This is a genomic window from Hydrogenophaga sp. YM1 (genome assembly GCF_016903055.1).
GTDB classification, from domain to species: domain Bacteria; phylum Pseudomonadota; class Gammaproteobacteria; order Burkholderiales; family Burkholderiaceae_C; genus Hydrogenophaga; species Hydrogenophaga borbori.
The window spans coordinates 3957739-4015089 of the sequence record NZ_CP070223.1; the positions used below are offsets into that span (position 1 = coordinate 3957739).

The 57351-nt window shown below is 72.6% G+C and carries 45 protein-coding genes (2 of these 45 cut by a window edge); 21 read left to right on the top strand and 24 right to left on the bottom strand.

Annotated elements, in window-relative coordinates; genetic code table 11:
- The 4 genes in view from JNX00_RS18655 to JNX00_RS18670 are tightly spaced (at most 25 nt apart) and all read left to right on the top strand, a layout consistent with a single transcriptional unit that may run on beyond the window.
- Positions 1 to 1342, top strand: the 3' portion of a protein-coding gene (locus JNX00_RS18655) for an FAD-dependent oxidoreductase (RefSeq protein WP_204743185.1). Its footprint begins 377 nt before the window's first position; the window shows 1342 of its 1719 coding nt (coding positions 378–1719); the start codon falls outside the window, past its left edge; it ends in the stop codon at positions 1340 to 1342.
- Between the two features lie 25 nt (positions 1343 to 1367).
- Positions 1368 to 1688 carry an NIPSNAP family protein gene (locus JNX00_RS18660; protein WP_204743187.1) on the top strand — a complete coding sequence of 107 codons (321 nt, stop codon included), beginning with the start codon at positions 1368 to 1370 and terminating at the stop codon, positions 1686 to 1688.
- 12 nt (positions 1689 to 1700) lie between these two features.
- Entirely contained in the window at positions 1701 to 2540 is an 840-nt protein-coding gene (locus JNX00_RS18665) for a hypothetical protein (protein ID WP_204743189.1), read from the top strand.
- A gap of 5 nt (positions 2541 to 2545) precedes the next feature.
- The gene (locus JNX00_RS18670; RefSeq protein WP_204743191.1) at positions 2546 to 3388 is read left to right on the top strand and encodes a fumarylacetoacetate hydrolase family protein; all 843 of its coding nucleotides are present in this window, start codon (positions 2546 to 2548) and stop codon (positions 3386 to 3388) included.
- Positions 3389 to 3425: 37 nt separating this feature from the next.
- Here the strand turns inward: JNX00_RS18670 and JNX00_RS18675 are convergent, their stop codons facing one another.
- Both JNX00_RS18675 and JNX00_RS18680 read right to left on the bottom strand, forming a co-directional pair.
- A complete protein-coding gene (locus JNX00_RS18675) occupies positions 3426 to 4106 on the bottom strand; it encodes a helix-turn-helix transcriptional regulator (RefSeq protein WP_204743193.1) in 681 nt (226 codons plus the stop codon).
- Entirely contained in the window at positions 4103 to 5038 is a 936-nt protein-coding gene (locus tag JNX00_RS18680; protein WP_204743195.1) for a hypothetical protein, read from the bottom strand. Before JNX00_RS18680 ends, JNX00_RS18675 begins: the two co-directional genes overlap by 4 nt.
- Positions 5039 to 5191: 153 nt before the next feature.
- Between JNX00_RS18680 and JNX00_RS18685 the strand changes: the two genes are divergently transcribed.
- From JNX00_RS18685 to JNX00_RS22525, 3 genes are all read left to right on the top strand, one after another.
- A complete protein-coding gene (locus JNX00_RS18685; protein WP_204743197.1) occupies positions 5192 to 6475 on the top strand; it encodes a HAMP domain-containing sensor histidine kinase in 1284 nt (427 codons plus the stop codon).
- Between the two features lie 103 nt (positions 6476 to 6578).
- Positions 6579 to 7841 (top strand): HAMP domain-containing sensor histidine kinase, encoded by a 1263-nt coding sequence (locus tag JNX00_RS18690; RefSeq protein WP_204743199.1) that lies wholly within the window; start codon positions 6579 to 6581, stop codon positions 7839 to 7841.
- 179 nt (positions 7842 to 8020) lie between these two features.
- Entirely contained in the window at positions 8021 to 9811 is a 1791-nt protein-coding gene (locus JNX00_RS22525; protein ID WP_275564514.1) for a methyl-accepting chemotaxis protein, read from the top strand.
- A 72-nt stretch (positions 9812 to 9883) separates the two neighbouring features.
- Here JNX00_RS22525 and JNX00_RS18700 read toward each other — a convergent pair whose 3' ends face one another.
- The 6 genes from JNX00_RS18700 to JNX00_RS18725 all read right to left on the bottom strand — a co-directional run bounded on the left by JNX00_RS18700 (position 9884) and on the right by JNX00_RS18725 (position 16380).
- Positions 9884 to 10573, bottom strand: coding sequence for a cysteine hydrolase (locus JNX00_RS18700; protein ID WP_204743201.1), 690 nt, complete (start codon positions 10571 to 10573; stop codon positions 9884 to 9886).
- 16 nt (positions 10574 to 10589) lie between these two features.
- A complete protein-coding gene (locus JNX00_RS18705; protein ID WP_139147115.1) occupies positions 10590 to 11414 on the bottom strand; it encodes an ABC transporter permease in 825 nt (274 codons plus the stop codon).
- Between the two features lie 37 nt (positions 11415 to 11451).
- Positions 11452 to 12276 carry an ABC transporter ATP-binding protein gene (locus tag JNX00_RS18710; RefSeq protein WP_070400711.1) on the bottom strand — a complete coding sequence of 275 codons (825 nt, stop codon included), beginning with the start codon at positions 12274 to 12276 and terminating at the stop codon, positions 11452 to 11454.
- Complete coding sequence (locus JNX00_RS18715; RefSeq protein WP_070400712.1) at positions 12273 to 13313, bottom strand: ABC transporter substrate-binding protein; 1041 nt, start codon at positions 13311 to 13313, stop codon at positions 12273 to 12275. Before JNX00_RS18715 ends, JNX00_RS18710 begins: the two co-directional genes overlap by 4 nt.
- A 275-nt stretch (positions 13314 to 13588) precedes the next feature.
- On the bottom strand, positions 13589 to 15361 hold the full coding sequence (locus JNX00_RS18720) for a monovalent cation:proton antiporter-2 (CPA2) family protein (protein ID WP_070400713.1): 1773 nt from the start codon (positions 15359 to 15361) through the stop codon (positions 13589 to 13591).
- Positions 15362 to 15474: 113 nt separating this feature from the next.
- On the bottom strand, positions 15475 to 16380 hold the full coding sequence (locus JNX00_RS18725; RefSeq protein WP_204743203.1) for a LysR family transcriptional regulator: 906 nt from the start codon (positions 16378 to 16380) through the stop codon (positions 15475 to 15477).
- Positions 16381 to 16529: 149 nt separating this feature from the next.
- On the opposite strand from JNX00_RS18725, the gene JNX00_RS18730 reads away from it, so the two are divergent.
- Genes JNX00_RS18730 through JNX00_RS18745 form a run of 4 tightly spaced genes read left to right on the top strand, consistent with a single transcriptional unit; the run spans position 16530 to position 20284 of the window.
- Positions 16530 to 17507, top strand: a complete 978-nt coding sequence (locus JNX00_RS18730; protein WP_070400715.1) for a tripartite tricarboxylate transporter substrate binding protein — start codon at positions 16530 to 16532, stop codon at positions 17505 to 17507.
- Positions 17504 to 18424, top strand: a complete 921-nt coding sequence (locus JNX00_RS18735) for an NAD(P)-dependent oxidoreductase (protein ID WP_204743205.1) — start codon at positions 17504 to 17506, stop codon at positions 18422 to 18424. Before JNX00_RS18730 ends, JNX00_RS18735 begins: the two co-directional genes overlap by 4 nt.
- A complete protein-coding gene (locus tag JNX00_RS18740; protein ID WP_070400717.1) occupies positions 18421 to 19611 on the top strand; it encodes an alpha-hydroxy acid oxidase in 1191 nt (396 codons plus the stop codon). Before JNX00_RS18735 ends, JNX00_RS18740 begins: the two co-directional genes overlap by 4 nt.
- A 4-nt stretch (positions 19612 to 19615) precedes the next feature.
- Positions 19616 to 20284, top strand: coding sequence for an RraA family protein (locus JNX00_RS18745; RefSeq protein ID WP_204743207.1), 669 nt, complete (start codon positions 19616 to 19618; stop codon positions 20282 to 20284).
- 22 nt (positions 20285 to 20306) lie between these two features.
- Here JNX00_RS18745 and JNX00_RS22530 read toward each other — a convergent pair whose 3' ends face one another.
- The 12 genes from JNX00_RS22530 to JNX00_RS18805 all read right to left on the bottom strand — a co-directional run bounded on the left by JNX00_RS22530 (position 20307) and on the right by JNX00_RS18805 (position 44182).
- A complete protein-coding gene (locus tag JNX00_RS22530) occupies positions 20307 to 20807 on the bottom strand; it encodes an HAD domain-containing protein (protein WP_275564529.1) in 501 nt (166 codons plus the stop codon).
- Complete coding sequence (locus tag JNX00_RS18755; protein ID WP_204743209.1) at positions 20777 to 25015, bottom strand: OmpA family protein; 4239 nt, start codon at positions 25013 to 25015, stop codon at positions 20777 to 20779. The genes JNX00_RS22530 and JNX00_RS18755 overlap by 31 nt, the downstream gene beginning before the upstream one ends.
- Positions 25016 to 25068: 53 nt before the next feature.
- Complete coding sequence (locus JNX00_RS18760) at positions 25069 to 31857, bottom strand: SdrD B-like domain-containing protein (protein ID WP_204743212.1); 6789 nt, start codon at positions 31855 to 31857, stop codon at positions 25069 to 25071.
- Between the two features lie 295 nt (positions 31858 to 32152).
- Positions 32153 to 34480 (bottom strand): CHASE2 domain-containing protein, encoded by a 2328-nt coding sequence (locus JNX00_RS18765; protein ID WP_204743214.1) that lies wholly within the window; start codon positions 34478 to 34480, stop codon positions 32153 to 32155.
- 22 nt (positions 34481 to 34502) lie between these two features.
- Positions 34503 to 36179: a FecR domain-containing protein gene (locus tag JNX00_RS18770; protein WP_204743216.1), complete on the bottom strand. Its 1677-nt coding sequence runs from the start codon at positions 36177 to 36179 to the stop codon at positions 34503 to 34505.
- Entirely contained in the window at positions 36176 to 36898 is a 723-nt protein-coding gene (locus JNX00_RS18775; protein WP_204743218.1) for a response regulator transcription factor, read from the bottom strand. The genes JNX00_RS18770 and JNX00_RS18775 overlap by 4 nt, the downstream gene beginning before the upstream one ends.
- A 124-nt stretch (positions 36899 to 37022) precedes the next feature.
- Positions 37023 to 38168 carry a Gfo/Idh/MocA family oxidoreductase gene (locus tag JNX00_RS18780; protein WP_070400724.1) on the bottom strand — a complete coding sequence of 382 codons (1146 nt, stop codon included), beginning with the start codon at positions 38166 to 38168 and terminating at the stop codon, positions 37023 to 37025.
- On the bottom strand, positions 38165 to 39223 hold the full coding sequence (locus tag JNX00_RS18785; protein ID WP_070400725.1) for a sugar phosphate isomerase/epimerase family protein: 1059 nt from the start codon (positions 39221 to 39223) through the stop codon (positions 38165 to 38167). The genes JNX00_RS18780 and JNX00_RS18785 overlap by 4 nt, the downstream gene beginning before the upstream one ends.
- 124 nt (positions 39224 to 39347) lie before the next feature.
- Positions 39348 to 40310, bottom strand: a complete 963-nt coding sequence (locus JNX00_RS18790; RefSeq protein ID WP_070400726.1) for a substrate-binding domain-containing protein — start codon at positions 40308 to 40310, stop codon at positions 39348 to 39350.
- Between the two features lie 59 nt (positions 40311 to 40369).
- Positions 40370 to 41371 carry an ABC transporter permease gene (locus JNX00_RS18795; RefSeq protein WP_139147114.1) on the bottom strand — a complete coding sequence of 334 codons (1002 nt, stop codon included), beginning with the start codon at positions 41369 to 41371 and terminating at the stop codon, positions 40370 to 40372.
- Positions 41352 to 42845, bottom strand: a complete 1494-nt coding sequence (locus JNX00_RS18800; protein ID WP_204743220.1) for a sugar ABC transporter ATP-binding protein — start codon at positions 42843 to 42845, stop codon at positions 41352 to 41354. The genes JNX00_RS18795 and JNX00_RS18800 overlap by 20 nt, the downstream gene beginning before the upstream one ends.
- 140 nt (positions 42846 to 42985) lie before the next feature.
- Positions 42986 to 44182 (bottom strand): ROK family transcriptional regulator, encoded by a 1197-nt coding sequence (locus JNX00_RS18805; protein WP_204743222.1) that lies wholly within the window; start codon positions 44180 to 44182, stop codon positions 42986 to 42988.
- 106 nt (positions 44183 to 44288) lie between these two features.
- Here JNX00_RS18805 and JNX00_RS18810 point away from each other — a divergent pair, with 106 nt between their 5' ends.
- Positions 44289 to 44672: a hypothetical protein gene (locus JNX00_RS18810; RefSeq protein ID WP_204743224.1), complete on the top strand. Its 384-nt coding sequence runs from the start codon at positions 44289 to 44291 to the stop codon at positions 44670 to 44672.
- A gap of 35 nt (positions 44673 to 44707) precedes the next feature.
- On the opposite strand, the gene JNX00_RS18815 is transcribed toward JNX00_RS18810, so the two are convergent.
- The gene (locus tag JNX00_RS18815) at positions 44708 to 46111 is read right to left on the bottom strand and encodes a PLP-dependent aminotransferase family protein (RefSeq protein WP_204743226.1); all 1404 of its coding nucleotides are present in this window, start codon (positions 46109 to 46111) and stop codon (positions 44708 to 44710) included.
- 239 nt (positions 46112 to 46350) lie between these two features.
- Here JNX00_RS18815 and JNX00_RS18820 point away from each other — a divergent pair, with 239 nt between their 5' ends.
- Genes JNX00_RS18820 through JNX00_RS18830 form a run of 3 tightly spaced genes read left to right on the top strand, consistent with a single transcriptional unit; the run spans position 46351 to position 48424 of the window.
- Positions 46351 to 46968 (top strand): c-type cytochrome, encoded by a 618-nt coding sequence (locus tag JNX00_RS18820; protein WP_239478349.1) that lies wholly within the window; start codon positions 46351 to 46353, stop codon positions 46966 to 46968.
- On the top strand, positions 46965 to 48227 hold the full coding sequence (locus JNX00_RS18825; RefSeq protein WP_204743228.1) for a cytochrome c: 1263 nt from the start codon (positions 46965 to 46967) through the stop codon (positions 48225 to 48227). Before JNX00_RS18820 ends, JNX00_RS18825 begins: the two co-directional genes overlap by 4 nt.
- 14 nt (positions 48228 to 48241) lie before the next feature.
- On the top strand, positions 48242 to 48424 hold the full coding sequence (locus JNX00_RS18830; RefSeq protein ID WP_070400731.1) for a DUF2970 domain-containing protein: 183 nt from the start codon (positions 48242 to 48244) through the stop codon (positions 48422 to 48424).
- A 59-nt stretch (positions 48425 to 48483) separates the two neighbouring features.
- Here the strand turns inward: JNX00_RS18830 and JNX00_RS18835 are convergent, their stop codons facing one another.
- The 3 genes from JNX00_RS18835 to JNX00_RS18845 form a co-directional block, all read right to left on the bottom strand.
- A complete protein-coding gene (locus JNX00_RS18835) occupies positions 48484 to 49353 on the bottom strand; it encodes a hypothetical protein (protein WP_204743230.1) in 870 nt (289 codons plus the stop codon).
- 5 nt (positions 49354 to 49358) lie between these two features.
- Positions 49359 to 50357, bottom strand: a complete 999-nt coding sequence (locus tag JNX00_RS18840; RefSeq protein WP_070400732.1) for a hypothetical protein — start codon at positions 50355 to 50357, stop codon at positions 49359 to 49361.
- Positions 50358 to 50437: 80 nt separating this feature from the next.
- Complete coding sequence (locus tag JNX00_RS18845; protein ID WP_070400733.1) at positions 50438 to 50839, bottom strand: GreA/GreB family elongation factor; 402 nt, start codon at positions 50837 to 50839, stop codon at positions 50438 to 50440.
- 345 nt (positions 50840 to 51184) lie between these two features.
- Here JNX00_RS18845 and JNX00_RS18850 point away from each other — a divergent pair, with 345 nt between their 5' ends.
- The 6 genes from JNX00_RS18850 to JNX00_RS18875 form a co-directional block, all read left to right on the top strand.
- Positions 51185 to 52804, top strand: coding sequence for an MFS transporter (locus JNX00_RS18850; RefSeq protein ID WP_070400734.1), 1620 nt, complete (start codon positions 51185 to 51187; stop codon positions 52802 to 52804).
- A 189-nt stretch (positions 52805 to 52993) separates the two neighbouring features.
- Positions 52994 to 53710, top strand: coding sequence for a glutathione S-transferase N-terminal domain-containing protein (locus JNX00_RS18855; protein ID WP_204743232.1), 717 nt, complete (start codon positions 52994 to 52996; stop codon positions 53708 to 53710).
- Positions 53707 to 54555, top strand: coding sequence for an extradiol ring-cleavage dioxygenase (locus tag JNX00_RS18860; protein ID WP_070400736.1), 849 nt, complete (start codon positions 53707 to 53709; stop codon positions 54553 to 54555). Before JNX00_RS18855 ends, JNX00_RS18860 begins: the two co-directional genes overlap by 4 nt.
- Positions 54556 to 54609: 54 nt before the next feature.
- Entirely contained in the window at positions 54610 to 55626 is a 1017-nt protein-coding gene (locus tag JNX00_RS18865) for a TRAP transporter substrate-binding protein (protein WP_204743233.1), read from the top strand.
- Complete coding sequence (locus tag JNX00_RS18870) at positions 55626 to 56165, top strand: TRAP transporter small permease (RefSeq protein ID WP_204743234.1); 540 nt, start codon at positions 55626 to 55628, stop codon at positions 56163 to 56165. The genes JNX00_RS18865 and JNX00_RS18870 overlap by 1 nt, the downstream gene beginning before the upstream one ends.
- Positions 56162 to 57351, top strand: partial view of a TRAP transporter large permease gene (locus JNX00_RS18875; RefSeq protein ID WP_204743235.1) — the 5' portion only. It continues 103 nt past the right edge of the window; only the first 1190 of its 1293 coding nucleotides appear in the window; its start codon is at positions 56162 to 56164; its stop codon lies off the right edge, out of view. Before JNX00_RS18870 ends, JNX00_RS18875 begins: the two co-directional genes overlap by 4 nt.

Genomic DNA, 57351 nt, shown 5'->3' on the forward strand with positions numbered 1-57351 from the left:
TCGCCCCGGCGCCAGCCAGGGCGGCCGCTCCATCCTGGCGGCGCCCTACGACGCCCGCCGGCTCGGCCCGCGCATGAAACAGCTGCGCCCGCCGCTGAAGGAAATCACCTTCATGGGGATGATGTTCAACGCCAGCGAGGAGGTGCAGCACTTCTTCAAGGTGACGCGCTCGCTGCGCTCGGCCGCCTACGTGGCCCGACGCCTCGCCGCGCACGCGGTGGAGATGCTGCGCCACGGCCGCGCGACGCGCCTGACCAATGGCAACGCACTGGCCGCGCGCCTGGCCCAAAGCGCCTTCGGGCTGGGCGTGGAGTTGTGGCTCGACACACCCGTGGTGGAGCTGCTGCGCGAGGGCGACCGCGTCATTGGCGTGGTGGTGCAGCGCGGTGGCGAACGCTTGCGCGTCAACGCGCGGCGCGGCGTGGTGCTGGCCGCTGGCGGCTTCCCGCAGGACACCGAACGCCGACGCCAACTGTTCCCCCATGCCCCCACTGGCACCGAGCACCGCTCGCCCGCGCCCGCCGGCAACACCGGCGACGGCCTGCGGCTGGCGCGCGCCGTGGGCGCGGCTCTCGACACGCACCTGCCCAACGCCGCGGCCTGGATCCCCGTGTCCGCCGTGCCACGCGGCCAGGGGCCGGCGGGCGTGTTCCCGCACCTGATCGACCGCTACAAGCCCGGCATCATCGCCGTCACGCGGCGCGGCGAGCGCTTCGTGAACGAGGCCCACTCGTACCACGACGTGGGCATCGCCATGCAGCGCGCGGCCGCGCCGGGCGAGCCCGCGGAGGCCTTCCTGATCTGCGACCACCGCGCCCTGAGGCGCTACGGCATGGGCTTCGTCAAGCCCTTCCCGCTGCCGCTGCTGCCGCACTTGCGCTCGGGCTACCTGAAGCGCGGGCGCACGCTGGAGGCGCTGGCGCGGCAGGCGGGTATTTCGCCCGAGGGCCTGGTGGCCACCGTGGCCGAATTCAACCAGGGCGCCGTGCGCGGCGAAGATCCGCGCTTCGGTCGCGGTGGCAGCGCCTACAACCGCTACCTGGGTGACCGCGAGCACCAGCCCAACCCCTGCGTGGCCCCCATCGCCGACGCTCCGTTCTACGCGATCCACCTCACCATCGGCGACCTCGGCACCTTCAGCGGCATCCGCACCGATGGAGCGGCGCGGGCGCTGGACGAAGCCGGCCAGCCCATTCCCGGGCTGTACGCCGTCGGCAACGACAGCACCAGCATCATGGGCGGCAACTACCCGGGCGCCGGTATCACCCTGGGCCCCGCCCTCACCTTCGGCTTCATCGCGGGCGAACAGCTCGCCGCCCCTTCCCCACCCGCTTCCCAATGAGCTTCCCACGGAGACCTCCACCACCATGCTGATCGAAGAACGCTGCTACGTGCTGCACGCCGAGTACACGCCGGCCATGTACCTGGACCTCTACCGCCAGACCGGCGCGCTGGACCTGCAGATGAAGACCCTCGGCAACTTGCTGGGCTACTTCGTCACCGAGGTCGGCGAGCTCAACGCCTTGGTGCACCTGTGGGGCTATGACAGCTTCGAGGAGCGCGCGCGCCGCCGCGCCCTGCTCGCCGCCGAACCCGTGTGGCAGGACTACCTGGTGAAGATCCGGCCCATGCTCCAGTCCATGAACAACCGGCTGCTCACGCCCACCGGCTTCTCCCCCATCCGCTGAGGACACACGCCCATGGCACTGCACCTGCCCACCCTCCACGACAGCCCCGCCGGCCGCACGCTGGTGTTCGACTCGGCCACGCATGTCGAGGCCTACGTGGCCACCCACCCCTGCCAGGGCGACGTGATCGTCAACGCGTCCTATTCCGGCGTGCTGTGCGCGCGCATGGTCATGTCGGCACGTCCGCGCGCCGCGATCGGCCTGGACTGCGCCATCGGCAAGGACGGCGCCGGCATCGCCGGCCTCTGGTACTACGAGGCCCTGGGCGTGCCGGCCGCCGCCACCGACACCCTGACCGCCGAAATGGGCAACGGCGCGGATCTGTACGACAACGGCATCGTCAGCCGCGTGAACGACGCGGCCCAGCGCCTGGGCATCGCGCCCGGCATGCGCGTGCGCGACGTCGCCGAGGCCTTCAAGACCGGCGCGCTCAAGCCCGCGCGCTTCGACCCCGCGCGCCGCCTCGTGATCGAAACCAACCCGCAGGGCCGCAGCATCGTCTGCACCGATTCCATCGCCTTCGCCCTGCCCGAGGACCGCGAACGCAACGTGCTGTGCACCGCCGGCCACACCGGCCGCAGCGTGGTCGACTACTTTCGCCAGTTCCGCCCCTGGGCCTTCATCTGTTCCGACGGCGGCATCGGCAAGAACCAATCGGGCATCTCCGCCCTGCAGGACGTGGAGGCCGATGGCATCGCCGGCGCGTCCGTCGACGCGCTGACGGCGCGCATGGGCGACGGCCAGAGCACCTACTTCGACGGCGTGATCAGCGCCGCCAACCGCGTCGCCCAGGCCAAGGGCGTTCGGGTCGGCCAGACGGCGCGCGAAGCCGCGGCCCTGCTCTTGAACTGAGCGCCATGGCATTCGTCAACCTTCTCCACGAAGGCGCCGCGCGCGCCGCCGTTCCCGACGGCGACCACTACCGCCTGCTGCCCTCCACCGGCACGCTGCCGGACGAACTCGGCGAGCGCATCGCGCGCGGCGAGGATCTGCCGCAACTGGCCCAGGCGGCCACCGAGCGCGTACCCGCCGCGGCCGCGCGCTTCGCCCCGCTGCTGGCGCGGCCAGGCAAGGTCGTCTGCCTGGGCCTGAACTACTTCGACCACGCCAAGGAAGGCGGCCGCGAGAAACCCACCTACCCCTGGTTCTTCCTGCGCGCGGCCAGTTCGCTGCTGGGCCATGGCGAGCCGGCGCCGCTGCCGGCGGTCTCCACTCAGGTCGACTACGAGGCCGAGCTGGCGGTGGTCATCGGCCGGCGCGGCAAGGCCGTGCGGCGCGAGCAGGCGCTGGACTTGGTGCTGGGCTACGCCTGCTTCAACGACCTGTCGGTGCGCGACTACCAGAAGAAGACGCCGCAATGGACCATCGGCAAGAACTTCGATGCCAGCGGTGCCTTCGGGCCGGCCCTGGTGCTCGCCGAGGATCTGCCGCCCGGCGGGCGCGACCTGCGCATCCAGTGCCGCGTCAATGGCCAGGTGATGCAGGACGCGAACACCTCCAGCATGATCTTCGGCGTCGCCGAGACCATCGAGATTCTCAGCGAGTGCATGGTCCTGGAGCCCGGCGACGTGATCGTGATGGGCACGCCCGCGGGCGTGGGCTTCGCACGCCAGCCACCGGTGTGGCTGAAGGACGGCGACCGGGTCGAGGTCGACATCGAGCGCGTGGGCTGCCTCGCCAACACCGTGCGGCGCGCCTGAGGCGGCGCGCCAGCGCCGGGTTGCAGCCGCCCCGGCCTCAGAGCCCGCCCATCAGCTGCGCGCGGTACACGGCCTGCGCGCCGTTGGCCGCGCGCAGCTTGCGCTTGGCGTTCTCCACGTGCAGGCGGAAGGTGCGCTCGGTGCAACCGAAACGCTGCTGCGCTTCCGAACCTTTCAGGCCTTCGGCCACGGCGCGCAGCACCTCGCGCTCGCGCGGGGTGAGCGGGCAGACCGCCGCGCGCAGCGCCTCGCGCCAGGCGGGCCAGTCGCCCAGCACCTCCAGCGCGGCGGTGCCCAGCTGCTCCTCCCGCAGGTGCGCGCTGGTGGACAGCAGCCAGAACTCGCCGCAGGCCTCGCCCAGCAGCGGCAGGCGCACCAGCAGCAGCTGCTGGTAGCCCAGGCCGCCCAGGCGGCGCACCGCCTCCTCGCCCAGGGCCGCCACGGGCAGGCGCTCGACGGTGCCACCACGCGGCGGCACGGCGCGTGCCATCCATTCGGCATGGGCCTGCAGCGCGGCGCTGCTCAGGGCCTGCACCAGGCGCTCGCCAGCCACGCCGAAAGGGTCGGGCCGCACGAAGGCCAGGCCCGCGAAGCCGCGCCCGCGCAGACGCGCGGCCAAGGCCTGCATGCGCTCATCGAGCGCGTTGGGGGGCGACGCCGGCTCGGGCGGTTCGCCCAGGAGGGCGAGGCCGCTGGCGCGCGAGGGATCCTCGCTCACCCGCCGCGTTCCTCTGCCAGCGCGCGCCACGACACCGCGGCGGGCCAGTCGAACAGGAACTCGGCGGCCAGCACGCCATCGGCCTCACTCAGCACCTCGACGGGCGCGATGGCCGCCGCGATGCCCTCCAGCTGCGACACCAGCTCGAGGTTGGGCAGGGCCTGGCCCGCGCGCACGCGGTCCAGGCCGGGCGCGTCCCAGCCGAACTCGGCCAGCGAGTCGGCCAGCTCGCGCAGGCCGGCGGTGGTCTCGATCTGGATCCAGCTCAGGCGGCCGTCGGCGCGCAGGCCCAGCACCCCGAAGGGCTCGCCAAGCACCAGGTATTCGTCCACGCGGCCGCGCCCCAGGATCACCATCAGCGCGTTGGACACGTCGTCCGACTGCAGCGCCTGCAGCCGCTCGTGGCGCATCTGCATGGCCAGGTGGCGGCCGCGCTCCAGCGAGTTGTGCAGGAACTGCTCCTGCAGCGCGCGGCGCAGGTTGAAGCCCAGGTTGCGCGTCTGCTTGGGCAGGAAGGATTCGATGGCACCGCCATTGAAGGCCTTGACCGCGAGGTCGGCGTCGGCCGCGCCCGTGAGCAGGATGCGCCGCAGGCCGAAATGGCCGTGGCGCTCGCAGATGGAGATGCCATCCTCCGCGGGCATCACCTGGTCGGTGACCAGCACCGAGAAGATGCGGTGCCGCCCTTCCCAGGCGAAGTAGTCGAGCGCGGCGGCCAGCGGCGACTCCGCGCCCACCACGCGCGCCAGCATCTGCTGCTCGCGCCGCAGCAGCGCTTCCTGCTCGGCATAGGAGTGGTCGAGCTCGCCCGGGTGGTGCAGGAACTCGCAGCGCCGCACCGAGGCCACGGCGTCCGCCATGGCGTCGAGGAACGACGGGTCGTCGTCGATGAAGGAGATGCGCGAGGACGCTCTCATGCAGGGGAACAACATGCCTGGCTCGCTTCGGGGGGTGGACGGGACGCGGCGCACGCGCGCCCGGACCAGGGGAGCATATCGGCACTTCGTGGGAGAACTTGAGCCGGCCGGTTTGGCGCCTTTTTTCACGCCAGGCGCTGGAGGGCGCTCCCTAGAATCCGCCCCGTCGTGCACCACCACCACCTCATCCGGGCCATCGCCCTGCTTCGCCAGCCACTGGAGCCGCTGCAGCAGCTGTCGCGCGCGCGGCTGGTCACGCTGGGCCTGTTCCTGTCCATCGGGCACCTGGCCTTCCACTGGTTCTGGACGGTGCTCGTGCCGCAGCCCTACGAGAACCTGCTCCTGCGCGCGCTGGCCGCCGCCGGCGCGCTGCCGCTGCTGTGGTGGACGCCGTCGCGCGTGATGCGCCAGCGCGGCATCCGGCTCTACCTGCTGGCCTACATGACCTACACGGGCCCGTTCCTGTTCCAGTGGTTCTTCCTGATGAACCACGGCAACGCGGTGTGGATGACCAGCGCGGCGCTGATGTGCTTCCTGGCGTACCACATCCTCGACTGGCGCGTGGCCACGGCGGCGCTGGCGGCGGGCACCATCGCCGCGCGCGCGCTGGTGGCGCTGCTGGAGCCGCAGCTCGCCATGCCCTGGTGGCGCGTGACCGAGGGCAACCTCACCTTTGCCTTCGCCTGGCTGTCCGCCCTGGCGCTGGCGCTGTCCTCGGCCAGCCAGCGGCTGCAGCGGCTCAACGCCACGCTGCTGGCCATGGGCGTGATGGCGCACGAGCTGCGCACGCCACTGGCCAGCGCGGCCCTGGTCAACGAGAACCTGCGCGAGGCCGAGCCCGCCGAGGTGGAGCGCCTGACGCAACGCATGGACGGCCTGCTGCGCGCCATCCACCACCAGATCGATTCGCAGATCGTCAACGCGCAGCTGCTGGGCATCCAGCCTGGCCGCGAGACCCTGCGCGCCGGCCAGCTCGTGCGCGACGCCATCGAGTCCTACCCCTTCCTCAGCGAACGCGAGCGCCTGGCCGTCAGCGTGGACATGCGCGCCGATTTCCGCTTCCACGGCAGCGAGCGCCTGTTCATCCAGGTCATCCACAACATGCTCAAGAACTCCGTGTTCGCGCTGCGCCGCACCCAGGGGCGCTTCGAACGCGGCGACATCCAGATCGAGGTGTCGGCGGGCGGTGCGCTCGGCACCATCCGCGTGCGCGACAAGGGACCGGGCGTGCCCGGGCACCTGCGCCGCGCCATCTTCGAGCCCTTCTTCAGCACCCAGACCACGCACAGCAGCGGCCTGGGCCTGGCCTTCTGCCGCGAAACCGTGCAAGCCAACCGCGGCCAGCTGCGCTTCGAGCGCGTGGCCGCCGGCTCGTCCTTCGTGATCGAGCTGCCCCTGCTGCCCGGCGAGGCGGGCGAGACCCACCGCGCCAGGCGCTGGGCGCCCGGCTGAGGCGCGACCATCGGGTTTCCCCCACAGCGGGACGCCGGACTTCCCTCTGGTGGCGGCGCCGCTGGCGCGTAGCATGGGTGCATTCCCGTTCCCGCGGCCCGCCATGCCCCCGCTTCGCCCGATCCCGATGCCGCGCACGCCGTTGCAGGCCCTGTTCTCCCACCCGCTCGAGCCCGTGCTGCACCTGTCGCGCGCGCGGCTGGTCGCGCTGGGCCTGATCTACCTCATCGTGCACCTGTCGGCCTGGCTGGTGTACACCCAGGTCGCGCCGCAGCCCTACGACAGCCTGGCCCTGCGCCTGGCCGCGGCGCTCGGGGCCCTGCCGCTGTTCCTGTTCGACCCCGACGAGGTGGCGGAGTCGCCCGGCGCGCGCGCCTACGTGCTGCTCTACCTGGCCCTGGCCGGCCCCGTGCTGCAGGTCTGGCTCTACCTCATGAACGGCGGCACCGATCCGCGCGTGCTGGCCCTGTGCCTGGTCGCGCTGCTCATGTACGTGATCACCGACTGGCGCTACGCCACCGCCATGCTGGTGCTGGCCTTCGCGGGCGGGCTGCTGTTCGGCGCCGGCACCGACCGGCTGCCGGCCGCGCTGGCGCGCGAGCACGGCTTCATGGTGGGCCTGTCGTGGCTGTGCGGACTGCTGCTGGGCTTGTCTTCGGCGCAGCAGGACCGCCAGCGCCAGCAGGCCACCATGAACGCCCTGGGCGTGATGGCCCACGAACTGCGCACGCCGCTGGCCAGCATGGGCCTGCTGGTGGAAAGCCTGCGCGACAACGGGGAGTCGCCGCAAGCGCGCCGCTCGGGCCAGCGGCTGGAGGGGCTGATGCGCAACCTGCACCAGCAGATCGACACGCAGATCGTGAACGCGCAGCTGCTCGTCCTGCGCCGCGGCGACGAGCGCATCGCCGCGCGCGCGCTGATCGCCGACGCCATCGACAGCTTTCCCTTCCGCGCCGAGGCCGAGCGACGCGCGGTGGCGCTGGCGCCCGGCCCCGACTTCCACTTTCTCGGCACGCGGCGCCTGTTCACGCAGGTGGTGCACAACCTGCTGCGCAACGCGCTGGTCGCCCTGCGCCAGCACAAGGGCACGCCCGAGCCGGGTGACATCACGCTGGCCACCGACGTGCGCGGCGGCCAGGGCGTGATGGAGATCCGCGACCGGGGGCCCGGCATCCCACGCTCCCTGCAACGCAGCGTGTTCCGCCCCTTCGTGAGCACCGCCGACACGCACAGCAACGGCCTGGGCCTGGCCTTCTGTCAGAACACGGTGCGGGTGAACCGGGGCCGCCTCTCCCTGCGCTCCAGCGAGGCCGGTACCACTTTTGTGATCACCCTGCCCCTGGACGAGGGGCGGCGCGGCGGCTGAAGGCGCGCCGCCGGGCGGGCGCCCGCGCCCGCCCGCGAACTGGGCGGGTTTTGCCCGCCTTATCCAATCAAGTTTTCCCGGCAGGCGGCCGATAGTGGCGGCGAACGCCCGTGCCTTCCAAGCGGCCGCGGGCGACACCTGTTCACGCCCCCACCCGATCCCCCGCCCCGCGCCTCACCATGAATTTCCTTCGCAACATGTCCGTCGGCACCAAACTCTGGGCCGGCGTCGCCACCATCATCCTGGCCCTGCTGGCCACCGTCATCAGCGCGGGCCTGCGTTCGGCCCGCATGACCGAACAGTCCGAGCGCATCCTGACCGAGCTCTCCGACAAAACCGCCCTGGCCGTGGAATGGGCCGGCGTGACCGAGACCACCACCACCCGCGTGCAGGCCTCCACCCTGTCCAGCGACCCGGCCATCACCGCCCTGTACAAGGACCTGATCCCGGCCGGCTCGGCCCGCATCTCCGAGCTGCAGAAGGCGCTGGACGCCATGCCCAAGACCGAGGCAGAGGTCGCCGCGCTGGCCCGCATCGCCGAGCTGCGCACCGCCGTGCTGAGCTCGCTGGGCAAGGCCACCAAGCTCAAGGCCGCCGAGGACTACGCCGGCGCCGCGCACGAGATCACCACCAACTTCAATGGCGCCGTCACGCCTTACCTCAACGCGGTGCAGGACTTCGGTCGCATGCAGAACCGCATACTGCAGGAAGCGCAGGCCGCGCAGGCCAAGGAGCGCGTGACCAGTATCACCATCGCCGCCACGCAGGTCGGCCTGCTGATCCTGGGCATCGCCGTCGGCGCGTTCTTCCTCATCCGCAACATCCGCCAGCCGCTCAACGACACCATGGCCTTCGCCGAGCGCATGGCCGACGGCGACCTGACGGCCACGCTCAACAACGATCGCGGCGACGAGTTCGGCGCCATGACCCGTGCGCTGGGCACCATGCGCGACCGACTGGTCAGCGTGGTGGCCGACGTCAAGCGCGGCACCGAGAACATCACCGTGGCCGCGAAAGAGATTTCCACCGGCAACAACGACCTCTCCAGCCGCACCGAGCAGACCGCGAGCAACCTGCAGCAGACCGCCGCCTCGATGGAGCAGATGTCGGGCGCGATCAAGCAGTCGGCCGACTCGGCCCGCGTGGCCAACCAGCTCGCCGACGTGGCGGGCCAGAGCGCGCAAAAAGGCGGCGAGGTGGTGAACCAGGTCGTCTCGACCATGGAAGAGATCAACCAGGCCTCGCGCAAGATCAACGACATCATCGGCGTCATCGACGGCATCGCCTTCCAGACCAACATCCTGGCCCTCAACGCCGCCGTGGAAGCGGCGCGCGCGGGCGAACAGGGCCGCGGCTTCGCCGTGGTGGCCGGCGAGGTGCGCAACCTCGCGCAGCGCAGCGCGCAGGCCGCCAAGGAGATCAAGGGCCTGATCGGCGCCAGCGTGGACAAGGTCACCGTGGGCACGGAACTGGTGAGCCAGGCCGGCCAGACCATGAGCGAGATCGTGGAGAACGTGGTGCGCGTGCGCGACATCATCGGCGAGATCGCCAGCGCCTCGGGCGAGCAGGCCGATGGTGTCAACCAGATCAACGCCGCCGTCTCCAACCTCGATCAGATGACGCAGCAAAACGCCGCGCTGGTGGAAGAAAGCGCCGCCGCCGCATCGAGCATGAACGACCAGGCCGCGCGCCTGGCCGAGGTGGTGCGCATCTTCCGCCTGGATGGCACCGCCGCCTCGGGCAGCATCGCCGCGCGGCCGGCGGGCGAGCGGCACCAGCGCCGCGAGCCGCAGCTGGCGCCGGTCGCGGCGCCTCTGGCGAAGCCCGCGGCACCCGTGGCCAAGCCGCTGGCCACGGCCAAGCCCGTGGCGGTGGCGCCCAAGCCCGCCGCACCGGCCGCCGGCAAACCCCTGGCCGCTGCGGCCAAGGCCCCCGCCAGCGACGAGGTCGGCGAATGGGAGTCCTTCTGATCCGCGCCGCCCGCGACCGCCACCGCGGCCGCTGAAGCCCCAGGCCCGCCGAAGACCTCGGCGGGCTTTTTTTCAGGCGCCGACGGGCGCGGCCACCGGCACCAGCCGCTGCACCACCTCGTCGGTGCTGAGCACGTCGCCAAAGAACAGCATCCAGTTGTTCAGGCAGTGCTCGTGCTCGGCCGGCGTGACGGCCGAGAGCGCGTCGTCGACCATGATGGTGGCGTAGTCCATCATCATCGCGTCGCGCGCGGTCGATTCGCAGCAGACGTTGGTGACGGTGCCACCGATGAGCACGTGCGTGACGCCGCGCTCGCGCAGCACCTCGTCCAGGCGCGACGAGCCCGGCACCAGCGCGCTGTAGCAGCGCTTGACCACGCGCTCGTCCTGCGGGTGCGGCTGCAGGCCGGGCGCGATCTGGAAGCCCTCGTGCGCGCTCGCCAGCTCGCGCAGGCGCCGCGCGCTGCGCGCAGGCGTGAGCATGTGGGCGTGGTGGTGCGACCAGAAGTCATCGGCGCCGTCGGCGCTGGTCTGCACCCAGATGACATGCCCGCCCGCCTCGCGCAGCGCGTTCGCCAGCCGGTTCACCGCCGGGAAGGTGGCGCGTGCGGGCGCGCACTCGCCGAGATAGCCCGGCTGCGTGTAGTAGTTCTGCAGGTCGATGACGACGAAGGCCGTGCGTTCGGCCGCCAGCGTGTCATAGGGGTGCAGGCGGCCCTGGCGCGCCACCACGCGCTCGACGACCCATTCGGGAAACTGCATGCTCGCTCCTCTCGGTTCAGGCGTAGCGCTTGGCCATGGCGGCCTCGATCCGCGCGATCACCAGGTACATCAGGCCCGACAGCAGGCCCAGCACCACGATGGCGGTCATCACCACGTTGAGCTGGAAGACCTGGCTGCCGTTGACGATGAGGAAGCCCAGGCCGGCGCTGGCCGACTGGAACTCGCCCACGATGACGCCCACCAGCGCCAGGCCGATGTTCATCTTCAGCGCCGCCACGAGCGTGGGCACGCTGCCCGGCATGACCACCAGGCGCAACACCTGGGCGCGGCTGGCGCCCAGGGTTCGGGCCAGCTTGATCTTGTTCGGGTCGATGCTCTGGAAGCCGTCGTACACCACCATGATGGTGACGAACACGGCGATCGCCACGGCCATTCCGTACACCGAGTACTCGGACCCCAGCCAGATGTAGAAGATCGGCACGAAGGCGATCTTGGGCATGGCGTTGGCCACCACCAGGAAGGGGTCCAGCACCTTGTGCGCGAAGTCCGACCACCACAACCCGGCGGCCACGCCGATGCCGATGACCATGCTCAGCACGAAGCCGATGAGGGTGGCCTTGAAGGTGACCCAGGTGTGCATCAGCAGCTTGCCGTTGTGCAACAGATCGAGGAAGGTCGGCCACAAGGCGCTCGGGTAGCTGGTCAGCATGGGGTTGACCACATGCGTCTTGGCCAGCACCTCCCACAGCACCAGGAAGGCCACCAGCAGGGCCAGGCGGGTGAGCAGGATGCGCTGGCGGCGGCGGCGCTGGCGCGACTGCCATTCGCGGTACGCGGGGCTGGGTTCGCGCCCGGCCGGTGGCGGCGTGGGGGTGGCCATGGTGGCCAGGGTGGCGGAGGCGGTGGTGTTCATGGCGTCATCCTTCCACGTGGACGTCGAGCTCGTCCCACAGCAGCGCGAAATAGGTATTGAACTCGGGCAGGGACCGCACCACGAACGGGCTCGGGCGGCCCGCGCCGTGGCTGGGAAAGCGCATCAGGTGCTGCGACTTGATGCGCCCGGGGCGGCGCGAAAGCACCACCACGCGGTCGGTCATGGCGATCGCCTCGCCGATGTCGTGCGTGACCAGCACCACCGACTTGCCCTCGTCGCGCAGCACCTCCACCACCTCGTCGGCGATCGCCAGGCGGGTCTGCGAGTCCAGCGCAGAGAAGGGCTCGTCGAGCAGCACCACATCGGGGTCGGTCACCAGCGTGCGCGCCAAAGCCACGCGCTGGCGCATGCCACCCGAGAGCTGGCGCGGAAAGTGGTGCAGGAAGTCGCCCATGCCGCACTTGTGCAGCAGGTGCGCGGCCCGCTCGCGGGCCTCGCGCATCGGCCGGCCCTGGATCTGCGCGCCCAGGGTGGCGTTGTCCAGGATGCTGCGCCATTCGAACAGGTAGTCCTGCTGCAGCATGTAGCCCACGCGCGGCGACGGGCCCTTGACTCGCTCGCCGTGCACCCGCACCTCGCCCGACGAGGGTTCGAGGATGCCGGCCATCAGCGACAGCAGCGTGCTCTTGCCGCAACCCGACTGGCCGATCAGGCTCACGAACTCGCCCGGCGCCACCGACAGGCGGATGCGGTCGAGCGCCTGCGTCTCGCCGGCGTCGGTGAAGTAGCGCAGCGAGACGTCGTTGATCTCGATGCGCGGCTGCACCTGCTGCGCCACCGGCGCTTCGGCTTCGAGCACGGCGCTCATGGCGCGGCCTTCGCGGCGAAGTCGGTGACCACGACCTGCTCGTACTTCACGCGCTTGGCCTTGTCGAGCACGCCACTGGCGATCAGCATGTCCTGCAGGCTGTCGACGGCCTCGCGCTGCACCATCGGGTTGGTCTTCCACAGGCCGATGCCGCGGTAGCGTTCGATGGCGGCCACCAGATCGGCCTGGGCCATGGCGGGGAAGTACTCGGCGATCTGCTTGGCCAGATCGGCCGGGGGCGCGCTGGCCACGTGCTTCTGGGCCTTCACGATGGCGTTGGTCCAGGCCTGGGCCACGGCGGGGTTCTGCTTGAGGTAGACATCGGTGGCGGTGAACACGGTGTAGTCCACCGGGCCCACGACTCGGCCGACGGAGGCCACGACCACGCCCTTGCCGGTCTTCTCCAGCATGGTGGCTTCGGGCTCGAGGAAGATGCCGTAGTCGTTCTGGCCCGCCAGCCAGGCGCCGGTGCGCGCGGCCGGGCCGATGTTGTTCACCAGCTTGAGGTCCTTCTTGGGGTCGAGGCCGTTTTTGCGCATCGCCGTCTCCAGGAAGACGTCGGGGTTGGAGCCCGGGCGGAACGACATCACGGCCTTGCCCTTGAGCTGGTCCCAGGCGAACGCGCCCGCGGGCTTCTCGCGCGCCACCAGCAGGAAGCCGTCGGTGGCGGTCAGGCCGGAGAAGATCTTGGGCTTGACCGGCGATTCGCTGTTGGCCACGTAGACCGAGGCTTCGGGGCCGATCAGCACGATGTCGGCACTGCCCGACAGCAGGGCGGCCATGCCCTTGTCGGTGCCCTGCGAGGTTTTGATCGACACGTCGAGCCCGGCTTCGCGGAAGAAGCCCTGGCTCATCGCCACGTAGGCGGGGGCGTACAGGACCGAGCGCACCACCTCCTCATAGCGCACCTTCACCGGCGCGCTGGCGGACTGGGCGGCGGCCGGCGACACCAGGCCCAGGCCCAGGGCCAGCGTGGCCGTGGCATGGACCGCGCGCGACCAGAACGATGAGGGGGATGGACGGGGGATTCGGAACATGGCGAACTCCTGTGGCGCGTTGAGGGGCGGGCTTGTCGAAATACTGTATGCAATTCATGTGCCAGCCTTGGTGGGGCGGCGCGAACCGGCGTTGCAAACGCGGGGCCCCGACCGACGGCCTGTGGCCGGCATGCCGCGGGACCGAACACCGTGCCGCAATCTATGTTGGATACAGTATTCAATGAATAGGGGTTGTCCCCATTCCACGGTGGCGGTGGGCGCCGGCCGGCCCGGCGAGGACGCCCGCCTTCAGTGCACGGCCCCGGTCCTGGCGCTCAGCGCCCCGGGCGCCCGCGCAGATTGCCCAGAATCATCGGCCGCCCCGCCACCAGCCCGCCGCCGTCGAGCTCCATCTGGAAACGCTCGGCGTCGCGGCGGCGCATGTCCGCCACGATGGCGTCGACCGCCATCGGCTCCGTGCCCAGCGCGAGCAAGGCCTCGCGCCCCATGACCATGGCGGACTCGAAGGTCTCGCGCACCTGCACGTCCGCCCCCGCCTTCACCAGCTCAGCGGCGTGCCCGCGGTCGAAGGAGCGCGCGATGACCCGCGCCTGGGGGAAGGCGTGCTTGCACTGCTCCACCATCAGCGTGGCCGCGCTGGCCTCGTCCACGCACACCAGGATGACCTTGGCGTCTTGCGCGCCCGCCGCGTGCAGGATGTCCAGCCGCGTGCCGTCGCCGTAATAGACCTTGAAGCCGAAGTGCTCGGCCTCGCGCGCGAGCTGCGGGTCGGCGTCGATGATGGTGATCTCCGCGCCCAGCAGCAGCAGGTTCTGGCTCGCGATCTGGCCGACGCGGCCGAAGCCGATGATCAGCACCGCGCCGGCCTCGTGGTCGGGCACGGGCGCGCCCTCCGCGGATGGGCCGGTGCGTGGCGCCCAGCGCTGCAGCGCCAGCACCGCCAGCGGCGTGAGCGCCATGGACAGCACCACGATGGCCGTCATGTTGGCGTTCACCACCGGGTCGATCACGCGGCCCGCGAGCGCCGCCGCGAACAGAACGAAGGCGAACTCGCCGCCCTGCGCCATCAGAACCGCGCGGTCCAGCGCGTCGGCGTGCGGGCTGTGCGTGAGCCGCGCCACCACGTAGATGCACAGGGCCTTCACCGCCATCAGCGAAAGCACGCCCGCCAGGATGAGGACCCAGTGCCGCGCCACCGCCGACAGATCCAGCGACATGCCCACGCCCAGGAAGAACAGGCCCAGCAGCAGGCCACGGAAGGGCTCGATGTCGGCCTCCAGCTGGTGGCGGAAGGTGGACTCCGACAGCAGCACGCCCGCCAGGAAGGCCCCCATGGCCATGGACAGGCCGCCCAGCTGCATGAGCAGCGCCGCGCCCAGCACCACCAGCAGGGCCGCGGCTGTCATGACCTCGCGCGCGTGCGCGTTCGCGAGCACGCGGAACATGGGGTTGAGCAGCCACACGCCCACGGCCACCAGCAGCGCCACCGATCCGGCCGCGATCCCCACCGACAGCCAGCGCGAGGCCGCCGCCGCTGGGCCCGCCACCTCGGCCGCCGCATCGGGCGAGAGAAAGGCCACCACGGCCAGCAGCGGCACGATGAGCAGGTCCTCGAACAGCAAGATGGAGACGATGCGCTGCCCGCGCGGCGTGGCGATGTCGCCGCGCTCGCCCAGCAGCTGCATCACGATGGCCGTGGACGTGAGCACGAAGCCCATGGCGCTGATGAAGGACACCCGCCACGAAAAGCCGAAGGCCACGCCCACCAGGGTGAGCATGGCGCCGCAGACCAGCACCTGCAGGCTCCCCAGCCCGAAGATGGCGCGCCGCAGTGCCCACAGGTGCGAGGGCTGCATCTCCAGGCCGATGACGAAGAGGAACATCACCACGCCGAGCTCGGCGGTGTGGATGATGGTCTGGGGGTCGCTGAACCAGCCCAGGCCGAAGGGGCCGACGGCCAGGCCCGCCGCCAGGTAGCCCAACACCGAGCCCAGGCCGATGCGCTTGAACAGCGGCACCGCCACCACCGCCGCCCCCAGCAGCATGACGACCGGGACCAATTGGGTGGAGGCGGCATCAGCGGCCATGGCGGGCCTGCGGCGATCGTGGGCCGCGCGGCGATCCGGGCGGCGGGTTCATCTCGTGGCGGCGCATGGTCCCCTCCAGTGGTTGGCGCCAGGCGATTCTGGCACCGCCCCGTTCAGCCGCCCCACAAGGGGCCGGACTTGTCGAAGTCCACCGTCTCGCGCACCAGCTCGCGCAACCGCGTGAGCAGCGCGCGGTGGTCGTCGCGCCGGTGCTGGAAGGTGTACTGCAGCGCCGGCAGGGGCTGGGGGCCGCGCAGCTCGACCACGGCCCGGCGCGCGGCCATGCGGCGCAGCCAGCCGCGCGGGTACAGGCCGACGCCCACGCCCGAGGCGATCAGGCTGGCGATGGCCGCGAGGTTGTTGCACACCAGCCGGCGCGGCGCCTGCAATCCGTTGAGCGCCAGCCAGTGTTCCAGCATGCGCGTGGGACCGGCCGCGCCGGGCTGGGTGATGAGCGCGTGCCGCTCCAGCAGCGCGGCGTCCACCGCGCGGCGGCGCCCCACCAGCGCGGGTGAGGCGGCCCAGCAGAAGCGGACTTGGGCGATGGCTTCGCTGGCGATGGCGCCGCGCGTGGAGTGGCCGGCCACCACGGCGAAATCCAGTTCCCCGCTTTCGAGGCGCTGCTCCAGCGCCGAGCCCAGGTCCACGCAGGGTTCCAGGCGCAGTTCGGGGTACTTAGCGGCCGCGTGCGAGACCAGGTCGGGCAGCCAGGTGAGGGCCGCGAGCTCGCCCACGCCGAAGCGGCAGAGGCCGCGCACGCCACCGCCGGCCGCGAGCTGATCGCGCATGTCTTCCGACAGCGCCAGCATGCGCCGCGCCAGCGGCAGCAGCTGCTCGCCCGCCTCGGTGAGCGCGGCGCGGTGGCCACCACGGTTGAACAGCGTGGTGCGCAGCTGCGCCTCCAGTTCACCGATGCGCTTGGACAAGGTGGACTGCGAAATGTGCAGCCGCTGCGCGGCGACCAGGAAGCTCGCGGCGGTGGCGGCCCAGTAGAAGGCTTCGAGCTGCTTGAGCGTCATGGCCGGCGCCGCACAATCCTTTTTGTTGAAAAAAGGCGAACAAGAGCGATCGAAATATATCGCTTTTCATCCACAAGGCATCTTCCCAGAATGCGCCCCGGATCCACCCGAGCGGGTGGACCGGGCCCCACAACAGAAGGAGACAGCGCATGAGCATTCATTCCACCGGCCTGCGACGCCGCCACCTCGTGGGCGCCGCCGGCGCGGCGCTGGGCCTGTCGGCCCTGCCCCTGGCCGCGCGCGCCCAGGCCTGGCAGCCCACCCAGCCCATCACCATCCTGGTGGGCTTCGCGCCCGGCGGCTCGGCCGACCAGATCGCGCGCCAGCTCTCGTACGCGGCCAAGGACATCATTCCCGTCCCGGTGGTGGTGAACAACCGCGTGGGCGCGGCCGGCGCCATCGCCGCGCAGGCCACGGCCGACGCCAAGCCCGACGGCTACACCCTGTTCGTGGGCGGCGGCAGCGAGACCACCTCGGTCGGCCACTTCCGCCCGCTCAACTACGACTCGCGCCGCTCCTTCACGCCCATCATCAAGGTCTCGCGCGCGCCCAGCATCCTGGCGGTGCGCGCCGACTCGCCCTTCGCCGACATGAAGGCGCTCATCGCCGAAGCGAAAAAGGCGCCCGAGAAGGTGTCCTACGGCTCGACCGGCGAAGGCGGCATCTTCCACGCCACCGGCATCGTGTTCGAGAAGGCCGCCGGCCTGAAGCTGCTGCACGTGCCCTACCGCGGCGCGGCCGACTCCATGACCGCCCTGCTCGCGGGCCAGGTGGACAGTGCCTTTGGCGCCTACGAAGAAATGAAAGCCATGATCGACGCGGGCCGCGTGCGCCCGCTGGCGCTGTTCTCTCGCGCGCGCCTGCCGGCCCTGCCGGAGGTGCCCACCATGACGGAACTGGGCGTGCCCGTGGCCCTGGACAACATGAAGGGCCTGATGGCGCCCGCGAACCTGCCCGAGCCCATCCGGCGCTACCTGCACGACGCCTTCCACAAGGCCATGCAGGCGCCGGGCTGGAAGGACTACGTGGCCAAGTCGGGCCTGACCCAGGACTACGCCGACGGCGCGGCCTTCCAGGCCGAGGTCGTCGCGGCGGTGGACCTGATCGGCAAGGCCATCGGCAAATGAGCCGCGCGCCCGGTTCCTCCTTCGGCTTCATCGGCCTGGGCGCCATGGGCGCCGGCATGGCCGGCTGCCTGCTGCGCCGGGGCTACCCGCTCAAGGTCTTCGCGCGCGAGGCGCGCGCCGTGCAGGCCCTGGTGGACCAGGGCGCCACGGCCGGCACCGGCCCGGCCGACGTGGGCCGGGGCAGCGCCATCGTTTTCCTGAGCCTGCCCGACGACGCGGCGGTGCATGAGGTGCTGTTCGCCGACGGCGGCCTGGTGCACGGCCTGGCGGCGGGCAGCACCGTGGTGGACACCAGCACCATCGCGGCGGCGTCGGCGCGCGGGTTCGCGGCCGCGCTCGCGGCGCGCGGCATCGGCTTCCTGGACGCGCCCGTGAGCGGTGGCCAGCAGGGCGCGGCCGAGGGCGTGCTGAGCTGCATGGTCGGCGGCGAGACCGCCAGCGTGGACGCCTGCCGCGAGGCGCTGGGCGCCTTCTGCAAGAGCGTGCTGCACGTGGGCGGCGTGGGCGCGGGCCAGGTGGTGAAGGCCTGCAACCAGGTGGCCGTGGCCGGCGCGCTGCTGGGCGTGGCCGACGCCCTCGCGCTGGCCGAGGCCGAGGGCGTGGACCCGGCGCCGATGCGCGAGGCCCTGCTGGGCGGCGCCGCGCGCAGCTTCTCGCTGGAAAAACACGCCCCCCGCATCGCCGCCGGCCAGTTCACGCCGGGCTTTCGCGCGGCGCTGATGCGCAAGGACCTGCGCCTGGCGCTGCAGGGCGCGCAGGCCACGGGCACCGTGCTGCCCACCGCCGCGCTGGCCGAGCGGCTGCTCGACGAGCTGTGCGAGGGCGGCCGCGCCGACTGGGACTGGGCCGCGCTGGCGCTGCAGGTGCGGGCGCTCTCGGGCAAGGCCCTGCCCGAGCACCGCGAGCCCCGCGCATGAGCCGCAGCGCCGACGCGCCGGCCGCCCCCCGGTGGCTGCAGGGCCTGCTGTGCCTCGACGATTTCGAGGCAGAGGCGCGGCGCCACCTGCCCCGCCCGGTGTTCGGCTACGTGGCCGGCGCGGCGGAGACCAACCAGTCGTTGCGCGCCAACCGCGCGTCCTTCCAGGCCTGGGAGATGGTGCCGCGCGTGCTGGTGGACATCACGCCGCGCGACACCGGCGTCGAGCTGTTCGGCCAGCGCTACGGCGCGCCCTTCGGCGTGGCGCCCATGGGCCTGGCCGCGCTCTCGGCCTACCGCGGCGACCTGGTCATCGCCCGGGCCGCGCGGCGCGAGAACATTCCCTTCGTGCTCAGCGGCTCCTCGCTGATCCGCCTGGAAGAGGTGATCGCGGTGAACCCGGGGGCCTGGTTCCAGGCCTACCTGCCCGGCGACGACGCCGGCATCCTCGCGCTGCTGGAGCGCGTGAAGGCCGCCGGCTACCGCACGCTGGTGATCACCCTGGACACGCCGGCCGCGGCCAACCGCGAAAGCAACCTGCGCGCGGGCTTCACCATTCCGGTGCGGCCCGGCCCCGCGCTCGCCTGGCAGGGCCTCACGCACCCGCGCTGGCTGTTCGGCACCTTCCTGCGCACGCTGCTGCGCCACGGCATGCCGCATTTCGAGAACAGCTACGCCACGCGCGGCGCGCCCATCCTCTCGCCCCACGTGGAGCGCAACCTCTCCGATCGCGGCCACCTGAACTGGCGCCACCTGCAAATGATCCGCCGCGTCTGGGGCGGCGAGCTCGTGGTCAAGGGCGTGCTCGACGCGCGCGACGCGCGGCGCGCGGCCGACGAGGGCGTCGACGGCGTGATCGTGAGCAACCACGGCGGGCGCCAACTCGACGGCGCCGCCGCGCCGCTGGCGGTGCTGCCGCGCATCGTCGAGGCCTGCCCCGACATTCCGGTGATGCTCGACAGCGGCGTGCGCCGCGGCAGCGACGTGCTCAAGGCCCTGGCCCTGGGCGCGCGCTTCGTCTTCGTCGGCCGCCCCTTCGCCTTCGCCGCCGCCGTGGCCGGTGAGGCCGGCGCGCACCGCGCCATCGACCTGCTGCGCTCGGAGGTCTCGCGCAACATGGCCCTGATGGGCGTGCTGCGGCCCGAGGACCTGGACCCCAGCCACCTCATCCCCGCCCAACGGAACTGAAGCCATGCTTGGACTGCGCATCCTCCCCGTCCCCCGCCGCGTCGCGCCCGACCTCGTCGAGGCCTTCCGCGGCGTGCCCGTCGCCAACGTCAGCGACTGCATGACCCGCATGACCGCGGCCGGCGCGCGCCTGCGCCCGCTGAGCCGCGAGACGCGTCTGTCCGCGCCCGCCATCACCGTAAAGACGCGGCCCGGCGACAACCTCATGATCCACAAGGCGCTGGAGATCGCCCAGCCCGGCGACGTGATCGTGGTGGACGGCGGCGGCGACCTCAGCAACGCGCTGATCGGCGAGCTGATGACCACCTACGCGATCCGGCGCGGCCTGGCCGGTTTCGTCATCGACGGCGCGATCCGCGACCTCGACGTCATCGGCGCCGGCGCCCTGCCCGTGTTCGCGGCGGGCGTGACCCACCGCGGCCCCTACAAGGACGGCCCCGGCGAAATCAACGCGCCCATCGCCATCGACGGCATGGTGATCCACCCCGGCGACCTGATCATCGGCGACGCCGACGGCGTGCTCTGCGTGCCGCAGGACGAGGCCGCGGCCGTGCTCGACGCGGCGCGCAACAAGTCGCAGGCGGAACAGGTGACGCTGCGGCAGATCGCCGAGGGCCGGCTCGACACGGCCTGGATCGACCAGACCCTGGCGCGCATCGGCCTGCGGGCCTGAGCGACGCGCTCAGGCCTTCTGCTCAGGCCTCGCGCCGCAGCCGGTGGACCATCTCCACCAGCCGGTAGAGGTTGCCCACCCGCAGGCCCTGGCGGCCGTCCACCAGCACCAGCCGGTCGCGCGCCGCGAAGTGGTGGCGCTGGTTGTCGATGGCCAGCCAATGGCGCGCCGAGCGCCCGTTGGCGCGCAGCCAGTCGCGGCACTGGCGCTCGCGCTCGGGCATGGCCGCGCCGTGGCCCGGCGGCCGCACCCAGGGCTCGGTGCGACCCACCACCCGGGCCTGCAGCGCGGGCCAGGGCTGGAACAGGGCCTGGATCTCGGACAGCGGGTGGTAGGCCGCCCAGCCGCTGGACACCACGATCTCCACGCCCTCCAGGTCCTTGAGCGAGGCGGCCAGCATGCCGGCCTTGTCGAGCAGCCAGTCCCGCGGGGCCCCCACGGGATGCAGCACGCCATCGAAATCCAGGAAGACGGTGACCAGCGCAGGCGTGTTCAGAACTTCCCCAGCAGGTTGATGAACCAGCCCCGGCTGCGGTAGCGCATGTCGGTGAGGTCGTCCGAGAAGTCGGTGAAGTTGTAGCCCAGGCCGAGCTTCACGTTCTCGTTGATGTGGTAGTAGCCCGCCGTGAGCCAGCCGGTGCGGCGGTCGCCCAGTTCCTTGGCGCGCAGCGAACGCAGCTCCAGCAGCCAGTCCCAGCGGCGCACCACCTTCCAGTCCAGGCGCAGCACCGCCAGGTCGGCGCTGCTCTTGAACCAGGGCGCGCTGTTGTCGCGGCTGGCGCGCAGCTCGCCCTGGCGCCAGGCGTATTTGCCGCCGAGGGTCCAGCGCGGCGTGAGGTCGACGCTCAGGTCGGCGGCCCACACGTGGCTGCGCTGCTGGTAGTGATTGCCGGTGGTGAAGACCTGGGTGGACGAGACACCCGTCGCCGACACCTGGCCCGGCGAGGACAGGTCGTGCAGATAGGTGTACTTGAGCAGCAGGTTCACGCGGTCGTTGTTCACCGGGCGCAGCGCATAGCCCAGGCTGGCCTCGGTGTACTTCGCGGCGGCCAGCGCGCCCGCGCTGCTGTCGCTGTCGGCCCAGTTGAGCTTGCCGACCCAGCGCGCGTCCTCGCCGTCCTTCAGGCTGAAGGCGTTCTTGAGCAGCCAGCTGCGGCGCGACTCCACGCTGCCGCGGTCGGAGCGGTACTCGGCGCCGCCGCTGTAGCGCACGGTGTCGCTGCTGTAGCCGGCGTTGAAGGCGATGGCCTCGCGGCGCAGCTCGCCCAGGGTCTCGACACCCACGCGGCCGTTTTCCAGCGACACGCCCAGGGTCCAGCGGCTGTCGGGCGCGTATTGCACGCCATAGGCGTGTGTCAGGCCCGGCTGCGCGCCCACGCTGTGGCGGTGCTCGGTGAAGACGCTCAGGCCTTCGTTGATGCGCGACTTGGCGCCCGACACCAGCGTGCCGCCACGGCCCTGCGTGTTCTCGTCGGTGCGGCCGGTGTCCAGCACGTACGTCAGGTACAGGCTGGAGCGGTCGTCGTACTGGTAGTCGACGCCCAGCTGGCCGGCCGCGCCGCCGTCGCCACCCGAGAGCTCACCGTTGAGCGCGAGCTTGTCGTTGACGCGGTAGCGCGCGCCCACGCCCAGGCGGTCGTTGTCCAGGCGCGTGCCGCTGCGCGACAGCGTGCGCTGCGCGAAGCCATAGAGGGCCCAGCTGGCCAGGCTGTCGTAGTCCACCTGCACGCCCAGGTCGGTGCGCGCGCCTTCCACCGCCGCGCCCCAGGGCAGGCCGCCGTTGGTGACGACGCTGTCGCTGCGCTTGTCGTCGCGGCGCAGGCTCGCGCCCAGGCGCCAGTGCGGCGTGAGCTGGTGGCTCAGCTGCGCCTCGGCGCTGTCGCTGTCGAAGCCGTTGCGCTCGTCGCGGCGGTCGGCCTTCAGGCGCAGCTCGGTGCGCTCGCCCAGGGGCAGCGCGGCGTCCACGCCGACCTGCTTCGTCTCGTTGCTGACGAGCTGGCCCGGCGCGGAGAAGCCCGCGCCGCGCCGCTGCGCGTAGGCGGCGATGCGCCCGCCGTCCGCCAGGCCCAGGTCCTTCAGGTCGGCCTGGCCTTCGAGGCGCCAGGCGTTCGCGTCGGCCGTGGGGTCCACCGGTTCGCCGGCGAAGTGGTAGCCGCCGTCGAGCGAGCGCAGCTCGCCCGTGCCCGGCCCGTCGGAGCGCGCCACCTCGGCCTTCAGGTAGGTGTTCTCGCCGTGGCGCAGCAGCAGGTCCACGCCGGCCAGGGTCTGGTCGCCCCCGGTCTGTTCCTGCTTCGAGGCGGTCACGCCCAGGCGCAGCGCGTCGCTGGCCCACCAGGAGAGGCGGCCACCGGTGGCCAGGGTGTCGAGCGAGCCCAGCAGGGGCGCGTACTCGTAGTCCACCACCAGGTAGGTGGGCTGGCCGGTGAGGCCACCCGCGCGCACGATGGCGCCGTCGTCCGAGAAGCTGGGCAGCGGGCCGTTGAGCAGCACGCGGCCCTGCAGGTGATCGACCTCGTAGTCCGAGCCCGGCACCAGCAGGCGGCGCGCGCGCACCAGACCGGAGTCGCGGTCGCGGATCTCCACGAACACGCGTTCGGCGCCGCGCGTGATGTCCTGATGGCGCAGGTAGTACAGCGAGCCGCCGGTGCCGCGGAACTCCTCGCGCGCCGACAGGGTGCCCGGTTCGGCGGCGTAGGCGTCCACGCGCAGGCGCGCCTCGCCGTGCGCGGTGCTGTCCTCGCTCAGGTAGCGGCCGTGCAGGCCATACAGGCCGCGGCTGATCTGGGCCAGCGCGGTCTCGTCCAGGTTGAGCTTGTAGTTGCCCCACATGGCGTGCGAGCGGCCGTCGTCGATGCGCGCGTAGACCCGGCCCTGCGTGGGCGCGTCCTCCACGGTGGTGGAGTCGTCGCCGAAGGTGGCCCAGGAGTCCACCGGGTCGAGCCGGCGGAACAGGGTGCTCGGGTCCTTGCGGTCGAGGTTGCGAAACAGCTCGTTGAGTGGGCGCTCCTCGGTGTCCAGGCTGGCGGTGAAGGTCCAGCGCTCGTCGAGCTGGCGCTTGGTGTAGAAGGCCAGGCGGCCCTCGCTCCAGGAGCCGCCGTCCTGGCGGTTCGGGTCCATGGTCAGCAGCGCGGCCGGTCCGCTGACGCGCTGGCGGCCCAGGGTGAGGTCGGCCTGGCCGATGAAGAAGCCGTCCTGCTTGGGGAGCTCGACGTCGCGCCGGTAGACGCGCGCCGAACCGTCGGCCTCCAGCACGGCGATCTCGCCGGTCTGCACGCGGCGCGGCACCAGCTGCTGGAAAACGAAGCGGCCGTTCGGGTCCACCGGCACCGCGTAGCCCAGCGCGCGCACGCGCTGGTCGGCGCGGATGGCCTGGCCGCTGGCGGTGACGGTGCCGGCGCGGATGGGGATGTGGCTCACCGCGAGGCGGCTGTCGCCATAGCCGCGCAGCAGCTCGCGCTCGGGTTCGTGCGGCTGCGCCGCGTCGGGGCGGCGCATGGCCAGCGTGAGCGAGAAGTCCTCGGTCTCGTCGAAGCGGCCCTGCGCGTCGAACACGCGCAGGCGGTAGAAGACCTTGCCGTCGCGCGCCGCGCCCAGGCCGTCGAGCAGGCCCGCGGGCACGGTCCATTCGCCGCGCAGGTTCGCGTCAAGGGCAATGGCGGCCAGCGGCTGGCGCTGCCCGCCGGCGTTCAGGGTGAACAGGCGCAGCTCGGCCTTGTGCAGGAACAGCAGGTAGTTGCTGTGGCCCGCGAAGCGCACGGTGTCGCCGGGCGCCACGGTGGTGGGCCAGGCGGCGGCGTTCAGGCGGCGCGGCTGCGAGAGGCTGTCGACCTGCAGGCGCAGCTGGTGGCGCTCCAGCTGCACGTCGATGCAGCGCTGGCGGTCCGCGCTGGACGCGTCGGCGCCGATCAGGGGCGCGCCGTCCACCGTGAGGCGCAGCGGCGATTCGTCGCTCTCGTAGGGCGAGAGCATGTGGCACTCGCTCGGGTCGCTGCGGCGCACGGTGGTGTGGACCACGGTGGTGGGCGGCGCCTGGTCGGTCCACCAGGCGCGCACCTCCACGCGGCGGTTCGCGGCCCAGTGCGCGCGGTCCTCGCGCGGCGTGGCCAGGGGCTCGTCGGGCCCTTTGGACGCGTAGGCGAAGGCGCTCTCGGGCAGGCCCAGGCGCCCGGCCAGGTAGCGGCCCACCTGGCGCGCGCGCGCCAGGCCCAGGGCGTGGTTGTCGGCGAAGCGCGGCTGCAGGCGGCGGCTGATGGGCTGCGCGTCGGTGTGGCCCACGATCTGAAAGTGCAGCGCGGGGCGGCCCTTCACCTGGGCCACGATCTGGTCGAGGCGCTGGCGGTCGCTGTCCAGCAGCAGGTCCTCGCCCGAGTCGAAGCGCGCGGTGTGCGCCTCGTCGCGGGGCGCGGCGGCGCCGGGCACGGTTTCCTGGCGCTGTTCGGTGGTCTCGCGCAGCGCGCGCGGATCGCCCAGCACCACGCTGAGCCGGGGCAGCTCGCGTTCGGCGGCGGCGGGCGGGTGGTCGCGGCCATCGATCTCGACGGCGCGCGCGTCGCTGGCGCAGCGGTCATCGAAGCGGCCGCGGGCCTCGGTGCGGCAGTCGCCGCCGCTGTGGTGGCCGCTGGGGCGGGCGTCCTGCGCCGCGGCGGCGCCCATGCCCAGGCAGGCAGCGGCCACGGCGGCGGAGACGGCCGCGTGGCGGAAGCGTCGGTTCAGGCGGAGGCGGGCGTTCATGGTCGGCTCGGCAAAGGTCCGGGGGGCGTGCGTGGGGTGCATGCGGTCCTCCGTCAGGGGGCGACGGAGGGCGACACGTGCTCGACCTCGATGTCCAGGTTGAACAGGGGGCTCTGCTGCGCGGCCCCGTGGCGGCGCCAGCGCTCCAGCAGATCGGCCTTCACGGCGCGGGTGCGGGCCTCGGCCAGTTCGGGCGCTTCGCCCGGCGCGGCGCGGTAGGCCAGGCGCAACACCGAGGGGCGTTCGGCCAAGGCCGCGATGGCCTTCGGCAGCTCGGCCGCGAAGGCCGGCTGGAGCGCGGTGGCGCCGGGCTCGAAGGCTTCGGCGCGCAGCGCCAGTCGCACCACGCGGTGCACGGTGGTGCCGAAGTTGATCTTCACGAACTTGCCGCGCGTGGCGCGCTCGGCCGCCGGGTTCTCGGTGGTCACGCGGTAGCCCGAGGGCAGCGTGCGCTCGTCCAGCTTGAGCACGATGTTGCTGCCCGTGCCCTCCTTGGGCACCGCCGCGCAGGCGATGTGGTAGCGCCCCTGCGGATCGGTGGTGACCAGCAGGCCGTTGACCGTGGCCAGGCGCACGTTGGGCAGGCCGGGCTCGCCCTCGTCCTGGTAGCCGTTGGCGTTGCGGTCGTCGTAGACCTTGCCGATCACGTCGGTGCAGTCGAACAGCGCGTCGGGCACCACGCGCACCGAGGCGGTGGCGGTGTTGGACAGCGCGGCCTGCGTGGCCGACTGCTGGGCCAGCACCTGGTTCACGTAGACGCCCTCGCCCACCCCGGTGCCCACGCCGAGCACCATGGACACGCGCAGGGTTTCGCTCGGGGCGAAGGCGCGCGGCGGCAGCGTGAGTCGGCGGCCTTCGACCAGCGGCACCACGGGTTCGATGGCGCCGCCCGGCAGCCGCTGCACGGTGAGCGAACCGGCGACGAACTTGAAGCCCGGCGGCAGGGTGTCGACCAGGACCACGTCGGCCAGGGCGACCGCGCGGGTGTTGCGCGCGGTGATCACGTAGGGCACCAGCTCGCCCTTCTTCACGGTGAGCTTGGGCGTGGTCTTGCGCAGCTCGATGAGCGAGCCGCCCACCGGGTCCAGCGGCAGGTGGTTGTTGACCACGTTCTGCGCGCCGCCCCCGGGGAACAGCACGCTCAGGAAGTACGGCGAGGGCACGCCGGGCAGCGGCGCCGGCGTGGAGACCACGCAGGGGTCGCCCGGCACCGGGTCCACCACGCCGGCGGGCGCGGTACAGGTCTGCGCGTTCAGCGGCCCGGCCGAGGGCAGGTGCGTGGCCGAATGGATGTAGCCACCGGGCGGCGTGACGACCAGCGTGTACTCCCCCGCCGGCGCGCCGGGCATGAGGAAGAACTGGTAGAGGCCGTCGGCCGCCGTGGTCACGCTGCCGCTGCCGCCCAGCAGGTGCAGCGCGGGATCGAAGCCGGGCGGGCCACGGAACTCCACCACCGCGCCGGGCACGGGCTGCGAGGTCACGCTGTCGTAGACGATGCCGCTGGGGTCCAGGGGCAGGTCCTGGTTGACCACGGCCATGCCGGCGCCGATGGGCACCGGGATCATGGGCAGCGGGCGCATGCCCGGCGTGGTCGGTTGCGCGCCGCCGGCGGCGTTGAGCACCGGGTCGGTCGGCCAGGCGCCGCCGATCACCTGCCCCGAGGGCGTGCGGAAGCGCAGGTGGTAGTCACCCGGCACCAATTGCTCGAAGCGGTAGCTGCCGTCGGCCGCGGTGACGCGGCTGTCGAGCACGATCATGTCGGCCGGCGCGCAGCTGGCGCTGCCGTCGGCGCAGACCAGCAGCTCCACCGTCCAGCCGGCCTTCACGGGCTCGCCGGGCGCGCGTTGGCGGTCGTTGTCGCTGTCTTGCCAGACGGTGCCGCTCAGCGTGGAGGGCGCCAGCGCGCGCTCCCAGAAGTCGTAGCCCGTGCCCTGCGCGCCGGGCGTGGTCAGCGGCACCACCAGGGTGTTGGGGCCGGGCGCGCTGCCGCCCAGCGAGCCCACCGACTCGCCGCCCTGGGCGTAGCCCGGCGGCTGGGTCTGGGTGAGGGTGTAGCCCGCGCCGTTGGACAGCGGCAGGTCGTCGAAGCGGTAGCTGCCGTCGGCGCCGGTGGTCACGGTGCGCGTGACCGGGTGGCCGTCGGCGTCGGTGCCCGTGAGGGTGATGGTCACGCCCGCCAGCGGCAGGTCACCGGGCTCGCGCACGCCGTTGCCGGCCACGTCGTTGAACACGCTGCCGGCGATGGAGGCGGCGCGCTCGCCGAACAGGTAGCCATCGCCCGCGCCGCCCAGGTGCACGATGCCGGTGATGAGGTCGTTGCCGGCCTGGCCCATGGGCGCGCCGTTCACCTGGCCGGCCGTGTCGAGGCCGTCGCCGTAGGCGGCGGGCTGGGTCTCGGTGAGCGTGTAGCCGCTGGCGTCGGAGGGCAGCAGGCCGTCGAACTGGAAGCGGCCGGTGGCGTCGGTCACCGCCGTGCGGTTCACCGCCGCGCCGTTGGCCGCCGTGCCGCTGAGGGTGATGGTCACGCCCGCGATGCCGGGCTCGCCCGGGTCGCGCTGGCCGTCGTTGTCGCGGTCGATGTAGACGTGGCCGCCGAGCTGGCCGCCGAGTTCGCCGAAGTCGTAATCCGTGCCGGCCTCTTCCGAGCCGAGCGCGACGCCACCGAAGCGGTCGTTCACGCCACCGGGGTTGGCGCTGCCGCGCGGCGCGCCGCCCACGCTGCCCAGGTGCTCGGCGCCATCGGCCAGGTCCGCGGGTTGGGTCTCGTCGATCTGGTAGCTGCCGGGCAGCAGGTCGGTGACGGCGTAGCGGCCGTCGGCGTCGGTGGTCAGCGCGCGCGTGACGGCGTTGCCGTAGAAGTCGGTGCCGGTGATGGCCACCGCCACACCCGCGACGCCGCTTTCGCCCGGGTCGCGCTGGCCGTTGGCCAGGCCCTGGTCGAGGTAGACGCTGCCGGCCAGGCTGGCCGCGCGCAGCAGCGCGAACCAGTTGTTGGTGGACGCGGCGCCAGCGCCGTCGAGCACGATGGTCTGGATCAGCGGCGCGTCCGAGCCGTTGGGGCCCGCGGTGACGCCGGCGCCGCTGGTGGGCACCGTGCCCGGGCTGGAGCCCGCGCCGCTGACGCCGCCGGCCCGGGTGAGGCCTGGCAGCCAGCCGCCCGGGCGCGTGAGCGCGAGCGTGTAGGTGCCCGGTGGCACGTCGAAGTGGTAGGCCCCCGTGACCGGGTCGGCGGTGGTGGAAAGGCTCACCGGCGCGCCCCACTGGTCGGTGCCGGTGAGCGTGACCGTGGCCGCCACGCCGGGCTCGCCGCCCTCGCTGATGCCGTTGGCGTTGCGGTCGTGGTAGACGCGACCGCTGACGCCCGAGGTCTGCACCGTCACGCTGCCGCTGTTGAAGTTGTTGCCCCCGTTCGGGTCGGCGCCGCCGTTGCTGTCGCCCGAGCCGGTGGTGACGATGCGCGCGGTGTTGGTGAGCACCGTGCCGTTGGCCGGCGCGCCACTGAAGCGCACGGGGATGCGCACCGTGGCCGTGCCGTTGGCCGGCATGCTGGTGATGGCGCAGCTCACGGCGGTGTCGCCGGCCACGCCCGTGCAGCTCACGGCGGCGGGCGTGAAGCTGCCGGCGGTGATCGTGAAGCTGGGCGCGCTGGCGAGCACCAGGCCCGCCGGCAGGGTGTCGGTGAAGCTGGTGGTCTCGGCGGCCTGAGGGCCGTTGTTGCGCACCTCGACCAGCCAGTCGAAGGTCTGCGAGGCCGCCACCTCGGTGACGGCGGTGGTGGTGCCCGGGCGCACCGCGCGCTTGGACACCACCTGCACGTCGGCCTTGAAGCGGAAGGTGGTCGGCTCGCCCTTGCTGTTGTTGCCGGGCTGCGGGTCGAGCGCGTTCAGGGTCGCGTCGGCCAGGGCCACGCTGGCCTGGTTGGTGTACTGGCCCTTGTCGGCGCCGCGCAGGCGGATGCGAACCGCCACGCTGGACGACTCGCCGGTGGAGCCGGCGCCGGTGCCACCGATCTGCGCGATGCTGCAGACGATGCTGCCGCCGGCGGCGCCCGCGGTGACACCAGCGGTGTTGCAGCTCACGCCCGATGGCAGCGGCGCCACCACCTCGACGAAGGTGGGCGCGCCCGCGCCCGCGGGGAGGGTGTCGGTGAGCACCACGTTCTCGGCCGTGGACGCCCCGTTGTTGGTGGCGGTGACGGTGTAGGTCACGTCGTCGCCCACGTTCACCGGGTCGGCGTCGTCGGTCTTGTTGACCAGCAGGTCGAACACCGGCGCGGTCACGGCCGTCGGCTGGGTGGCGCTGTTGTTGGCCGCGCCGCCGGCGATCTCGGGCGTGGTGGTGGCCACGCTCACCGTGTTGCTGATGCTGCCGCTGCCGCCGCCGACCACGCTGTGCGCGGCCAGGGGCCGCACGCGCAGGCTCACGGTCTCCTGCGCGCCGCGCGCGATGGAGGCCCAACTGCAGACCAGCGTGCGATTGCCCGCCGTGGTGGCGGCGCCCGTGGCCGGCGCGGTGGCGCAACTGCCGCCGCCGCTGGGCGTGGCCGAGAGGAAGACCACGCCGATCGGCAGCGTGTCGGTGATCGAGACGCCATAGGCGCGGCTGGCGCTGGTGGCCGCGGGGTTGCTCGCCGTGATGGTGTAGGTGAGCACCTGGCCCGCGGGCACCGGGTCGGGGTTGTCCGACTTGCTCACCGCCACGTCGGCGCGCGCCGTGTAGTAGGCGGTGGCGTTGGCGGAGTTGTTGTTGTCGAGGTCCGGGTCGCCCTGCTGCTGCGCGAGCACAAAGGCCGAGTTGATGACCTGGAAGTTGTGGTCGGCCGCGGTGCCATCGCCGAAGTGGCGCGCGCTGACGCGGATGCGCGGGCAGTCCAGGCCTGGGGTGCAGGCCGGCAGGCTGGCGATAACGCAGTTGTCGAGCGCGAGGTGGCTGGACGTTGCCACCACGTTGCAGCTGCCGAAGCTGGCGCTGCCCGGCAGGGTGCTCAGGCTGTAGTCGGCCGGTGAGGCGTTGAAGGCGCTGTCGAACACGTCGGTGACGGCCACGTTGGTGGCGGTGGCCGGGCCGGCGTTGACGACCTCGATCTCCCACAGCACGGGCTGGCCCGCGAGCTGGCGGTTGCCGGGCGCGTCGCCGGTGCCGATCACGCGCTTGAGCGCGGAGACGTCGGCCAGCTCGACGCCCGTCTGCGGCGTGACGCCCACCGAGGCGCAGTTGTTCGGCGCGTTGTCGTCCACCGGCCCGCCGGTGCCGGCCACGCAGGCGGTGTTGGTGAGCACGCCGCCCGTGCTGGTGGCCTGCACGGTGAGCGTGATGCCCGGCGTGGTGGCGTCGACCGCCAGCGCCAGGTTGCTGCTGGTGCAGGTGACCGTGACCGGGCCGGCCTGCGGAAAGCTGGCGCCCGCGCTGGAGCTGCAGCTGAAGCCCGCTGGCGCGGCGATGCCGTTGAGCCGCAGGCCTGCGGGCAGGGTGTCGGTGATGGTGAGCGTGCCGCTGGCCGGGAACGGCGTGGGCCCGAGGTTGGTGGTGGACAGCGTGTAGTCGAACGGCGTGTTCAGCGGCACGGCGGCCTGCAGCCAACTCTTGGCCTTGTTGGCGCGCAGGTCCGACACCGGGTCGATCACGGTGGTGGCCACCGAGCCGTTGGCCGAGGTGGCGCCCGGGGCCGAGATGGTGGCGGTGTTGACCACTCCCGCGCCGGTGGCGATGGCCTGCACCGGAATCACGATGTCGCCCAGGGCCACGTTGGCCCCGGCCGCCCCGCCGCCGCTGCGCGTGCACGACACCACCGGCGCGGCCGTGGGGCAGGCGCTGGACGCCGTGCAGCTCCAGGCGCCGCTGGTGAAGCTGGTGGCGCCGCCCGCGAAGCAGAAGGCCGCGGGCACGTTGTCGAGCACCTGCACGCCCGTGGGGTAGTCGCCGCTGTAGCGCGGGGTGAGCGTGAAGCTGAAGGCGGTGCCGGTGGCCACCGGGTCGCTGGCCGACTTGGTCTTGCCCACCGACACGGAGCTGCCCGGCGCCACCAGGGTGTTGGTGCTGCGCGTGTTGTTGTCGGACACGCCGTCGCCCACGCCGCCCGTGGCGGCGACGTCGGCCGTGTGCGTGAGCGTGGAGCCGCCACCGACGCCCACGATGCCGTTGACGGTGACGCTGCGCGAGCCATTGACGGCGATGGCGCCGAGGTTGCAGTTGAGCGTGCTGCCGGCCAGCGAGCAGCCCGCGGGCGTGCCCGTGAGCGCGAAGCCCGGCGGGATGCTGTAGCTCAGCAGCGAGCTGGGTGAGGCGTCGGGCCCGTGGTTGGTCACGGAGAGCACCACGCTCTGCGTGCTGCCGGCGGGGGCGTTGGCCGGCGCGCTGAGCGACAGGTCCAGGTCGGCGCCGGCGTTGACGGTGGTCAGCTCGGTCTGCGCCGCGCCGCCCGGCGTGGGCGTGGCCGTCACCGACAGCGTGCCCTGCAGGGTGGAGCGCACGCGCAGCGGGACCTGCGCCACCGCGTTGGGTCCGAGGTCGATGCCGCTGCAGTTCAGCAGGCCCGGACCGGTCTGGCCCTCGGCCATGCCGCTGCAGCTCACGCCCGGGGGCAGCGCGCCGGTGCCCGCGTACTGGCCATTGGCCGGCACGCTGAAGCCGAAGGCGCCGCCCGCCAGCGGCGTGCCGTTGGTCTCGGCCACGCGCACCGTGTAGGTGACGGTGCCGCCCGCGGGCACCGGGTCCGGGGCGTCGGGGATGCTGGAGATGATGAGCTGGGCGTGCGCGCTGCCTAGCGCCATCAGGCCAAGGGCCGCGGTGAGCAGGGCGCGGCGCAGCGCGCGCTGCGGCATCGACGTTCGGTAGGGCTTCATGTGTCTGCTTCGGTTCGTGCACCGAAACCACGCCGCCCGCGCCCGCGCGCGGCGGACGCACGAACGCCCCCTCACCGCGGTCGCTACCGCGGTGTGAACACCCTCAGGTGATGGGGGAAACGTCGGGCGAACGCGCCGCCGTCGTGGCGGGCGCTCGGCTCAGTGCGGCGCGAATGTAAGAAGCCGTTTCATCGCGCGCCAGCGAATTGACAATGTTTGACAGTGGCCCCGCGCGGGGGCGTTCAACCCGTCACGGAACGGGGCCTGGCGCCCCTTGCCGGCCCTGCCGAGGCGCCTATTCCCCGACCTCGAGCGCCGGCAGCTCGAGGCGGAATTCGGCGCCCTCGCCCGACACGCCGCCCACCCGCGCGCTGCCGTGGTGGCGCGCCACCACGGCCTGCACGAAGGCCAGGCCCAGGCCGGCGCCGCGCGTGCGGGCCTCGCGACCCAGGCGCTTGAAGGGGTCGAACAGGTCCGCCCGGTCCTCGGGCGCCACGCCCGGCCCCTGGTCGATCACGGTGATCACGTGGCGCTCGCCTTCGCGCGCCAGGCGGCAGCGCACCTGCCCGCCGCGCGGGCCGTACTTGAGCGCGTTGTCGATCAGGTTGCCCACGGCGCGCGTGAGCAGCTCGCGGTCGGCGCGGCACCAGCTCGGCGCAGGCGGCGTTTCGGTGAGGATCTCCACCGACAGCGCGCGCGCCTGGTCCCAGTGGCGGTCGGCGGCGTCGATGAGCACGTCGCTCAGGTCCACCGCTTCGGTCTCGAAGGCGTCGGACTGCGCGCGCGCCAGCTGCACGAAGTCCTCGGCCAGCGCCAGCGCGCGGCGCGCGTGGGCCTCGATGCGTTCCAGCACCCGAGGGTCGGCGCCGGGCTCCAGGCGCTCGAGTTCGAGCAGGGTGAGGATGGCCGACTGCGGCGCGCGCATGTCGTGCGAGAGGAAGCGCAGGGCCTCCTCGCGCTGGCGCTGCGCCTGCTGCACGCTGGAGATGTCGACCAGGCTGACGATGCTGCCGTCCAGGCGGCCGTCCACCGACAGGCGCGGGTGGCACTTGAGCACCAGGTCGCGCCGCTGCGCGTCCATCACGTGCCATTGGCCGCCGCGGCCCTGCAGCGCGGCGCGCAGCTCGGGCAGCGGCGAGCGGTCGGCCAGCGTGAGGCGCGCGGCCAGCAGCCCGAGCAGGGGCTGATCGCGCAGGCCCTGCTCGGCGTCGCCGAAGTAGCGCGCGGCGGCGGCGTTGGCCAGGCGCACGCGGCCCTGGTCGTCGAGCACCAGCACCGCGTCGCCCAGGCTGTCCAGGCTGTCGTGCACCAGCCGCTGCAGCGCGCGCAGCTGCTGCACGCCGCTGGCCATGGCGCGCATCTGGTGGTCCAGCGGATCGCCGCCCCCAGTGGCCGGCAGCGGCGCGGCGAGCACGCCGCCGCGCTGGGCCTGGCGGAACTCCCCACCGAGGTAGCGCACCACCGCATCGAGGCGGAACCAGGCCCAGGCCGGGTAGGCCAGCGCCAGGCCCAGCAGCGCCGCGAGCGGCGCCACCTGCACGCCCGCCGCGCGGCGCAGCAGCCAGGCCGACACCGCCACCAGCAGCACCAGGCCCAGCAGCGACCACAGCGCGCGCCGCGGCGGCCAGCGCGTGAGCGCCAGCGCCGCCAGCAGCACCGGCAGCGCGCTGAACGCGGCGTTCTCCCAGGGCGTGGCGGCGCGCCGGTGCACGCCCTGGCGCAGCGCGTCCAGCAGCTGGGCCGAGACCTCGACGCCGGGCATGAGGCTGTCGCGGCTGGCCATCGGCGTGGCGTAGCCGTTGCCCAGGCTGGCCGCGGTGGCGCCGATCAGCAGGTAGCGGCCCTGCAGTTGCTCGGGCGGCACGCGGCCTTCGAGCAGGTCGATGTAGGACACGCGCGCCACCTGCTGCGGCGGCCCCGCGTAGGGAATGAGGGCGTGGTGGTCGCGCCGCCAGACGCCCTCGTCCGCTGCCGGCGCGGCACCGCGGCGCGCGCCGGGCAGGCGCGCCGGGTCCACGGCCTCGCCGCCGGCGGCCAGCAGGGCGAGCACCCAATGGTCCCAGCGCTGGTCCCCCGCGCCTTCTCGCAGGAAGACGCTGCGCGCCACGCCGTCGTCGTCGAGCTCGACGTGGATGTGGCCCAGGCCGTGCGCCGCCTCGCGCAGCACCGGCAGGGGCAGCGCGGGTTCGACGCGCAGTCCGTCGGGCCACTGCGCGTACATCGGCAGCACCACCCGGCCGGCCCGGCGCATGGCGCCCGCCAGGCGTTCGTCGTCGCCCGGGTGCGCGGCGTCGGCGTCGCCCAGCAGCAGGTTCAGGCCGATGGCCCGCGCCCCCTGGGTGGACAGCTGGTCCAGCAGGGCCGCGTGCACGGCGCGCCGCCAGGGCCAGCGGCCCAGTGCGGCGAGGCTGCGCTCGTCGATGGCGACCACCAGCACCTCGGGCGAGACCGGCCGCGTGTCGAGCGCGGCGATCTGGTCGGTGAGCGCGAGGTCGACGCGGCCCAGCCCGTTGGCAAAACCCGCCAGCGCGGCGGCGAGCAGCATCGCGCCCCAGAACAGGCCCCAGCGGCCGAACACCGCGACGGGCGCCGGCAGCGAGGGGATGGGGGTGGAGGGGCGCATGCGGACCGCGCTCGGCTTCGCGTCAGCGCGGCTGGGTGTCCCAGTCCACGCCGTGGGGCGAACGCACCGGCACGCCATCGTGGCTGCACAGGCCGGCGCGCGCGCCCACGCGGCGCGGCGCCGAGAACGGCGAGTCCAGGCCCTGGGGCGAGCGGCTGCGCAGGCGCACGAAATACGGGCGACAGGCCTGCAGGTCCAGGCGCACCGAGGGCTGGTCGACCTCCAGGTCCTGCAGGATGTGCGTGAAGCCCTCGTCGCTGGCCAGCTGCACGCGGTAGCGGTGGCCCGCCGCGCCGGCCCAGTGCAGGCTTTGGCCGTCCTCGCCGGCCTCGGGCACGGCGGGCGCGGACGGCGGCGGCACCAGGGTCAGCGGGCTCGGGTCGCTGAAGGGGCCACGGTCGAGCGCGCCGTCGGCGCGGCGCGCGACGCTGGCCACGCGCCAGTGCAGCGCGCCGGGCTCGGCGATCGGCACCTCGAACGCGCAGCGGCCGCTCTGGCGCGCTTCGGCGAAGGGTTGTTGGAAGGCGGGGTCTCGGGACACCTGCAGATCGTAGGCGATGGCGCCGGGCACCTCGGTGCAGCGCAGCGCCACGCGGCCCACACCCACCAGCGCGTTCGCTTCGGGCGAGCGCGCCAGCGGCGCGATGGGCGTGGCCTTCACGCGCAGGCGCGCGGTGGCCTCGCCGCCCATCAGGCCCTCGGCGTCGATGGCGCGCAGGCGCAGGCGGTACTCGCCGTCGGGCAGCCCGCTCAAGGGCGGTGGGGCGCCGCGCGCGACCGCGTCGAACAGCACCCGTGCCGTGGCCTGGCCGTCGGCGCCCGCCGCCGCTTCTTCCACCTGCAGGCGGTAGGCCTGGGCGCCGGGCAGCGGCGCCAGGGCCAGCGCGTGCGGCAGGCGCTCCACGCGCAGCTCGGCCGCGCCCAGGCCCGGCGCCGGCAGCAGCGGCAGCACGCGCGGCACCTGCGTGGCCGACTCGGTGACCGCGCCCTGCCCCGCGCCCAGCTCGACCGGCGCCTGCGGCAGCTCGCCGGCCGCCACGGCCACGCGACCGGCGATGACGTCGGAGAAGGCGCGCGCGCCGTCCTCGGACAGGGCCACGCCGAAGCTGGTGCCGCGCACGCCCGTGACGGCCAGCGGCGTGCGCACGTCGAAGCGCGAGCCCGTGGGCTGCGGGCGCACCCGCGAATCGACGCGGCCCCGGTCCAGCCGCAGGGTGTTGCGGGCGCCACCGATGCCATCGGACTGGCGCAGGCGCTCCAGCGTGAGCTGGCTGCGCGCCGGCAGGTGCAGCGTGGAGCCGTCGGCCAGGCCGAGGCCGACGAAGGCGCCCTCGTGCACGCGCAGGGCCGTGCCTTCGGGCAACTCGTCGCCCACCTGGAGCTCGCGCGCGGGCGCGTCCGCCACCACCAGGCCCTTGAGGTACAGCACCGTGGCGTGGCGCGCCACGCCGCGCACGCGGTCGGCGGGCACCAAGAGCGTGGCGCCGATCGGCAGGCGCTTGGGGTCGCTCACGCGGTTCAGCCGCGCCAGCGCGCGCCAGTCCTCGGGCGATTCCAGGTAGCGCTGGGCGAGCCGGTACAGCGTGTCGCCGGCGCGCACCTCGTAGGGCGTCAGCGGGCCCTCGGCCTGGGCCGGCGCGCCAGCGCCGGCGGTGAGCAGGGCGAGGGCGCTGAGGGCGGCGAGGCGGCGGGGGCTCACGCCGCCTCCCCCGCGAGCGGCAGCGCGTGCGCGCCGTCGCCCACGGCCTCCAGCCGGTAGCCCTGGCCATAGACCGCGCTCAGGCGGTAGCCGCGCGCCGGGCGCAGCTCGAGCTTGGCGCGCAGGGAGGACACGTGCGTGTCCAGGCTGCGCGAGGGCACCTCGACCGCGCGGCCCCAGACCGTCTCGGCCAGGTAGGCCCGCGACAGCAGGCGCCCCAGGTTGGCGAACAGGCAGCGGGCGAGCTCGAACTCCTTCTGCTTGAGTTCGATCGGCCGGCCCTCGAAGGCGATGGTGCGCGCCGCCAGGTCGATGCAGTAGCCGCCGAAGCGCAGCAGCGCGCTGTCTTGCGGCGGGTAGCTGCGCCGGATGAGCGCTTTCACGCGCGCCATCAGCTCGTGCACACGGATGGGTTTGGTCATGTAGTCGTCGGCGCCACAGCCCAGGCCTTCGACGATGTCGCGCTCCTCGCTGCGGTTGGTGAGAAAGAGGATGGGCACCGGGTGTTCGTGGTGGGCGCGCACCCAGCGCACCACGTCCGGGCCCGCGATGTCGGGCAGCTGCCAGTCGACGATCAGCAGGTCGAAGCTGTCGCGGCGCAGCTCACGCATAAGGGCCTGCCCGCGCTCGAACACCTGACACTCGTAGCCAATCGCCTTCACCGACCGCTGGATCAGGTCCAGCTGCGACACGTCGTCATCCAGTGCGGCCAAGCGCATCCCGCCGCTCCCCTCGGTCCTGCTCACCCAAAAATTACTGCAAATGCAGTAAATGAAAAGGCGATCCTACACGCTTGGTAACAAACCAAGACCGCCTGTCGACCGCGGCCCCGGGTTTTCCCGCTCAGGGCGTGAACAAGCGCACCCAGCGCATGCCCTCGCGGTGGCTGCGCAACACGGCCTCGATGAAGGCCATGCCCTCCAGACCCTCCGCCAGCCCCGGCAGCGCCACCCCGACCTCGCCGCGCCAGGCGCGCGCGAAGTCGCGGTAGAGCTGGGCGAAGGCCTCCAGGTAGCCCTCGGGGTGGCCGGCGGGGATGCGGTGCGGCAGGGCCGCCACGCCGGCGCGCGCGGGCACGCCGCGGTACAGGCACTGGGACGGCTGGTCGGGGCGGGTGAGCCACAGTTCCTCGGGCTTTTCCTGGTCGAACTGCAGCGAGCCGGTGCTGCCGTACACGCGCAGGCGCAGGCCGTTGCGGCTGCCGCTGGCCACCTGGCTGGCCCACAGCATGCCGCGCGCGCCGCCCTCGTAGCGCAGCATCACCTGCACGTGGTCGTCCAAGGGGCGGCCCGGCACGAAGGTGCTCAGCTCGGCCGCCAGCTCGCCCAGGCGCAGGCCGCTCACGTAGCCCGCGAGGTGGTAGGCGTGCGTGCCGATGTCGCCCAGCGCGCCGGCCGGGCCGGCCTGCTTCGGGTCGTTGCGCCAGGCGGCCTGCTTGTTGCCCTGGCGCTCGAGCGGCTCGCCCAGCCAGTCCTGCGCGTACTCCACCTGCACGATGCGGACCTCGCCGATGGCGCCTTCGGCCACCAGCTCGCGCGCCTGGCGCACCATGGGGTAGCCGCTGTAGGTGTGCGTCAGCAGGAACAGCACGCCGCGCTCGCGCACCCGCTGCGCCAGGGCCTGGGCTTCGGCCAGCGAGGTGGCCAGCGGCTTGTCGCAGATCACGTGGATGCCCTGCTCCACGAAGGCGCGCGCCACCGGCACGTGCAGGTGGTTGGGCGTGACGATGGCCACGGCGTCGATGCCGTCGGGCCGCCGCGCCTCGGCGCGCGCCATCTCGGCGTAGTCGGCGTAGCTGCGCTCCGGCGCGATGTGCAGCGCGGCGGCGCTGGCGTGCGCGCGCGCTGGCGTGGACGAGAGCGCGCCGGCCACCAGTTCGAACTGGTCGTCCAGCCGCGCGGCGATGCGGTGGGCGGCGCCGATGAAGCTGCCCTCGCCGCCGCCGACCATGCCCAGGCGGATGCGGCGCATCGATCGGTCCTGGCTCATCGCGCCAGGCCCAGCAAGGCCGAGAGCGTCTTCGCGTCGCCAGCGCTGGCGGCGAAATCGTCGAAGGCGCGGTCGGCCACGCGGATGATGTGCTCGCGGATGAAGGCCGCGCCCTCGCGCGCGCCGTCCTCGGGGTGCTTGAGGCAGCACTCCCACTCCAGCACGGCCCAGCCCGCGTAGCCGTACTGGGCCATCTTGGAGAAGATGGCCTTGAAGTCCACCTGCCCGTCGCCCAGCGAGCGGAAGCGCCCGGCGCGGTCGATCCAATTCGAGAAGCCGCCGTACACGCCCTGCCGGCCGTTGGGCCGGAACTCGGCGTCCTTCACGTGGAAGGCGCGGATGCGCGGGTGGTAGTGGTCGATGAAGGCCAGGTAGTCGAGCTGCTGCAGCACGAAGTGGCTGGGGTCGTAGAGGATGTTGGCGCGCGGGTGCTGGCCCACGGCGTCCAGGAAGCGCTCGAAGGTGACGCCGTCGTGCAGGTCCTCGCCGGGGTGCAGCTCGTAGCAGACGTCCACGCCCGCACCGTCGAAGGCGTCGAGCACGGGCCGCCAGCGCGCCGCAAGTTCGGCGAAGGCGGCCTCCACCAGACCAGGCGGGCGCTGCGGCCAGGGGTAGAGGTAGGGCCAGGCGAGCGCGCCCGAGAAGGTGGCGTGGGCCTTCAGGCCAAGCCGCTGCGAGGCCTTCGCGGCGAGCAGCAGCTGCTCGCGCGCCCAGGCCGTGCGCGCGGCCGGGTTGCCACGCACCTCCGGCGCCGCGAAGGCGTCGAACTGCAGGTCGTAGGCCGGGTGCACGCACAGCAGCTGGCCCTGCAGGTGGGTGGAGAGCTCCGTCACCCGCAGGCCGTGCGCGGCCAGCAGGCCCTTCACCTCGTCGCAGTATGCATCGCTCTCGGCGGCGCGCTTCAGGTCGAAGATGGCGGCGTCGCTGGTGGGGATCTGCACGCCCTGGTAGCCCAGCGACGCGGCCCAGCCCGCCAGACCCTCCAGCGTATGGAAGGGCGCGGCCGCGCCGATGAACTGGGCCAGGAAGATCCCGGGGCCTTGAATCGTTTTCATAAAGAGATCCTTCCGGCGGCAGTGTCTGCGCATCGTCCAGAGACACCGAGGAACCGGCTTTGCCGGGCCTCAGGTGTCGCCCCCTTCAGGGGTGGCGCGAAGCGCCGCGGGGGCGTTTCCTTGTTCAGAACGGGCTGTCGGGGAAGTAGAAGTCCTTGGCGTTCTGCTTGGTGATGAGCACCGACGGCACGATGGTCGAGGCCGGCAGCTTCTCGCCCTTCTTGCGCGCCAGCGCGGTCATCTTGATCGCCTCGTAGAGGAACTTGGGCGAGTAGGACACGTTCGCCTGGATCAGCGGGTTGCTGCCGTCCATGAGCGTCTTGACCATGGACTTGGCGCCCGCGCCGCCGAACACGATCTTGATGTCCTTGCGCTTGGCCTGCTCGATGGCGCGCAGCACGCCGAAGGCCATGTCGTCGTCGGCCGCCCACACGGCGTCGATCTCCTTGAAGCGCGTGAGGAAGTCCTGCATCACCTTGAAGGCGTCGTCGCGGTTCCAGTTGCCGTGCTTGGCGTCCAGGATCTTGATGCCCGGGTGGTTCTTCATGACCGCGGTGAAGGCGTCCATGCGCTCGTTGTCGATGGTGGTGGGGATGCCACGCAGCGCGACGATGTTGCCCTTGCCGTTGAGGAACTTGGCCAGGTACTCGGCCGGCACCTTGCCGAAGGCGGTGTTGTCGCCGGACACATAGGCGTCCTGCGCGCTGGTATCGGTCAGGCCGCGGTCGACCACGGTCACGTACACGCCCTTGGCCTTGACCTGCTGCACCGGGCGCGTGAGCGCGGCCGATTCGAAGGGCAGGATCACCAGCGAGTCGATCTTGGTCGCGGTCACCAGGTCCTGCAGCTGGTTGGCCTGCTCGGGCGCGCCGCTGGCGGTCTTGATGGTGACCTTGATGTTGGGGTCCTTCTCCAGTTCTTTCTTCGCTTCGTTGGCCCAGTACACCAGGCCGGCGGCGAAGCTGTGGGTGGCGGCCGGGATGGCCACGCCCAGGTTCACCTTGTTCTGGGCCTGCGCCAGCAGCGGGCTGGACAGCCCCAGCGCGGCCACGGCGGCCAGCGCGAGCAGACGGGAACGGTACTTCATGCTTGTCTCCTTGAGGGGTGGTGATGCTGACAGAGGAAAACAGGGCCTTGTTGCAAGCCCTAGGGACGCCGCCGCTGCATGAATGCGACGGCGATGATCACGAAGCCCTGCACCGCCGCGTTGAGGTACACGCTGATGATGCTGGTGAGGTTGAGGATGTTGCTGATGACCGAAAGCAGGATGGCGCCGATGACCGTGCCGCCGATGCTGCCGGCGCCGCCGCGCAGCGCGGTGCCGCCCACGATCACCGCCGCGATGGCTTCCAGCTCCCACAGCAGGCCGGTGGTGGGCGAGGCCGAGCCCAGGCGCGGCACGTAGAGCAGCGTGGCGATGCCCACGCACACGCCGAGCAGGGTGTAGGTGAGCACCTTGGTGCGGTCCACGTCCACCGCCGCGTAGCGCGCCACCTGCTCGTTGGAGCCGATGGCCTGCACGTAGCGGCCGTAGGCCGTGCGCTGGAGCAGCAGCGCGCCGCCGATGGCGACCAGCGCGAACACCCACACGGGGATCGGCACGCCCAGCAGGCTGCCGTAGTAGACCGGGCCGTAGGCGTCGGCCAGGTCGTTGTCCAGCGCGAGCGCGCCGCCGTCGGCGAAGTAGGTGAGGTAGGCGCGGAAGATGCCCAGCGTGCCCAGGGTGACGATGAAGGGCTCGATGCGCCCGCGCGTGATGAGCAGGCCGTGCGCCAGGCCGAACAGCGCGCCCAGCAGCACGGCCGTGGCCATGCCCACCAGCACCAGCGCCACCGGCGGCCAGCCCAGCGGCACCAGCTTGTTCATGAGCAGGATGGTCACGCCCGCGATCAGCGCGGCCATGGAGCCCACCGACAGATCGATGCCGCCGGAGATGATGACAAAGCACATGCCCACCGCGATGATGCCGATGAAGGCCGTGCGCGTGAGCACGTTCATGGCGTTGTCCACGGTGGCGAACTCGCCGTTGAGCAAGGTGCCGGCCACGCACAGCAGCGCCAGGCCCAGCAGCGGGCCGAGCGTGGGCAGGCGCCAGCCGCGGCGGGTCGGGGCCGGGGCGGCCGGGGCGTCAGTGCGTTCCGGTGGCATGGGCGATCAGCTCCTGTTCGTTCAGCTGCGCGGCCGACAGCGTGGCCTGCAGGCGGCCCGCGCGCATCACCGCCACGCGGTGGCACAGGCCGATGAGTTCCATCAGTTCGGACGAAACCACCACCACCGCGCGGCCTTCGTCGGCCAGGCGGCGGATGAGGGCGTAGATCTCGCGCTTGGCGCCGATGTCCACGCCGCGCGTGGGCTCGTCCAGCACCACCACGCGCGGCCCGGGGTGCAGCACCTTGGCCAGCGCCAGCTTCTGCTGGTTGCCGCCCGAGAGCGAACCCGCGTTCACGTCCAGCGAGCCGCAGCGGATGCCGAACTCGCGCACCGCCTGCTCCAGCGCGGCGGCCTCGCTGGCGGGCTGGAGCCAGGGCCGCGCGTGACGGTCCAGGGCCATGAGCGTGAGGTTCTCGCGCAGACCGAAGCGCACGTGCAGGCCGCGGCCCTTGCGGTCCTCGCTCAGGTAGGTGAGGCCGGCGTTGGCCGCTTCGCGCGGCGAGCGCGGCCGGCAGGGGACGCCCGCGATGTCGATCGCGCGCACCGTGCGCTCGCGCAGGCCCAGCAGGCCTTCGAACAGCTCGGTGCGCCCCGCGCCCACCAGGCCGGCGAAGCCGAGGATCTCGCCCGCGCGCACCTCGAAGCTCACGTCCTGCGCCCAGCCGGGCACGCTGAGCCCCTGCACCGAGAGCAGCACCGGCGCGCCGGCCGGCACCTCGGCGCGCGGCGGGTAGAGGTCGGCCAGCTCGCGGCCCACCATCAGCTTCGCCATCTGCGCGCGCGTGAGCTCGGCCGTGGGCTCGCGCGCCACGACGCGGCCGTCGCGCATCACCACCACCTCGTCCGTGAGGCGCTCCACCTCGTCGAGCTTGTGCGAGATGAAGACCACCGCGACGCCCTCGTCCTTGAGGCGCGCGACGAGTTCGAACAGGCGGCCGGTCTCGCCGGGCGTGAGCGTGGCCGTGGGCTCGTCCATGATGAGCACGCGCGCGCGGCGCGACAGGGCCTTGGCGATCTCCACCAGCTGGCGCTCGGCCACGATGAGCTCGCGCACGCGCGCGTCGGGGTCCAGCTGGCGCAGGCCGACGTCGTCCAGCACGCGGCGCGCCACGGCGCGCATGGCGGCGTCGTCCAGCCACCAGCCGCGCCGCTTCTCGTGGCCCAGGAAGATGTTCTGCGCCACCGTGAGGTCTTCGGCCAGGTTGAATTCCTGGTGGATCAGCACGATGCCTTCGGCCTCGGCGGCGCGCGGCCCGTCGAAGCGCACGAGGCGGCCGTTGACGCGCAGCTCGCCCTCGCTGGGCGGCTCGTAGCCGGCGAGGATTTTCATCAGCGTGGACTTGCCGGCGCCGTTCTCGCCCAGCAGGCCGACGATGCGGCCGGGCTCGAAGGCCAGGTCCACGCCGTGCAGCACCTGCACCGGCCCGAAGCGCTTGACGATGCCGCGCAGCGCCACGCGCACGCCCGTCATGTCAGTGCCCCCAGCCGGCGAGCGCCAGCGAAGCCCCCAGGGTACCCGAGGAACTGGCTCCGCCAGGCCTCAGGGCGCGCCCCCCTCCCGCCGCAGGCGAGAGAGGGGGGAGCCGCGAAGCGGCGCGGGGGGTGTTTCACTTACGCCGCCTCCATCTGCCGCAGGCTTTCTTGCATGGCCAGCACGCCCGCGCCGATGAGCCCGGCGCGCTCGCCCAGCGGGGTGTACTGGATCTCCAGGTGCCGCGTGGAGAGCGCGAGCGAGCGGTGGTACACGCTCTGGCGCACGGCGGCCAGGAACAGCGGTCCCACGCGCGTGATGCCACCGCCGATGAAGACGTGCGAGGGATTGAAGAAGTTCACCACCGAGGCCAGCATCTGCCCCACCAGCGCGCCGGCGCGCTGCACCACCTGGTTGGCCGCCATGTCGCCCGCGCGGCTGGCCTCGGCCACGTCCTGCAGGCGCAGCGGGCCACGCTCGGCGATGAGGCGCGCCAGCCGCGGGCTCTGACCGGCCTCGGCCGCCTCGGTGGCCATGCGCGCGATGGCGGGGCCGGCGGCCAGGGTCTCCACGCAGCCAAGGTTGCCGCAGTGGCAGCGCGGCCCGTCCGGCACCACGCAGATGTGGCCCACGTCGCCGGCCGAACCGTTGGCGCCGCGGTAGACCTGCCCGTGGCAGACCACGCCGCAGCCGATGCCCGTGCCCACCTTCACCACCAGGAAGTTCTGCAGGCCGCGCTGCATGCGCCAGAGCTCGCCCAGCGCCATCACGTTGACGTCGTTGTCCACGAACACGGGCGCGCTGAAGTCGGCCGCCAGGTCGTCGCGGATGGAGTAGGCGTCCCACTGCGGCATCAGCGGCGGGTTCACGAGCTGGCCGCTGTCGAAGTCCACCGGGCCGGGCAGGCCGATGCCGATGGCGATCACCTGGCGCGGCGGCACGCCGCAGCGCGCGAGCAGATCGCGCATGAGCGCGCGGATGCGCGAGAGCACGGGCGCGGGGCCGTCGCGCACGTCGGCGGGTTCGCTGTGGTGGGCGAGCACGGTGAGGTCGGGGCTGAGCACGCCGACCTCCAGGCCGGTGGCGCCCACGGCCACGCCGATGAGCACGCCCAGGCCCCGGCTCAGTCGCAGGGTTTCGGCGCGGCGCCCGCCGGTGCTGGCGAGTTCGCCGGTGGGCTCCAGCAGGCCCTGTTCGAGCAGCTCGGCCACGGCGGCGTTGGCGCGGCTCTTGGAATAAGAGGACGCCGCCGCGAGCGCGTCGCGCGAGATGCCGCTCGACCAGAACACGTGGTCGAGCAGCGTCTTTTCGCCGTTCTTGAGGCCTTTCCAGCTCACGTCTTGTCTCCTCTGCCGGCGCTGCGGCCTGGCATTGCCCGGCATGCTAGTGGGCCGAATTCGGCCCGAAAAGTCCGAACTTTGACCCAAATCAGGCCAAACCGAGGTGAACCAAGGGAACGTCCGGTCCATCGGCGACTCCACCACCGCCATGAACCCCAGCGCCCTTGCCCTGCCGCCCGAGGTGTCGATCGTGGTGCTCTGCGCCGAGTGGTGCACCCAGTGCCGTGCCTTCCGCGAGGTGGCCGCAGACCTGCCCGCCGAGGCGCTGCACTGGGTGGACATCGAGGACGAGGGCCTGGACGCGGATGAGCTGGGCATCACCGCGTTTCCCAGCGTGGCGATCTGCCGGCCGGCTGGCGTGCTGCGCTACCTGGGGCCGGTGCGCGCGGACCGCGAGGGCTTCCTGGCGGCGGTGGCCCAGCTGCACCGGCTGCCGCCGCGGGCCATTCCCGAGCCGCTGCGGGCGGTGCTGCCCGCAGCGCGCTGAGCCCCAGGCCCCGGCGGCGCGGGACCGGGACGGCGTCAGCCCACCAGGCGCCCCAGGGTCTTGAGCGCCGCGTCGAGCTGATCCAGCCGGGGATGCCCTACGTTCAGGCGCAGGTGGTGGCGAAAGCGCTTGTCCGCCGAGAACAGGGAACCCGGCGCCACGCTGATGTGCCGCGCCAGCGCCGCCTGCTGCAGCGCCATCGCGTCCACCGCGTCCGGCAGTTCCACCCACAAGAAGTAGCCGCCCTCGGGCCGCGTCACGCGCGTGCCATCGGGAAAGTGCTTTTCGATGGCGAGCAGCGCGCGCTGCTGCCGCGCGGCCAGCGCGGCGCGCAGCTGGCGCAGGTGCTTGTCGAACGCCCCGTGCTGCAGAAAGTGCAGCACCGCCAGCTGCGACGGCACCGACACCCCCAGCGTGCTCATGAACTTCAGCCGGTTCACCTGCGGCGCGAAACGCCCCGCCGACACCCAGCCCACGCGGTAGCCCGGCGCCAGCGATTTGGAGAACGAACTGCAGTGCATCACGCCGCCCTCGCGGTCCCAGGCCTTGGCCGGCAGCGGGCGCTGCGCGCCGAAGTACAGCTCGGCGTAGACGTCGTCCTCGATCAGCGGCACGCCGTGGCGGGCCAGCAGCGCGACCATCGCGCGCTTGGCGTCCTCGGGCATGAGCGCGCCCAGCGGGTTCTGAAAGTTGGGCATGAACCAGCAGGCCTTCACCGGGTGGCGCCGCAGCACCTCGGCCAGCGAGTCCAGCTGCACGCCCGTGCGCGGGTGCGTGGCCACCTCCACCGCTTTCAGCTGCAGCCGCTCCAGCGTCAGCAGGCAGCCGTAGAAGGCGGGCGATTCGATGGCCACCACGTCGCCCGGCTGCGTCACCGCCTGCAGGGCGAGCGTGAGCGCCTCCATCGCGCCGCTGGTGACCACCACCTCGTCCACGCCGATGTTCACGCCCTGCGCCACGCCGCGCAGCGCGATCTGGCGGCGCAGCTCGGCGTTGCCGGGCGTGAGGTCTTCCAGCAGCTGGCGCGGGTCGAGCCGGCGCATGGCCGCGCCCATGCCGCGCGCCAGGCGATCGAGCGGGAACAGCTCGGGCGATGGAAAGGCCGAGCCCAGCGGCGCCACCTGGCGGTTGCGCATGGGGCCCAGCACGGCCTGCGCCACGTCGTGGATGGCCACCGGCCGCGAGCCCTGGTGCGGCGTGGCGCTGCGTGGTTCCTCGCGCGGCGCGGGCACGGCCTTCACGAAGTAGCCCGCACGCGGGCGGGCCTCGACCAGGCCGCGCGCCTCCAGCAGGTAGTAGGCCTCGAACACGGTGGCCGGGCTCAGGCCGCGCGCGGCCACGGTGTCGCGCACCGAAGGCAGGCGGTCGCCGATGGCCAGCGTGCCGCTGGCGATGAGCGCTTCGATGTCCTTGGCGAGCGCTTCGTATTTGGTGGTCACGGGGCGGGGCTCTCTCGGTGGGCCGCCGATCTGATGCGGCTGATCTGGTCGATTTGAACGCAATCTGAGCCTACCGCCGGCGCCGCGCCGGGCGCACAGTCGGGGCCGTGACCTCCGACAAGACCCTCCGCGCGCCCCAGGGCCCGCGCGCCCCCTTCTGGAAAGGCCTGCTGCTGGCCGCCACCCTGGCCCTGCCCGGGCTGGCCGCCCAGGCCGCCGAGACCCTGCCCACCGACCCGATGGCGCGGCGCATGCTGGCCTGCGTGGCCTGCCATGGCCAGGACGGCCGCGCCACCAACCAGGGCTACTTCCCGCGCATCGCGGGCAAGCCCGCGGGCTACCTCTACAACCAGCTACAGCATTTCCGCGCGGGCCGGCGCATCAACCCGACCATGACCTACCTGGTCGACCACATGTCCGACGCCTACCTGCGCGAGATCGCCGACTACTTCGCCGGGCTGGACCTGCCCTACCCCGCGCCGCAGACCACCGGCGCGCCGCCGGCCGTGCTGGCGCGCGGCGAGCAACTGGTGCGCCAGGGCGACCCGGCCCTGGGCATCCCCGCCTGCGCGTCCTGCCACGGCGCCGCGATGACCGGCATCCAGCCCGCCATGCCCGGCCTGCTGGGCCTGCCGCGCGACTACCTGCTGGGCCAGTTCGGCGCCTGGCGCAACGGCCAGCGCCAGGCCAGCGCGCCCGACTGCATGGGCGAGATCGCGCGCCGCCTGAGCCCCGAGGACGTGAGCGCGATGGCGGTGTGGCTGTCCTCGCAGCCCGTCACGGGCGGGCCCGCGCCGGCCAGCGCCGCGCCGAACCCCTGGCCCATGCGCTGCGGCAGCGCGGAGGTGCTGCCATGAACAAGCGCCGCCTGCTCATCGCCGCCGGGGTGCTGCTGGTCCTGCTCGGCGCGGTCACCCTCTGGGTGAACCGCGCCACCACACTGCTGCCCATCGAACCCGGGCCGGCGGTGCCGGTCACCGCCGAGCTCGTGGAGCGCGGCGCCTATCTGGCCAGGGCCGGCAACTGCGCGGCCTGCCACACCGAGCGCGGCGGCGCGGCCTACGCCGGCGGCCTGGGCATCGCCACGCCCTTCGGCACGGTGTACGCCTCCAACCTCACGCCCGACGCCGACACCGGCATCGGCCGCTGGAACGCCGACGACTTCTGGCGCGCCCTGCACCACGGCCAGTCGCGCGACGGCCGCCTGCTCTACCCCGCCTTCCCCTACCCCGACTACGCCCGCGTGACGCGCGAGGACAGCGACGCCCTGCACGCCTACCTGATGAGCCTGCCGCCGGTGCGCGCGCCCAACCGCGTGCACGACCTGCGCTTCCCCTACGGCACGCAGACCGCGCTGGTGGCCTGGCGCACGCTGTTCTTCTCGCCCGAGCCCTTCCGCCCGGACAACACGCAGTCGGCCGAGTGGAACCGCGGCGCCTACCTGACCCTGGGCCTGGGCCATTGCATGGCCTGCCACGCGCCGCGCAACGCGCTGGGCGCCACCGCGAACGAGCCCGACTTCAGCGGCGGACAGATCCCCATGCAGGGCTGGTACGCGCCCTCGCTGGCCTCGCCCCAGGAAGCCGGCGTGCAGGACTGGCCGCTGGCCGAGGTGGTGCGCCTGCTGCGCGACGGCCACAGCGCGCGCGGCGCCACCCTGGGCCCCATGGCCGACGTGGTGGCCGGCAGCACCCGCCACCTGGACGAGGCGGACCTGAACGCCATGGCCACCTACCTGAAGTCGCTGCCCGTGGTGGCGCCGGCCGCACCCGACACGGAGCGGGCCGAGCCCCAGGTGCTGGTGCTCGGCCAGCGCCTGTACGAGGCCAAGTGCGCGCAATGCCACGGCGAGAACGGCACCAGCGCCGCGCCCGAGTTCCCCTCGCTGGCCGGGCACCGCACGGTGACCATGGCCTCCAGCGCGAACCTGGTGCGCGTGATCGTGAGCGGCGGCTTCCCGCCCAGCACGCCCGGCAACCCCCGGCCCTATGGCATGCCGCCCTTCGGGCAGGAGCTGTCGAACGCCGAGATCGCGGCGCTGGCCAGCTACGTGCGCGGCGCCTGGGGCAACACCGCCTCGCGCGTGCTGCCGCTGGACGTGCAGAAGGTCCGTTGAAGGAGCGCCCCGCCATGAGCATCACCCGCGAAATCAAGACCGTGCTGTGGGGCCTGATTGGCGTGGCGCGGCGCAGCCGGCTGGAGGCGCCGAGCGATCACCCGCTGGTGCTGATTGCCGTGGCCTTCGTGCTGGTGCTGGTCTTCCTCGGCACGCTGGCCTTCATCGCCCTGCAGGCGCCGGGCGCGCTCAGCTGAGGCGGCCCGCTTCGCGCCGCACGGGCGCGCTCGGGCGGTCCCCGCCCGTGCCGCCGCGCTCAGGCCAGCACGGCCGGGCCGACCCAGCAACCGCTCAACAGCTCGGCCGGCCGCTCGGTGGCGACCACGCGCGCGCTGCCGGCCCAGTCTTCGCGCTGCACGCACAGACCGGCGTACACGCCATAGCCCGCGCCGGCCACGATCTCGCCATCGGCGCAAAGGCTTTCGCCGGCGCGGATCGCGCCGCGCGCGGTGATGGGCCCACCGGCCTTGATGCCCCAGCCCGCGTCGAGGTGCGAGCCGCAGTCGATCGCGCCATCGACCAGCACGCCATCGCCCGCGCGCACGCCGCCGCCCGCGCGCAGCGTGCCGCGCACGCGCAGGCTGCGGGCCACGCGCACCTCGCCCTCCACCACCAGCACGCCGCCGACGCTGGCCTGCGCGCCCACGTCGAGGTCGCGGCGGCACACCAGGTCGCGCGCGATCCGCAGCTGGCCACCCGCGCGCAGGGCACCTTCGATGACCGCGGCGCCGGCCAGCAGGTCGCCGCCGGCCTCCAGGGTGGTGGCCTCGACCACACCGCCGGCCGCGATGGTCTCGCCCGCCACCAGCTCGCGCCCGACCCGGATGTCGCCGCCCGCGCGGATGCCCCGGCCGGCGCGCACGCGCGCGCCGGCGTCGATGCCACCGCGCACCTCGATGGCGCCCGCGAACACGATGGACTCGCAGGACAGCTCGTCGAGTTGCAGCACCGCGCTGGTGGGGCCGAATTGCGCCAGCAGCCAGCAGGCGTCGTCGACACGACCGTCGGCCACCAGCGCGTCCAGCAGCGGCTGGTAGTCCTCGCCCTGCGGGCGGTGGCGCAGGAACCAGCGAAAACCGTCGGCGCAGGGGTTCTTGGCCTTCACGAAGGCTTTGGAGAGTTCCATGGCCATCACCCCCGCCAGCCGATCGCGCGCGCGACCCAGGACCACCAGGCGCCACGCGGCAGCGGCACCACCAGGGCGTCGGCGCCCTGCTCCCCGATGCCCTGCACGCGCGAGCGCGCCGCGCCCACCGACCACGGCCGCCAGCGGTGACCGATGAGCACCATCGCGGGCCGCGTGGCGCGCAGGTGCTGGCGCAGCTGCTGCTCGACATCGCCCGCGAGCACAGTGAAGGTGGTCTCGCAGCCGGCCTCGCGCAGCGGCCGCGACAAGGTGTCCAGCGCCTGGAAGGCCTGCAGGCGCAGCTGCCGGAAGACGTGGTCGAACACCGTCAGCTCGGCGGCGTCCCCCGAATCGGGCGGTGACACCGCGGTCTGCAGCACGTGCACCAGCTGCACCGCGCGCCCCTGGGCGAACACCCGCGACCAACGCATCAGATCGCGCTCGCGCCCCAGCGGCGCCGTGCGCGCGAAACAGCACAGCGGCGCCGCCGGGGCGGTGTCCGAAGCGTTCACCACCCACAGCGGCCCCTGGCCCTCGCGCAGCAGCAGCGACAGCAGGTCGGGCCCGAGGCGCGAGCGCCGTGGCCGTTCGTTGGCGTCCAGCAGGCAGGTCAGGCCGGCGGCGCGCGACAGCCGCAGCAGCTGGTAGCGGCTGCGCACCTCGTGGGCCACCACCTCGACGCCAATGCCGTGCTGGCGGCGCACGAAGCGCGCGCGCTGCGCCAGCCGCGCCAGAGGATCGAGCAGGCCGATGGGCTGCTCGCCCGCGTAGTACGCGAGCCGCAGCCCCACGCCCAGTTCCGCCGCCGCGCGCGCCACCTTCGCCAGGTGGTCGCCGGTGACCGCCGACAGGGTGGTCAGCACCAGCAGCCAGGGCGGCGCGACCGTGTCGTTCGCGCGCGCACCCCGTTGCGCGCGGTCGTCCGTGGCGCCAGCGCTGGCGCTGGCGGGCAGCGACTCGCGCAGGGCCGCGTCGTCCCAGGCAATGAGGGAAGAGAATTTCATGGCAGGTAACTCCCAGGCAGGGCCCAACCCGGTGGACACGCCACCGTCGGCCAACAAGGGGGAAGGCGCGGTGGGCGCGCCTAGGTGCTGTAGTCGCCGCTGGCTTCGGGCTGGAACAGGATGGCCTCGAGGGTCATCTCACGCTCCAGCCCGGCGGGCAGCGCGCTGCGCACGCGCTCGCCCACGCGCCGCCCGATGAGCGCGGCGCCCATGGGAGACAGCACGGAGATGAAGCCCGCGTCGGGCTCGGCGTCGCCCGGGTAGCACAGCGTCAGCTTGCGCACCTCGCCCGACGCGTGGTCGCGCACGAGCACCTGCGAATACATGGTGACCACATCGGCGGGCACGCGCTGCGAGGGCACCAGATCGGCCTCGGCCAGGAGATCGGCCAGGGCACCGCCACGCGCGGTGTCCTGCAGCTTGCTCAGGCGCGCGTGGTCCAGCTCGGTGAGAACACACTCACTGCGGACGATGGAAGACATGAACGGCTCCTTCGGGTCGCCGACGCCAGAAAAAAGGAACAGGCGCGCGGCAGGGATCGCACTGGCTGCTGGGCCCGGCGATGGAAGGTGTGCGTTCGAGGGGGAAGGGTTATCGCCGGGCGGAGGAATGTGCGGCCAGCAGTCGGTGGCCGCGCAGAGCCGTAGAAGGGCCCTGGATGTGACGCGCGCACGGCAGCACACGCGCGGTGGCGCGATGCGAATGGGCGTGGATCCGGCGAGAAGGCATGCGGCGAGTCTAGGCAAGGGGCGGCGGGGCGTCAAACGGGCCGCGCAATGTCGCACGTGAGTGCGGGGTTGAACTGCGGTAGGCTCGGCGGTCTCCGCATGCCCTCGCGTCCCCGCATGCCCGCCACCGACGACAGCCTCTCCCCCATCGCCCCCCTGCGCCTGCCCGTGTTCCGCCTGCTGTGGAGCACCTGGCTGGTGGCCAACCTGTGCATGTGGATGAACGACGTGGCGGCGGCGTGGATGATGACCTCGCTGACCACCACCCCCATCTGGGTGGCGCTGGTGCAGACGGCCTCGACCCTGCCGGTGTTCCTGCTCGGCCTGCCCAGCGGGGCGCTGGCCGACAACCTCGACCGCAAGCGCTACTACCTGGTCACGCAGCTCTGGGTGGCGGTGGTGGCCATGGTACTCAGCGGCTTCGTCTTCTTCGGCGTGATGTCGCCGCTGCTGCTGCTGGCGCTGACTTTCGCCAACGGCATCGGCTTCGCGATGCGCTGGCCGGTGTTCTCGGCCATCGTGCCGGAGCTGGTGCCGCGCCCGCAGCTGCCGGCGGCGCTGGCCCTCAATGGCGTGGCCATGAACGCCTCGCGCATCATCGGCCCGCTGGTGGCCGGCGCGCTGATCGCGGGCGCGGGCAGCGCCTGGGTCTTCCTGCTCAACGCGGTGCTCTCGCTGGTGGCCGCGGCGGGCATCGCGCGCTGGCACCGCGAGCACAAGCCCCACCCGCTCGGGCGCGAGCGGCTGGGCACGGCCATGCGCGTGGGCTGGCAGTACGTGTCGCAGTCCTACCTGCTCAAGGGCGTGCTGCTGCGCATCTGCATCTTCTTCTTCCACTCCACCGCGCTGCTGGCCCTGCTGGCGCTGCTGGCGCGCGGCATGCAGGGCGGCGGCGCGGGCACCTTCACGCTGCTGCTGGCCTCCATGGGCGCGGGGGCCATCGTGTCGACCTTCTTCCTACCGCGCCTGCGTCGCCGCTACGCGCGCGACGCGCTGGTGCTGCGCGGCGCGCTGCTGCAGGCCGCGGCCATGGCGGTGATGGCCCTGACCGACCGCGTCTGGGTGGCCGTGCCCGCCATGTTCTTCGGCGGCGCGGCCTGGATCACCACCGCCAACACCCTGAGCGTGTCCATCCAGATGGGCCTGCCCGACTGGGTGCGCGCGCGCGGCATGTCGATCTACCAGATGTCCATCATGGGCGCGAGCGCCAGCGGCGCCGCCCTGTGGGGCCAGATCGCCACCTGGACCAGCCTGTCCGTGGCCCTGGGCATCGCGGCCGCGAGCGGCTGGGTGGCCATGGCCCTGGCCAACCGCTGGATGCCCGACCGCGGCCCGGAGGGCGACCTCACGCCCCAGCGCGTGCTCACCACGGCGACCAGCGTCGAGTCGCCGCCCCAGCGGGGTCACATCATGCTGACCATCGAGTACCTGATCGACCCGGCGCGCGCCAAGGAATTCCGCGACCTGATGTTCAACGAGAGCCGGCGCAGCCGCCTGCGCCAGGGCGCGCTGTCCTGGGAGCTGCTGCACGACATCAACAAGCCCGGGCGTTTCGTCGAGGTCATCGTGGACGAGTCGTGGACGGACCACCTGCGCCGCTTCGACCGCTCCACCGCCTCCGACGTCGACCTGCGCGACCGCCGGCTGGCCTTCCACATCGGCCTGGAGCCGCCGCGCGTCACGCGCAATCTCATGGAAACGACGGTCCGGGGCGGCTGACGCCGCAAAGGCCGAATGCGCTGGTCCGGGGGCGAGGCCAGCGCCACCCCGCCGCGCGCTACCGGGCGCGGGTGCACCGCAGGGAGCGTGGGCATTGTCCAAGTGGGTGGACAGTTTGTCCACGTCCGCCCCCCTTATCGCGGCCGGCCCCCTCCATAAAACTGCGCCCGCAGCCGACGCCACCACCCCATGAACGCCCCACCCTTTCCCCCCGAGCTCATCCTCTACTACAGCCCCAAGGCCTGCTCCCTGGCGCCCCACATCGTGCTGGAGGAGTCCGGGCTCCCCTACGCCACCCGCTCCGTCAACATCCGCACTGGCGAACACCTTCGCCCCGAGTACCTGCAGCTCAACCCCAGCGGCACGGTGCCCGCCCTGTCCATCGACGGTCAGATCCTCACCGAGTCGCAGGCCCTGCTGAGCTACCTGGCCGACCTGGTCCCCGAGCGCGAACTGCTGCCGCGGCCCGGCACGCTGGCGCGGGCGCGGGCCCACGAGTGGATGAACTTCATCTCCAGCAGCCTGCACGCCGCCTACCGCTCGGTCTTCCGTCCGCAGGGCTACGGCGGCGACCACCCCGAGGTGGTGGAGGCCGTGCGCGCCCAGGGCCACGAGCGCCTGGCGCGCGCGCTGCAGACGGTGGAGCGGCGCCTGGGCGACACGCCCTATGCGCTGGGCGATGCCTTCAGCGCGGTCGATGCCTACCTCTTTGTGTTCTACCTCTGGAGCTTCGACGAGCGGCTGAGCGGCGAGATGCCGCCCCGGCCCCGCTACCGCGCCCTGGCGCAGCGGGTCTGGCAACGCGGCGCCGTGCGCCGCGTGGTGGCCCGCGAACGCGGCGTGCGCGCCTACGACCTGCCGGCCGAGATGGCGGGCGCCGATGCGCCTCTGGTGGACCTGGCATGAGCCTCGTCTTCGCGGGCGTTTGCAGCCATGGCCCCGGCATCACCGCGCGGCGCGATCGCGCCGACCCCCGGCAACTCGCGCGGCTGGAAGCGGCCTACCAGGCCCAGCGCGAGGCGCTGCGCGCGAGCCGGCCCGACGTGCTGGTGGTGATCGCCGCCGAACACTTCGCCAACTTCTTCATGAACAACATGCCGGCTTTCGCAGTCGGCATGGCCGACCACTACGAAGGCCCCATCGAGGACCCCGAGTGGCTGGGCATTGCGCGCCGCCGCGTGCCCGGCAACAGCGCGCTCTCGCTGCAGCTGATCGAAGGCATGTCGGCCACGGTGGACCTGAGCTTCTGCGAGGAGTGGAAGCTGGACCACGGGATCATGGTGCCGCTGCACCACCTGGTGCCGCAGAACGACCTGCCCATCATTCCGGTCAACATCAACTGCCAGGGCCCCCCGCTGGCGCCGCTGCAGCGCGCCTACGCGCTCGGCGAGGCCATCCGGCGCGCCGCCGACGCCATGCCGGCGCGCGTCGCCCTGATCGGCACCGGCGGCATCTCGCACTGGCCCTGCACGCCGGACTCCGGGCGCATCAACGAGGCCTGGGACCGCGAGTTCCTGGCGCGCTGGACGCGCAACGACCGCGAGGCCCTGTGCGCCTACACCGACGAAGAGACCCAGCGCGACGGCGGCCAGGGCGGCTACGAGATCCGCACCTTCATCGCCGTGGCCGGCGCCTGCGCAGGCCACACCGGCGAGGTCTGGTGCTACGAGCCCATCCCCATCTTCGCCTGCGGCTGCTCCATCGGCGTGATGGCCACGGGCGAAGAGGCCGCGACCGCCGCGCTGGCCTGACGACCCTTTCCCCCACGAGGCACAGCCGTGCCGCTTTCTCCAGGAGACAACACCATGAAATTGGCGACCCCTCGCACGCTGCTGCTCGCACTGGCCCTGGTGCCCTTGCTGTCGTCGGCGCAGACGGTGCTCACGACCTCGATGTTCGTGCCGCAGACCCATCCCGTGATGAAGGCCGTCAGCCAGTGGTGCGACGACGTGGCCCAGGCCACGGACAAGCGCGTGAGCTGCAACATCCTGCCCAAGCCGGTGGCGGGCCCGGCCGCCACCTTCGACGCGGTGCGCGACGGGCTCGCCGACCTGTCTTTCGGCATCCACGGTTACACGCCGGGCCGCTTCGTGCTGACCTCGGTGGCCGAACTGCCCTTCCTGGGCCACTCGGCCGAGATCACCTCCGTCGCCTACCAGCGCATCTTCGAGCGCCACGACGCCTTCGCGAAGGAGCACAAGGGCCTGAAGGTGCTCTCGGTCTTCACGCACGGGCCGGCCGACATCTACCTGTCCAAGCGCCCGATCAAGACCCTCGCGGACCTCGGCGGCCTGAAGTTCCGCGTGGGCGGGGGCATGGTCAAGGACGTGGCCCAGGCCCTGGGCGCCAGCGCCATCCTCAAGCCCTCGGTGGAGTCCTACGAGCTGATGTCGGCCGGCGTGGTCGACGGCGTCTTCTTTCCGGCCGAATCCGTGCCCGTGTACCGCCTGGAGAAGTTCATCAAGTACCGCACGAACATCCCGGGCGGCCTCTACAACACCAGCTTCGCGATGTTCATGAACGAAGGCACCTGGGGCCGGCTCCCCGCCGCCGACCGCGCGGCCATCGAGAAGCTGTCGGGCGAACCGCTGGCCCGGCGCATCGGCCGCGAGTGGGACGCCGCCGACCAGCGCGGCCGTGCCGCGCTGGACGCCATCGGCGTGGACTCCTCGCCCTCCTCGCCAGCGCTGATCGAGGCGATCCGGCAGAAGACCGCGCCGCTGGAGCAGCAATGGGTGGACGCGGCGAAACAGAAGGGCCTGCCGAACGCGGCCCAGGTCCTGCAGGAGCTTCGCGCCGAAATCGCGAAGCAGCAGCGCTGATGCTCGCGAGCCCCGCCGCGCCGGCGGCCGCGCCCGCCCCACGGATCGCGGTCACGGCGCGGATCCAGACGCTGCTGACCTGGACGGTGGCCGCCGCGATCTTCGCCATGATGCTGCTGCAATGCGCCGACGTGGTCGCGCGCAAGCTGCTCGGCATCGGCCTGCCCGGTGTCGTGGAACTGGTCGAGCTGCTGATGCTCGTGACGGTGTTCGCCGGGCTGCCGCTGGCCTCCCTCCAAGGCGAGCACGTGCTGTTCGACCTGTTCGATCCCTGGCTGCCCGCCCGCCTGAAGCACCTGCAGTCCCGGCTCGCCGACCTGTGCTGCGCGGCGATCCTCGCCGGCATCGGCGTGCTGCTGTTCGCGCGGGCGGCCCGCACCGCCTCGTACGGCGACACCACGCCCATCCTGTCCATCGGGCTGGCGAACTTCCACTACGCGATCGCGGCGCTGCTGCTGCTGACGGCCGCGATGCACCTGGGCCTGGCGTTCGCGCCCGCCCCTTCCATCGACGACACCCCACCGGAGGCCACGCCATGAACGAAGCCATGCTCGGGTTCGGGGGCCTCTTCCTGCTGATGTTCCTGCGCGTGCCGCTGGCCTTCGCCATGGGCATCGTGGGCGTGGTGGGTATGGGCTTCATGCGCGGCTGGCCGGCGGCCGGCGCCTCGGCCACCACGGAGGTGCTGGACGTCGCCAAGTACACCCTGTCGGTGGTGCCGCTGTTCATCCTCATGGGCCAGCTCGTGACGCAGGCCGGGATGTCGCGCGAACTCTTCCGCGCCTCGTTCGCCTTCTTCGGGCACCGCCGCGGCGGGCTGTCGCTGTCGACGCTGGTGTCCTGCGCAGGCTTCGGCGCGATCTGCGGCTCCTCACTCGCCACCGTGGCCACCATGGCCCGGGTGGCCATGCCCGAGATGCGGCGCTACCGCTACGCCGACTCCTTCGCGTCCGGCACCATCGCCGCCGGCGGCACCCTGGGCATCCTGATTCCGCCGTCCGTGATCCTGGTCATCTACGGCATCATGACCGAGCAGAGCATCGGCGCCCTGTTCGCCGCCGGCCTGCTGCCGGGCCTGCTGGCGATGGCGCTGTACATGGTGGCCGCGGCGGTGGTCACGGCCCGCTCGCCCGAACTGGGCCCGCCGGGCGAGCACACGCCCTGGCGCGAGCGCTGGCAGGCGCTGCGCAAGGTGTGGGCGGTGCTGCTGCTGTTCGGCGTCGTCATGGGGGGCCTGTACGGCGGGCTGTTCACCGCCACCGAGGCCGCCGGCGTGGGCGCCATGGGCGGCCTGCTGTTCGCCGCGCTGCGGCGCACCCTGTCCTGGGGTCGGCTCATCGAGATCCTGGGCGAATCGGGCCGCACCTCGGCCATGCTCTTCACCATCCTGATCGGCGCCTCGCTGTTCGCCAACTTCATCAACTACACCACCATGCCCACCGACCTGCGCGACGCGGTCATGGGCCTGGGGCTGTCGCCCCTCATGGTAGTGGTGGGCATCTGCCTGATCTACGTGGTGCTCGGCGCGGCGATGGAAACCCTGTCGATGATCCTGCTCACGGTGCCGATCTTCTTTCCGCTGATCACGCACATGGGCCTGGACCCGGTCTGGTTCGGCGTGCTGATCGTCTGCGTCGCCGAGATCTCCCTGATCACGCCACCCGTGGGCATGAACGTCTTCGTGCTGCGCAGCATGCTGCCGGAAGTGCCGACGGGCGCCATCTG

Bases quoted from the DNA above. Each gene is read 5' to 3' on its own strand.
- JNX00_RS18730 (WP_070400715.1), top strand. From the start codon at position 16,530: ATGAGCATTCATTCCACCGGCCTGCGACGCCGCCACCTCGTGGGCGCC.
- JNX00_RS18780 (WP_070400724.1), bottom strand. From the start codon at position 38,168: ATGAGCCAGGACCGATCGATGCGCCGCATCCGCCTGGGCATGGTCGGC.
- JNX00_RS18755 (WP_204743209.1), bottom strand. From the start codon at position 25,015: ATGAACGCCCGCCTCCGCCTGAACCGACGCTTCCGCCACGCGGCCGTC.
- JNX00_RS18665 (WP_204743189.1), top strand. From the start codon at position 1,701: ATGGCACTGCACCTGCCCACCCTCCACGACAGCCCCGCCGGCCGCACG.
- JNX00_RS18725 (WP_204743203.1), bottom strand. From the start codon at position 16,380: ATGACGCTCAAGCAGCTCGAAGCCTTCTACTGGGCCGCCACCGCCGCG.
- JNX00_RS18745 (WP_204743207.1), top strand. From the start codon at position 19,616: ATGCTTGGACTGCGCATCCTCCCCGTCCCCCGCCGCGTCGCGCCCGAC.
- JNX00_RS18760 (WP_204743212.1), bottom strand. From the start codon at position 31,857: ATGAAGCCCTACCGAACGTCGATGCCGCAGCGCGCGCTGCGCCGCGCC.
- JNX00_RS18795 (WP_139147114.1), bottom strand. From the start codon at position 41,371: ATGCCACCGGAACGCACTGACGCCCCGGCCGCCCCGGCCCCGACCCGC.
- JNX00_RS18765 (WP_204743214.1), bottom strand. From the start codon at position 34,480: ATGCGCCCCTCCACCCCCATCCCCTCGCTGCCGGCGCCCGTCGCGGTG.
- JNX00_RS18835 (WP_204743230.1), bottom strand. From the start codon at position 49,353: ATGGAACTCTCCAAAGCCTTCGTGAAGGCCAAGAACCCCTGCGCCGAC.
- JNX00_RS18830 (WP_070400731.1), top strand. From the start codon at position 48,242: ATGAGCATCACCCGCGAAATCAAGACCGTGCTGTGGGGCCTGATTGGC.
- JNX00_RS18740 (WP_070400717.1), top strand. From the start codon at position 18,421: ATGAGCCGCAGCGCCGACGCGCCGGCCGCCCCCCGGTGGCTGCAGGGC.
- JNX00_RS18785 (WP_070400725.1), bottom strand. From the start codon at position 39,223: ATGAAAACGATTCAAGGCCCCGGGATCTTCCTGGCCCAGTTCATCGGC.
- JNX00_RS18670 (WP_204743191.1), top strand. From the start codon at position 2,546: ATGGCATTCGTCAACCTTCTCCACGAAGGCGCCGCGCGCGCCGCCGTT.
- JNX00_RS18800 (WP_204743220.1), bottom strand. From the start codon at position 42,845: ATGACGGGCGTGCGCGTGGCGCTGCGCGGCATCGTCAAGCGCTTCGGG.
- JNX00_RS18700 (WP_204743201.1), bottom strand. From the start codon at position 10,573: ATGCAGTTTCCCGAATGGGTCGTCGAGCGCGTGGTGGCGCGCCAGGGC.
- JNX00_RS18850 (WP_070400734.1), top strand. From the start codon at position 51,185: ATGCCCTCGCGTCCCCGCATGCCCGCCACCGACGACAGCCTCTCCCCC.
- JNX00_RS18870 (WP_204743234.1), top strand. From the start codon at position 55,626: ATGCTCGCGAGCCCCGCCGCGCCGGCGGCCGCGCCCGCCCCACGGATC.
- JNX00_RS18855 (WP_204743232.1), top strand. From the start codon at position 52,994: ATGAACGCCCCACCCTTTCCCCCCGAGCTCATCCTCTACTACAGCCCC.
- JNX00_RS18690 (WP_204743199.1), top strand. From the start codon at position 6,579: ATGCCCCCGCTTCGCCCGATCCCGATGCCGCGCACGCCGTTGCAGGCC.
- JNX00_RS18680 (WP_204743195.1), bottom strand. From the start codon at position 5,038: ATGTTGTTCCCCTGCATGAGAGCGTCCTCGCGCATCTCCTTCATCGAC.
- JNX00_RS18845 (WP_070400733.1), bottom strand. From the start codon at position 50,839: ATGTCTTCCATCGTCCGCAGTGAGTGTGTTCTCACCGAGCTGGACCAC.
- JNX00_RS18860 (WP_070400736.1), top strand. From the start codon at position 53,707: ATGAGCCTCGTCTTCGCGGGCGTTTGCAGCCATGGCCCCGGCATCACC.
- JNX00_RS18660 (WP_204743187.1), top strand. From the start codon at position 1,368: ATGCTGATCGAAGAACGCTGCTACGTGCTGCACGCCGAGTACACGCCG.
- JNX00_RS18705 (WP_139147115.1), bottom strand. From the start codon at position 11,414: ATGGCCACCCCCACGCCGCCACCGGCCGGGCGCGAACCCAGCCCCGCG.
- JNX00_RS18710 (WP_070400711.1), bottom strand. From the start codon at position 12,276: ATGAGCGCCGTGCTCGAAGCCGAAGCGCCGGTGGCGCAGCAGGTGCAG.
- JNX00_RS18825 (WP_204743228.1), top strand. From the start codon at position 46,965: ATGAACAAGCGCCGCCTGCTCATCGCCGCCGGGGTGCTGCTGGTCCTG.
- JNX00_RS18720 (WP_070400713.1), bottom strand. From the start codon at position 15,361: ATGGCCGCTGATGCCGCCTCCACCCAATTGGTCCCGGTCGTCATGCTG.
- JNX00_RS22525 (WP_275564514.1), top strand. From the start codon at position 8,021: ATGAATTTCCTTCGCAACATGTCCGTCGGCACCAAACTCTGGGCCGGC.
- JNX00_RS18820 (WP_239478349.1), top strand. From the start codon at position 46,351: ATGGCGCGGCGCATGCTGGCCTGCGTGGCCTGCCATGGCCAGGACGGC.
- JNX00_RS18840 (WP_070400732.1), bottom strand. From the start codon at position 50,357: ATGAAATTCTCTTCCCTCATTGCCTGGGACGACGCGGCCCTGCGCGAG.
- JNX00_RS18865 (WP_204743233.1), top strand. From the start codon at position 54,610: ATGAAATTGGCGACCCCTCGCACGCTGCTGCTCGCACTGGCCCTGGTG.
- JNX00_RS18790 (WP_070400726.1), bottom strand. From the start codon at position 40,310: ATGAAGTACCGTTCCCGTCTGCTCGCGCTGGCCGCCGTGGCCGCGCTG.
- JNX00_RS18735 (WP_204743205.1), top strand. From the start codon at position 17,504: ATGAGCCGCGCGCCCGGTTCCTCCTTCGGCTTCATCGGCCTGGGCGCC.
- JNX00_RS18715 (WP_070400712.1), bottom strand. From the start codon at position 13,313: ATGTTCCGAATCCCCCGTCCATCCCCCTCATCGTTCTGGTCGCGCGCG.
- JNX00_RS18775 (WP_204743218.1), bottom strand. From the start codon at position 36,898: ATGCGCTTGGCCGCACTGGATGACGACGTGTCGCAGCTGGACCTGATC.